Raw genomic sequence first — 57,671 nt, 5'->3', positions numbered from 1 at the left:
CAAGAGCCACCGCCTCCCCTCGTAGCCGCACGGTCAGCGGGCCCGGCCCCACCGTGCGGGCTTCGACCCGTACGCGGACAAGGTCGCCCTCCCGGCTCAAGACGATCCTGGCGCCGGACGGTGCGGCCGACCGAGCGGCTGCCATCGCCGCGGCCGGCGTCTCCGACCGCGCCGCGGCGCGGGCACCGGCCCGCGCCGCGTCAACGCACTGGATGCGCGCTGAGGCGGCCATCAGGCCCCAGAGCAGCATCAGCGTGAAGAGCGCCAGGGCGGGCAGGACGATCGCGGCCTCGGCACTGACCGCTCCCCGATCGCGGGGCCGATCCCCGCGCGGAACCTTGTCTCGGGTCTGCGACGCACGCGCCGTTCGCGCCGGGCTTCGGCAGCCGCTTCCGGTGTGTCCGTCAGAACTGCGCACTGAGCGCCTTCTCGATGACCGACTGGAGCGCCCCGGCGACGGGCTCGCTCGTGACCACTTTGTAGAGCACGGCCGCGAAGGCACATGCGGCGATGGTCCCCACGGCGTACTCCGCCGTCGCCATGCCCGCCTCCCGTCGGTGCCGTAGTGCTCCGCGCCAGGCCGCCCACCGTCGGGCTCCCCAACGCTTGATTCCGCTACTCGCCATGACTCGCTCAACTCCTCGTTTCGTTCATCGTTTTCGTGTGGCCCTGACGTGCCGCGCTCAGGTCAGGTAGTGAGCAGCCCGTCCGCCAGCCCGATGACCACCGGTGCCACGCCCACCAGGAGGAAGGCGGGCAGGAAGCACAGGCCGAGCGGAGCGGTGGCCAACACTCCGGCGCGTCGGGCTCGGGCCGTAGCCGTCCGGCCGCGTTCGGCGCGGCAGTCGAGGGCCAGCCGCGTGACCGGCTCGACGGCGGGCGCGCCCGTCACCATCGCCCGCTCCAGCGACCGGGCCAGCCGTACGGCCCCAGGCAGGGCGCCCACGTGCCCCCACACCACGGACGGATCGCCGCCCAGGCGCAGCTCTGCCGACGCCCGCGCGAGGCGCTGCCCCACCGGGCCGTCCAACGAGCCCCCCACCGCCTCGGCGGCCTCCCCCGGGCCCGCCCCGGCCGCCAGACAGGCGGCCAGAAGCTCGGCAGTCAGAGGAAGTTGGGCCGCGGCTAGTGCCTTCTGGTCTGTCGTGAGCGTGCTATCAGTCGCATGAGCCACCTCGTCTGTGGGTTCTCCGGCGCGTCGGGCCGCGTTCCTGTGGTGCCATCGCCAGGCTCCGTACGCCAGGGCGAGTCCCGCTCCGTATCCGACCCAGCCGTCGAGGAGGATGGGCCCCAGGCACCCGCAGCCGACGGCGGCCAAGCGCATGCGCACGGCCCCGGTGTCCGCCGCCTCGGGGCGCCCGCGAGTCGCCCGGCGTCGCGGCGGTCGAACTCGCTGGGGACGCGTCGTGGACGGGCTGCCTGGCGACAGGGCCAGGCGACGCTGTTGGGCGCTCCGTCGGTCTCGTACCGCGCTGATCGCCAATGCCGTGCATCCAGCAAAGCACACGAGCGAGATGGCGATCCCCAGCCTGTGGATAACTTCGGCGGACCAGGTCTCCATGCCCATCAGCCCGGTGTCCTCTGGTGCGCGGCGGGCAATCTGTCCTGTGGTGCGGGGGCCGCCGGCTCGGCGGCTCGGCGCACGATGCGCGCGGTCCAGGCCAGGCCCGCCCACTCCAGGAGCGCGCCGAGCGCCAGGCAGCTCAGGCCGGCCGGAGTGTGGAGCAGGACGTGGAGCGGCGCGGCGCCCAGCGCGCTGCCGAGCACGAGGCCGAACGCGGGCAACAGAGCCAGCATCACGGCGGTCGATCGCACGCCCGCCAGTTGGGCGCGTAACTCCTCTCGTTGATCACGTTCGGCGCGCAGGGCCGCGGCGACGCGGTCCAGGCCGTCCGCGAGGCCCGCGCCGCCCTCGACCGCCACCTGCCAGCACGCGGCTACTCCCGCCATTCCCTCCGCGCCCGGGAGGCGAGCGACCAGGCGCAGCGCGGCGGGCACATCCCCGCCGAAGCGCGCGGCCGCGGTGACCCGCGCCCAGGCGTCCGCGAACTCGGTCACCTCAACGGAACGCAGCGCCTCCCCCGGCTGGTGCCCAGCACGCAGGTCACCCGCGAGATCGGCGCACAGCTCGATCACGGCCGAGCCTCGCCGCGCCGCGCGCCGCTGGCCTGCGCGAGCGCGTCGCCATCGCCTACCAAGGAATGCCGCCAACACCCCGCCGGCCAACGGCAGGACGGAGTCACCCAGCACGGCGAGCACGCCTCCCAGCGGCACGCAGGCCACCTCCGCGCCGAGGTCTCGCCGTCGCGCCGCCGCTGATACCAGACGCGGCCATCGCTGCCAGGGCCTGCTTCGCTCCAAGGCCGTGAGCAGCCGCGATGTGCCACTCGGTCCCACGCGCCCACGTTCCAACGCGGCGCCGGCTGTCGAGGGGAGCGTGGCGCCACCCGCGAGGACCAGCCGGCGTCGGCGTGACCGACGGTCCGGCCCCGCCCCGCACCACAGGGCCACGGCCAGACACAGCATCGCGCTGCACAACGCCAGCGACTCGGCGCTGACCGACCCGCTCGTCACGCGCCCTCACCGCCTCGCGCGCACAGCTGCTCCAACCGTCGCCACCCTGGGGCACGTTCGAAGCCGAGCGGGCCCCACAGCGCCGCGGGCGCGGTCGTGACCAGGCCGTCCCGGTCACGCTCCAGCACGTGCAGTTCGCCGATGCGGCGACGACCCCGGCGGTCCCTGGTCAGGTGGATGATCACGGACAGCGCGGAGGCGAGCTGGCTGTGCAGCGCCGCCCGGTCGAGCCCCGCCGTGGACCCCAGCGCCTCCAGTCTGGCCGGCACATCGGCCGCCGCGTTGGCGTGCACGGTGCCGCACCCGCCTTCGTGTCCCGTGTTCAGCGCCGACAGCAGGTCCGTCACCTCCGGCCCGCGAACCTCGCCGACCACCAATCGATCCGGCCTCATCCGCAACGCCTGTCGCACCAGGTCCCGCAGTGTGACCAGGCCGCGTCCCTCCTGGTTGGCGGGCCGGGTCTCCAGGCGTACGACGTGCGGATGGTCGGGCCGCAGCTCGGCGGAGTCCTCGGCCAGGACGATGCGCTCGCCGGGCCCGACCAGGCCCAGCAGCGTGCTGAGCAGGGTCGTCTTGCCCGTCCCCGTCCCACCGCTGATGACGTAGGAGAGCCGGGCGTCCAGCAGTGCCTTCAGCAGCGCCTCGCCGCCGGGCGGCACCGTCCCCGCCTCCGCGAGCTCGGCGAGCGTGAACGCCCGGGGGCGTACTACCCGCAGCGACAGGCAGGTGCTCGCGACGGCGACCGGGGGCAGGACGGCGTGCAACCGTGTCCCGTCCGGCAGTCGGGCGTCCACCCACGGCTTCGCGTCGTCGAGGCGGCGACCCGCTACCGCCGCGAGGCGCTGCGCGAGGCGGCGCACGTCCGCCGCGTCGGCGAAGCGGACCTCGGTGCGCTCCAGACCGGCCCCACGGTCGATCCACACCTGGTCGGGCGCGGTGACCAGCACGTCGGTCACGTCGGGCAGCGCGAGCAGCGGTTCGAGGGGGCCGGCTCCCACCAGCTCGGAGCGCAGGGCCCGCACAACCCCGAGAACCTCCGTGTCCCCAAGGATCCGCCCCTCCTCTCGCAGCGCAGCCGCGACACGAGCCGGCGTCGGTTCTCCTCCGCTGCCCGCCAGCCGCGTACGCACCGCGTCCAACAGGGCGCCGCTCATGTGGCACCTCCGACGGGCTTCGCTCGGGCCCAGAAGTCGGCGCAGAAGCGCGCCAGGGGGCCGCGCTCACTCGCGCCTGGTGGCTCGCCCGATTCCAACGCCGCGAGCAGCCCCGGCTCGGGTGGCAGTTCCCCGGCAAGCGGCAGGTCCAGCAGCCGGGCGATCTCCTCGTCGTCCAGCCCGCTGCCGGTCGGGCCCCGGACCACGACGCGCAGGTCCCCCAGCACCATGCGAACGCAGGAGGCGACACGGTGGGCAGCGGCCACAGCCCGCAGTTCGGCGGGGACCACCAACAGCGCCATGTCGAGCTGGGCGAGCACCTCGGCCGCCGCCTCGTCCACGCGCCGTGGCAGGTCGACCACGACGGCGCCACCCCTTCGGCGCGCGGCGGCGAGAACCGAGCGGACCGCGAGCGGATGAGCGGCCACCACGCCGCCCCGGTCCCAGCTGAGCAGACGCAGGCGGTGCAGCTCGGGTAGCGATTCCTCCAGCGCTCCCGCGGCCACCCGGCCCTGCGACTTGGCGAAGGCCGGCCACCTCAGCCCCGCCGCTCCCTCGCCGCCGAGCAACACGTCGAGGCCGCCGCCCAGCGGATCGCCGTCGATGAGCATGGTGCGCTGCCCGGCACGGGCGGCCGACACCGCGAGCGCACAGGCCAGGGTGCTGGCACCGGCGCCGCCCCGGCCGCCGATGACCCCGACAGTGACGGCCTGGTCGGCCGTGCCCTCGACGACGTCGGCGACCCGGTCCACCAGCCATGTCTCGGCGTCGGGCAGGAAGACGACGCACTCCGCGCCCATCTCGATGCCTCGCCGCCAGATCCCCGGGTCATCGAGATCTCGCCCGATCAGCAGCACCCCCTGCCTACGGGGCGCGCCCGCCAAACTCCGCGCACGGTCATCGCCGACGAGAACCAGGGGAGCGCCTTCCCAACTGGCATCGCCGACGAGCGTTCCATGGGCCACTTCCGGCGCGGAACCGGCCGCCGCGCACAACCGCAACAAGTCGTCGAGAAGCTCTTCGTCTTCCGTCACGATCAGCGGTCTGCGGCGCTGGTCGGCACCTTCCTCCAGTTGACCAGACGCGATAGTTCCAGCCACGGTCCCCTCCTCATCTCACTGCGCTCTCTCGAACCCGCGAACATCGCGGGAATCGACCGTGCAGCGATCCGAGAAATCTCGGGGATCTTGGTCTAAATCTGTGGACAACTCGTGGGCTGTGAATAACTCCGTCACCTGAATCGGCGACTTCCACGGCAACCACTGGCGATTACGTACGGTCACATCGCAGACTCGTGGAGGAAGCGCACCGAGCAGACACAGGAGGAGAGCGATGATCAGGAGTGGCGCGTCGAAAAGTGTCCGGACATGCGACGACCCCCGCCGGGGGGGAGAGCGGGGGTCGTCCCCACGACCGACTCGGGGGGGGGAGGAGCCGGACGGGGTTAGCACGGTCGCGAACGATCCGTGACTTCCATGGTGTACCCGAGGGCCTTCCTAAGCAAACCCACTCGCCGCCGCTTACGCCGAATGGCGGGCCCTATGCTCAGCCCGTGGAAAACCACTCCTTGCCGCGCACAGCCGCCTTCTTTGATCTGGACAAGACGGTCATTGCGAAGTCGAGCACTCTCACGTTCAGCAAGTCCTTCTACCAAGGCGGCCTGATCAACCGCCGAGCCGTACTGCGCACCGCATATGCGCAGTTCGTCTTCCTTGCCGGAGGCGTCGACCACGACCAGATGGAGCGGATGCGGGAATATCTATCAGCGCTCTGCCGTGGTTGGAACGTACAGCAGGTGCGGGAGATAGTGGCTGAAACGCTGCACGACCTGATCGACCCCATCATCTACGACGAAGCGGCCTCACTCATCGAGGAGCATCACGCCGCAGGCCGCGACGTGGTCATCGTCAGCACCTCCGGGGCGGAAGTCGTCGAACCCATCGGAGCGCTGCTGGGCGCCGACCGCGTCGTGGCCACCCGGATGGTGGTCGAGGACGGCTGCTTCACCGGCGAGGTGGAGTACTACGCCTACGGGCCCACCAAGGCCAAGGCCATAGCCGAGTTGGCCGAGTCCGAGGGCTACGACCTCTCGCGCTCCTACGCCTACAGCGACTCGGCGACCGACGTTCCGATGCTGGAGTCGGTCGGCCACCCGCACGCTGTGAATCCCGACCGCAGTCTGCGCCGGGAAGCGACAGCGCGCGGCTGGCCCATCCTCAACTTCAACCGACCGGTCCGGCTGAAGCAACGCCTCCCGACCTTCTCCATGCCGCCCCGGCCGACCCTGGCGGCGGCCGCCGTGGTGGGAGCTGCCGCCGCTGCGGGGTTGGTCTGGTACGCGACTCGACACCGCCCACCCAGGCCAGGCATCACCGCACTGCACCACGCCGGGTGATGTGCCCAAGTTTGCGACCAAAAGTAAAGATCTGCAGCAGGGGGTTCCGCTTCGCACCTGACGGGAGTAGAAAGGAATCAACGGCCCGCGAGACCAGGGACATCCGGGAGGAAGCCCCTCGCACCAAGGCCCCACGGACCGAGCACAGACGCTAGGCACCCACGCGACGCCGACCCGTCGATTACGGGCCAGCCGCACCAGGAGACGGGCAAAGTTCCCGACCTGATGGGCACAAAACCGAGCACGCATGGTAACCAAGCGGACGTGCCAGCGGCGGCGCCATCTCCATCTGGCGCCGCCGCAACTCTGCCGACTACGCCGCCGCACTGCCCCGCCCCGCGCGAGCCCCGTCGCGATAGCGCCCGCATACGAGCGACGCCCCCGCTTCGCACCGGAGACCTGCTGCGGCGAAAGACTCGGTCAGCACGGCCGGCGGGCGCTAGGCCGCCCCGCGCTGCAACGCCTCACACACGGCCGTGCTCTCGCGTACGCCTAGTTCAACCGCCCGACCGCAGTGCACGATCCAGGCGGCTACCCCCTCGGGTGTCCCCGAGGCGTACCCCTCCAGCGCACCCGCGTATCCAGCCCGCCCCTGTTCGGCGTAGCCGACCTCAGCCGGACAGATCGACTTGGGGTCCAACCCACTCCCGACCAGAACGACCCGCTCGGCGGCACGGGCGACGAGCCCGTTGTGCGACCCGAAGGGACGCAGCGCGAGCAGTTCCCCGTGCACCACGGCCGCCACCACCAACGCAGGAGCCTCCGTGCCCGCGAGCAGCAAGCGAACCAGCCCGTCCAGTCGACCAGCCACCTCATCAGCGTCCGGCACCGGCAGCGCGATCAACGGCTCGTCCACCGCCTCGCCGGCCAGCCTCGGGCGCCCCACCGCGTCCAGTGCGGCATCCGCCGACTGGCCTCGCGCGGCATCACCCGCGGCGACGAGGTGGAGCCTGGCCAGCACCCGAAGAGGCGACTGCCGCCACACGCTGAGAAGCTGCCCGGCCTCGGCGGTCAGCCGAAGCGCGGCCCCGACGGTGCGCGGTTCGCCCTGGGCACCGAAGTCGGTACGCCGACGAACCTCCTCCAGCGCCCAGTCGGCACCGGAGAGCGCCGCGGAGCCCCGGGCGCCACGCAGCGCGGCCTCGGCGGTGACCTCGTGGCTGCGGCGACGCATGACGCGGTGGCCGTAGACCCGGTCGATGGCCTTGCGTACGGCATCGACGGAATCGGTCACGCCGGGCAGGGCCGCCAACGCCGACAGCGGATCAGATGTCCCACTACTCATGAGTACGACACTACGCACATCCGAGGCCGCGCCCCTTGTCGGAGTGGCCTTCCTCACCAGAAACGACGTCCCGCCCCCCAGTACACCCACACCAGGCGAAGGTGAAGATCGATTTTGTGGGAAAGAGCGGCTGCGGCAGGACCAGGCTGTCCTCGCTCCTCGTACGCCACCTCGCCGCTGCCCGCGCCCCGGTCATCGCCATCGACGCGGACATCGGCCCGCACCCGGGCACCTCACTCGGGTTGCCCCAGCACAGCGACGCCACTCCAGCCGCCATCGGGAATCAACCATCCCTAGCAAAGGACCACTTGTACGACTCCCCATCCTCACGTCATCTCGAAGGGAACCATGCTCGAAACGACTCGCCCCGGACAGGGTGCACGGCTGGTCGATGCGCGGCAGGAGTTCGTCGTCACCAACAGGACCGCCGGCAGCGGCTCCCTCGCCTCCGGCGTCTTCACCCGCTTCGACCGTTCCTGGTCACCGAGGCGACCAGGAAGGAGGCCGCGGCTCATCGACAGTGCGAGGAGCACGCGCGGGACTTCGACATCGCACCGCGCGTGGTGGGTGACAGGGTTCGAGGCCCCGACGACATCGCCTTCCCACACGAGGTTGGCGAGGACCCGCTCGCCAGCCCCGCCAGTTGCCGTGGGTGCGGAGGGGGGAGGTGGAGACGGGCCGCCCACCCGGGTTCGTCACGCTGGAGGCGACCATCCGGCGAGTGTCACACGCCCCCCACGAGACCGTGGACGTCGCGTACGCCTCACGCGACGGGGAGCGCTACGCCCGCCAGATGGTCCACTTCCACCTCAAGAACGCCGAGAGTCGGAGAAACACGCGCCCGGCACGGACCTGGCAGCCCAGCTCGATCCGGCGTTCGCCCTGGACGAGCGGCTGGTCGCTAGCCGACAGCCGGCCTGAGGCGGCCCAGGCCCGTGAGTTCGCCACTGAACGTGTACGGCTGCCCCACCGCGTCGGACGACCGTCCCGTGGCGCGCGGTGCGCTATCCGACCGACTGGTCGCCGGTGGTGCGCCCGGTGAGCGTGGCGCCTCAGCAGGGGCACCAGCGGCTCGGGTCTTCGTCGCCACCGTGCCCGCTGGTTGCTCGGCGGCGGGAGCCGAGCGGGACGTCAGATACGCGGCCCAGCCGCCCTTCGGCTGTTCACCGACGTCCAGCTTGCGCAGCTTCTCCAGGATCCGAGGGTCCTGGGCGTCCATCCAGTCGGCGAGTTGCTTGAACGACACGCACCGCACGTCGGGCCGCGGGCACACCTTCCTGATGGTCTCCTCGACGGCACGCATATACGTTCCGCCGTTCCACGACTCGAAGTGGTTGCCCACCAGCAGCGGCGCCCGGTTGCCCCGGTACGCGCGGTTGAAGGCGGCCAGCAGGCCGTCCCGCATCTGGTCGCCCCACGCGGCGTGCCGGGCGCGGTCCCCCCGGGTCGTGCCGGACTGGTTGACCAGGAAGTTGTAGTCCATGGACAGTGTCTCGAAGGCGCGTCCCGGCATGGGGACCTGCTGCAGCGGGAAGTCCCAGATGCCGCCCTGCTTGGCCGGCCAGACCTGCCGGCCGCCGGCCGCGCTGGCGTCGTAGCGGAAGCCCATGGAGCGGGCGGCGGGTATCAGGTTGCGCTGCCCTTCGAGACAGGGCGCGCGGCCACCGACGAGCTCCGCGCTGTAGTCGAAGGGCAGCGGCTGCGCGTGGCGAAGGCCGGTATTGGTCTTCCAGTTCTTGACGAACGACTCGGCCTGCCGGATCTCGCTGCGCCACTCGTCCACCGACCAGGTGCCAACACCCCTGTCGGGGCCGCAGAAGTGGCCGTTGAAGTGGGTGCCTATCTCGTTGCCGTCGCGCCACGCTCCGGCGAGTTGCGCGGCGGTGTCCCGGATGCCCTTGACGTCGTTGAAGCCGATGTCCGAGGCACCGGGTGCGTGCTGCGGCGCGTGGTACAGCTCCTTCTTCGCGCCGGGGAGCATGTACACGCCGCTGAGGAAGTACGTCATCGTGGCGTCGTAGCGCTTGCCCACCTCGCGGAAGCGGGAGAAAAGCCGCTGGCTGTCCTCACCGGCGCCGTCCCAGGAGAAGACGACGAACTGCGGCGGGCGCTGACCCTGGCCGAGGCGCTGGAACGTCGGTTGCAGCGGCTGGGCCCCGGTGTACGCGGTCGAGCCGTCGCCTATCAGGCGCAACGGCGTCGCGGCCTTCGGCGGTGGCCCCTTCTCCTCGCTCTTCGTGTCGGAGTCGCCCGAGCCGCCGGAGCAGCCGGCTATCCCGGTGAGTATCGCCGTCAGCACCAGCCCTATCGAGGCCTTCCGTGCGGTCGTCATCTGCCACCTCGCTTCTCGACCTCTGAGCGCCCGCGGAACAGCGGGCAAACACCCCATAAGTCATCTAATAGGTAAGAAGCAGCAAGCATTCTTAAACCGGCACTCACTCGATAGATGGAATGACTGGCGCGGTTGATCGGAAGCCCTTCCTCGCGGCCTTTACCCGGCATTACGATTCGTTTACCGATGCTTGAGAGTGACGAAGCGAACGCATACCGTTATCACTCCCGGTGGGCTCGCCCCTTCTTCAGCAGCACGTCCTGGCCGAGCCCCCGAGCCGACGCCGATCACCAACCGTCGTCCGGCGCACCGCATCACCTCCGGCACCGCCACCGCCCGCGACCCCGGTCCGGCGGTGCGCGGCCCACGCCAGACCGCCCATCAGTACGCGGGCTTCATCGGAGCCCCCAGCAGCCCACCGCAGTACGCCGTGCCCACGGTCGGGACCTCGTTCGCGACCGCGCAGACCCGGAGGAGACGGGAATGTTGCAGCTCTGGAGCCGGATCGACCGCACCTCGGTGCGTCGGGACCTCTCCGCCTCGTTCGTCATCTTTCTCATCGCCATCCCCCTCTCCCTCGGGCTGGCGCTGGCCACTGGCGCGCCCCTCCAGTCGGGTCTGATCGCAGCCGCGATCGGGGGCATCGTGGCGGGCCTGCTGGGCGGCGCCCCGCTCCAGGTCAGCGGGGCGGCCACCGGTCTTGTCGTGGTCACCGCCGACCTGGTCCAGCGCTACGGCTGGCGAGCGACGTGTGCCATCACCGTGATGGCGGGCCTGGCCCAGCTCGCCCTGGGCGGCCTCCGTGTCGCCCGAGCGGCACTCGCGGTGAGCCCCGCGATCGTGCACGGGATGCTCGCAGGTATCGGCGTGGTCATCGCCATCGGCCAGATGCGGGTCATGCTGGGCGAGAGACCCGGCGGCTCGGCCGTCGGCAACCTCGCCGCCCTGCCCGCCGAGCTGCTTCGCCCACACGCCGCGGCGTTGCTGGTCGGCGCCCTGACAGTGGCCGTGCTCGTGGCCTGGCCTCGGCTGCCGGGCCGCCCAGGGCGATGGGCGCGCCTGGTTCCGGCGCCGTTGGCGGCCGTCGGCACCGGCACCGCGCTGAGTGCCGGGCTCACCGTCCCCCGCGTCGACCTGCCCACCCTGCGGCTCCAGGGGCTGCCGGCCCTCCCGGACGGCCCGGTCCTCGGGGTGATCGCCGCCGTCCTCACCGTGACACTGGTGGCGAGCATGGAGTCCTTGCTCTCCGCGGTCGCCGTCGACCGACTACAGGCCGCCCACCCCGACTCCCGGGGCGCGCAGACCCGGCTGGACCGCGAGCTGCTCGGGCAGGGGGCGGCCAACGTGGCGTCGGGGTTCCTCGGCGGCCTGCCGGTGGCCGGCGGAGCCATGCGCGGCTCGGCCAACGTGAAGGCCGGAGCCGCCAGTCAGGGCTCCACCGTCCTGCACGGGATCTGGGTCCTGCTGTGTACGGGACTGCTCGCCACCGCGTTGGAGCTGATCCCGCTGGCCGCGCTGGCGGCACTGGTGATGATGGTCGGGGTGCAGATGGTGAACTTCGCGCACATCAAGCACGTGCGGCGGCATCGCGAGTTCCCGGTCTACGCCGCGACGCTGGGCTCGGTCGTCGTCTTCGGTGTCCTGCAGGGCGTCGCGATCGGCGTGGTGGTCGCCGTCGTCACCGCCTTCCGCCGTCTCACCCACACGCGTGTCGCGGTCACCGGCGAGGCCGACTGCCTCCGGGTGCGCGTGAACGGCCAGCTCACCTTCCTCGCGGTGCCCCGGCTGAGCCGCGTACTGGGGCAACTACCACGCCGGCGAAGCGTGGTGGTCGAACTGCACGGCTCGTTCATGGACCACGCCGCGTACGACGCGCTCCAGTCCTGGGCTCAGGGGTACCGCTCGGACGGCGGCTGGGTACGACTCGGGGGACGCGCCGGACGCGCCCTGGTCGAACCGGCCACCGCGCACGCGCAGGCGCATCCGTGTCGGCCCTGGATGCCGTGGCGCAATCACCACTGCACCCGGCCCGTAGCCCCGGCGCGGCGCGGAGCGCCGAACAGCGGTCAGCTCATCGGGGGCGTCAGCGCCTTCCAGCGGCACACCGCCCCGCTCGTACGGGAGGAGCTGGCTCGGCTGGCACGGGAGGGCCAGCGACCCAGTCAGCTCTTCCTGACCTGCGCCGACTCCCGGCTCGTCACCAGCATGATCACCTCAAGCGGGCCGGGCGACCTGTTCACCGTCCGCAACGTGGGCAACCTGACGCCGCCGTCGGACGACGACAGCGCCTGCGACTCGGTGGCCGCCGCGATCGAGTACGCGGTGGACGTGCTGAAGGTCAGTTCCCTGACCGTCTGCGGTCACTCGGGCTGCGGAGCCATGCAGGCCCTGCTCAACTCGGCCGGAGGCCCGGCGGACGACACCTCGCTCTCGCGCTGGCTGCGGCACGGGCGGCCAAGCCTGGAGCGACTGGAGTCGATCAAGAAGAGCGGAGCCGACCCGGCGGCCGGCCAGGGCGCGGACGGTCGTGCGGCGGTGGGGCTCAGTGGGCGCGCTGTGGCGGACGACACGGAGTTGTTGGCCCTGGTCAACGTGGAGCAGCAGCTTGAGCATCTGATGGCGCACGCGTGCGTGGCGCGGCGGGTCCGGGAGGGCACGCTCGCGCTCCAGGGGATGTACTTCCACGTGGCGGAGGCCCAGGCGTACGTGCTGGACCCGGCCTCCGGGGTGTTCTCCGCCGTGGAGCCCGAGCGCCCCACCCCTCCGGAGGGCGCCGGCCGCCCCGAGGGTGTCGGCCACTGGGGGGACGTCGGACACGCGGAGGACGTCGGACACCCGGCCCGCCCCCACGACGCGCTGCCCGCGCGGGGGGCGGGACGCCTCGCCGTGGCGTACCCGCCGGTGGCGGAGCGGTGCCAGCCGGCCCGCCACGGTGGCCCCGCTCACACCGAGTTCCCGCCACCCGGCGGCCGGGAGCGGGCGCACGTCGCGTCCCCGGACCCCGACGGCCGAGCGGAGGAGGACGTTCCCGTTCGACCCCGCCCCGGTGGGCGCGACCTCCCGGGGGCCGGCCACGGTGGGGCCGAGACATCCCGGGGGACCGAGTCGGCCAGTCGTACCGTCCGCTCGACGGGGCACGCGAGCTCGACCGACGGGGTGGCCGGCGCGCGGCCGACCGCGCGGGCCACGGCTTCGGGCCCGGCCGACGGGGCGCGCCACACCGAGCATCCGGTGGCGCCCCTCGCCGGGGACCTGGACTCCGCCACGGTCAGCCGCCCGCGGGGCGCTCCCTCTCCAGGGGGCGACATGTCGTGAGCGACGCCCGCGCGGCCACTCGGGCCGGGCCGCGCCGTGGGCGTCCCGCGGCGGTCGCGAGCGGGGTCGAGGGGTGTCACCCGGTAAAGGTCTACACCAATTTTTTTCAACAGCCCTTGTCAGAGGATGCCGCAGGCTGATGAGCTATGACCTGGGACACAACGGGCACCCTGGGAATGGGAGAAGTCGTGAGCAACGAAAGCCTGGCCAACCTGCTTCGTGAGGAGCGGCGTTTCGCGCCACCCGCCGACCTGGCAGCCAACGCCAACGTCACCGCGGAGGCGTACGAGCAGGCGAAGGCTGATCGGCTGGGCTTCTGGGCCGAGCAGGCTCGTCGGCTGAGCTGGGACACCGAGCCGACCCAGACGCTGGACTGGTCGAACGCGCCCTTCGCGAAGTGGTTCGCGGACGGCAAGCTGAACGTCGCGTACAACTGCGTCGACCGGCACGTCGAGAACGGGCTCGGAGACCGCGTCGCCATCCACTTCGAGGGGGAGCCGGGCGACACGCGGGCGATCACCTACGCGGAGTTGCAGCGTGAGGTGGCGCGGGCGGCCAACGCGCTGATCGAGCTGGGCGTGCAGACGGGCGATCGCGTCGCGATCTACCTGCCGATGATCCCCGAGGCCGTGATCTCGATGCTCGCGTGCGCGCGCATCGGGGCACCGCACTCGCTGGTCTTCGGCGGGTTCTCGGCGGACGCGCTGGCCACACGGATCAACGACGCGGACGCCCGCGTGGTGATCACCGCCGACGGGGGCTACCGACGCGGCAAGCCGTCGGCGCTCAAGCCCGCCGTGGACGAGGCGTTGACCCGTCCGGGCACCGAGAACGTACGCAGTGTCCTGGTGGTGCGGCGTACCGGTGAGGACACGGCCTGGACCGAGGGCCGCGACGTGTGGTGGCACGACCTGGTGGACGGCCAGTCCGACCAGCACACGCCGGAGGCGTTCGAGGCGGAGCACCCGCTCTTCATCCTCTACACGTCGGGTACCACGGGTAAGCCGAAGGGCATCCTGCACACCACCGGTGGCTACCTGACGCAGATCTCGTACACGCACAGCGCGGTGTTCGACCTCAAGCCGGAGTCGGACGTCTTCTGGTGCACGGCGGACGTCGGCTGGGTGACCGGCCACTCGTACATCGTCTACGGGCCGCTCTCCAACGGCGCGACGGAGGTGCTCTACGAGGGCACGCCGGACTCCCCGCACCAGGGGCGCTGGTGGGAGATCGTGCAGAAGTACGGGGTGACGATCCTCTACACGGCCCCGACCGCGATTCGCGCCTGCATGAAGTGGGGCGACGACATCCCCGCGAAGTTCGACCTGTCGTCGTTGCGCGTCCTCGGTTCGGTCGGCGAGCCGATCAACCCCGAGGCGTGGGTCTGGTACCGCAAGCACATCGGTGGGGACCGGGCGCCGATCGTGGACACCTGGTGGCAGACCGAGACCGGCGGCATGATGATCAGCCCCCTGCCGGGCGTCACCGAGACCAAGCCGGGCTCGGCGCAGGTGCCGCTGCCCGGCATCGCGGCCACCGTCGTCGACGACGACGCGAACGAGGTGCCCAACGGGTCGGGCGGGTACCTGGTGCTGACCGAGCCGTGGCCGTCGATGCTGCGCACGATCTGGGGCGACGACCAGCGCTACCTGGACACCTACTGGTCCCGCTTCGAGAACAAGTACTTCGCGGGCGACGGCGCGAAGAGGGACGAGGACGGCGACATCTGGCTGCTCGGCCGGGTGGACGACGTCATGCTCGTCTCGGGGCACAACATCTCCACCACCGAGGTGGAGTCGGCGCTGGTCTCCCACCCCAAGGTCGCCGAGGCGGCGGTGGTGGGCGCGGCGGACCCGCAGACCACCCAGGCCATCTGCGCCTTCGTGATCCTGCGGGGCGGGGCGACACAGGACGAGGGCCTGGTCGAGGAGTTGCGGGCGCACGTCGCCAAGGCGCTCGGCCCGATCGCCAAGCCCAAGCGCGTCCTGCCGGTGGCGGAGCTGCCCAAGACCCGTTCCGGGAAGATCATGCGGCGGCTGCTGCGGGACGTCGCGGAGAACCGTGACCTCGGCGACGTCACCACCCTGACCGACTCCTCGGTCATGGACCTGATCCAGACGCAGCTCCCGGGCGCGGCCAGCGAGGACTGACACGCGGCGGGCGGGCCACCGCCCACCCGTGTGGACGCGCCGGGCCCAGCGGCCCGGCGCGTCGGCGCCCCCGCCTCCGTGGTCGACGCGCGGCGGCCTGACGTGCGGCGCCCCGCCCCTCGGGGGGTGGCCCGGGCCGCCGTGCCGAGGTTCTCCGTGCCGGACGAAACGCGCGGCTCAGCGGCGGAGGGTCGATGATCGGGAGACAGGTTCGCGGTGCCGGGCCGGAGCGTGGATGGGCCGTTCCGGTTAAGGTGGGGACCGTCGCGTAAATTCCGCGACAAGGTTTCAGGGCGCGCCGGGAAGTCTGGTCGGCATACACCACAGGTGTATCCGCAGCCGTCCCGCCCTTGGAGGTCAGCCCGTCGTGGCCGCGCCCAGTAACCACAAGTTCCTTGGACGACTGTCCCTTCCCGAGCGGAACTACGTCGCGGAAGCGCTCCGCACCGAGACGGTGGGCGGCGTCCTGCTGCTCGTCGCCGCAGTCGCGGCCCTGCTGCTGACCAACACCCCGCTCGGCGACACGTACAACGACGTCCGGGACTTCTCCTTCGGGCCGGAATCACTCCACCTGCACCTGAGCGTCGGCGCCTGGGCCCAGGACGGCCTGCTCACCATCTTCTTCTTCGTCGCCGGCATCGAGCTCAAGCGCGAACTGGTGGCGGGCGAGCTGCGCGACCCGAAGGCCGCCGCGCTGCCGGTGATCGCCGCCGTGTGCGGCATGGCGGTGCCCGCGCTCGTCTACACCGTGGTCTCCCTCAGCGGCGGCGGCAGCCTGGACGGCTGGGCGGTACCGACCGCGACGGACATCGCGTTCGCCCTGGCCGTACTCGCGGTCATCGGGACCGCGCTGCCGGCCGCGCTGCGCGCGTTCCTGCTGACCCTCGCGGTCGTCGACGACCTGTTCGCCATCCTGATCATCGCGATCTTCTTCACGACCGACATCAACGTGGTCGCGCTCGTGCTGTCCTTCGTCGGCCTCGCCGCCTTCTGGACACTGCTGCGCCTGGGCGTGCGCGGCTGGTACGTCTACGTGCCGCTGGCCGTGGTGATCTGGGCGCTCATGCACGCCAGCGGCGTCCACGCCACGGTCGCCGGTGTGGCCATGGGGCTGATGCTGCGGTGCACCGTGCGCGAGGGCGAGCGGCACTCGCCCGGCGAGCGCATCGAGCACCTGGTACGACCGGTGTCGGCGGGGCTCGCGGTGCCGCTGTTCGCGCTGTTCGCGGCCGGGGTGTCCATCTCGGGCAACGCGGTGGCCGACGTGTTCACCAAGCCCGAGACGCTGGGCGTGGTGCTCGGCCTGCTGCTCGGCAAGGCGATAGGGGTCTTCGGTGGCTCGTGGCTGGCCGCGCGGTTCACCAAGGCGGAGCTCAACGACGACCTGGCCTGGGCGGACGTGCTGGCCGTCGCCTCGCTCGCGGGCATCGGATTCACCGTCTCGCTGCTCATCGGCGAGTTGGCCTTCCCCGAGGACCCGTTGCTGGCCGACGAGGTGAAGGCGGCGGTGCTGATCGGCTCGGTGCTGGCCGCGGTCTGCGCCAGCGTGCTGCTCAAGCTGCGAAACAACAAGTACAAGAAGTTGTACGACGCGGAAGAACTCGATGAGGATCAGGACGGTGTTCCGGACATCTACGAGCTGGATCAGCCCGAATACCACCTCCGTATGGCGGCGATCCACGAGAAGAAGGCCGCCGAGCACCGCAGACTGGCGGAGGCCGCCGGGGCATCGCAGAGCACCGAAGGCGACGGTCCGGCATGATCTAAGAGGCTTCAGATCCGCGCCAGGCCGGTAGAAGCTCCGTAGCACGTCCGTACGCGGCCCCGGCGGGCCAGCACATTGAGGAACGAGGGAGACAGGCGATGAGCGCAGCCGACGAGGGCGGTAACCGCAGCCTCGGGCAACTGGTGTCCACAGCCACCAGTGAACTGTCCGCGTTGGTGCACGACGAGATCGCGCTGGCCAAGGCCGAACTGCGGCAGGACGTCAAGCGCGTCGTGATGGGCAGCACCGCGGGCATCGTGGCCGGTATCCTGCTGCTCTTCTCGCTGCCGGTGCTCAGCTTCGCCCTGGCGTACGGGTTCCACGCCTGGACGGATCTCGGCCTGGCCTGGTGCTTCCTGATCGTGGGTGGCCTGTACTGGCTGTTGGCGATCGTGCTCGGCCTGATGGCGCTGGCGAAGTTCAAGAAGGTCAAGCCGCCGCAGAAGTCCATCGCTTCGGCCAAGGAGACCGCGGCCGTGCTGGGTAACGTCAAGCCCCACCCCCGCGCGCCCGGCGAGGTCGTCCCCTCCGGTGCCCACGTTGTGACACGCTCGACTGCATGACGGCTCCGGAACCCCCCGCTCGGCTCGCGTCCGTCGTACGACCCGACGGCCCGTGGACACACCGGGACGTCGCGGCCAACGGCGCCAGGTTCCACATCGCCGAAATGGGCGAGGGGCCGCTGGTCCTGCTGCTGCACGGCTTCCCGCAGTTCTGGTGGGCCTGGCGGCACCAGTTGCCGCGCCTGGCCGAGGCGGGGTTCCGCGCGGTGGCCATGGACCTGCGCGGGGTCGGTGGCAGCGACCGTACGCCCCGTGGCTACGACCCGGCCAACCTCGCGCTCGACGTCACGGGCGTGATCCGCTCCCTGGGCGAGCCGGACGCCGCGCTGGTCGGCCACGACCTGGGCGGATACCTGGCGTGGACGGCCGCGGTGATGCGGCCCAAGCTGGTGCGCCGGCTGGCCGTGTGCTCGATGCCGCATCCGCGCCGCTGGCGCTCGGCCATGCTCACGGACCTCAGACAGAGCCGGGCCAGCGGCCACGTGTGGGCCTTCCAGAGCCCGTGGTTGCCCGAGCGGCAGCTCGTCGCGGACGACGCCGCGCTGGTCGGACGGCTCGTCAGCGACTGGTCGGGGCCACGGCTGCCCGACGAGGCGGCCGTCGACGTCTACCGGCAGGCCATGCGCATCCCCTCCACCGCGCACTGCTCCGTCGAGCCGTACCGGTGGCTGGTCCGCTCCCTCGCCCGGCCGGACGGCGTGCAGTTCTACCGCCGGATGAAGCGCCCGGTCCGCGTGCCCACGTTGCACCTGCACGGCTCGCTCGATCCGGTGACCCGGGTCCGGAGCGCCGCGGGCTCCGGTGAGTACGTCGAGGCGCCCTACCGCTGGCGGCTCTTCGACGGACTGGGCCACTTCCCGCCCGAGGAGGACCCGATGGCGTTCTCCACGGAACTGATCAACTGGCTGCGGGACCCCGAGCCCGACCGGTGACCGGCGAGAGTGGGTACGCGATGGTGCGTACGAGCGCCCCTCCTCGTACACGGCGCCCGCGCGTGCCGGCGCACTGCACGGCGGGCCCCGCACTCCGTACGCCGGCGCCCGGGGGAATCCGTCGCGCGCTCCCCGGCGGTTCGGGGCGGTCGAGGTGAAGCCCACCGTCGCGAGGCGCCACCGGATAGCGTTGCCCTGCCCGCCCTCGGAAACGTACCCGGTGATCAGCGCCGGCTGGCGCTCGTCCGTGACCGCCGGCCCACCTGTGCGGACAGGCCCCGGTACCCGGGCGGGTCCGGCGGCTCGTCGAGGCGATCCAGCCCTGTGCGCCGGGGCTTCCGCTTGCCTTACGCATAGGCCAATTGACGGACCCACAGGTGATTACCGACCTTGGGGCAGGGGCAGGGTTCGAAGTATGGGCTGGACGCACGACTACCGTGACGCAGCGAACGAACGCGGCCCCGACGCCGCGCTGACCGTCTCCGAGCGGGGCGGCTCCGGGCAGGTCCCGGGCCATGATCCCCGTATCGGCATTCCCCGCATCATCCGCCGCCGCGCCCGCTGGGTGTCGGCGCGGCTGCGCCATCCGCGCAACCGCTAGCGCCCCGGCGACCGGGCCACCACCACGCGCGACGGACTCCCCCACGCGACATTCCGGTACTCCGCGCGCTTCCGGGTGCCCGATCGCCCCAGGGCGGTAGCGGCACTCACGGCGACGTACGCGGCCCGGCCGCCCCATGCCGTGCTCGGACCTCCCGGTCTTCCGGTGCGACCGGGCCCGGTGGCCTTCCGCCAGGCCCAGGCCGCCCGTGACGGCACGACACGCCCCACGGCGGCACGGCGTTGCCCCGGGGGGCGCACTCGCGGAGCGCTCCGACCGCCGGCGCGCACCGTGCGCTTCCGCTCCCCTGGCCACCCGCCGCGCGGCTTCCGCCGTCCCGCCGCCTCCTGCCGGTGTGGGGCGGTGTACGTGCCGCCAGTGCGCGGCGGCGTACGCCCGCGCCGTCTCAGGCCGGGCTACACGCCGGGCGCGTCTCCCGAGGGCGGGGGTGGGGTAGCTCCGCGCACCTCGGTCGCGCGGGCGACCCACCGCGCGCGGGGGCGTACGGGCGGGGTTACAGGGCCTTGGGGCGCATCGCGACGTGCCTGGTCGGGGCCCGCGAGAGCCGGGGCGAGGCGGGAGGGGGCACGGTGCGCGGTGGAGGGGCGCGGGGCCGGGTGGGTGCCTGGCGCCCGTCTCACATCGCGCAGCCCTGGGTGTTGACCCGCTCGTCGGCCGTGCGGCCTTCGCTGATGTTCTGCTGGACCTCGCTGGCGGTCAACGCGTAACCGGTGTTCGCGTCGTCGAGGGAGCGGGCGAAGACGACGCCGTAGACATGGCCCTCGGGGGTCAGCAGCGGGCCGCCCGAGTTGCCCTGACGGACGGTGGTGTAGAGGGAGTACACGTCACGGTGGACGGTGCCACGGTGGTAGATGTCCGGGCCGTCGGCCTGGATGCGTCCCCGCACCCGGGCCGCCTGCACGTTGAAGTCGCCGTTCTCCGGGAAGCCGGCCACGATCGCGCCGTCGCCGTTTCCCGCGTCGCCCTGGGCGAACTGGAGGGCGGGAGCCTGGAGCGCGGGGACGTCCAGCACGGCGATGTCGCGCTTCCAGTCGTAGAGCACGACCTCCGCGTCGTACAGCTTGCCCTCGCCGCCGACCTGCACGGTGGGCTCGTTGACGCCGCCGACGACATGGGCGTTGGTCATCACGCGGTGCGGCGCGTAGACGAAGCCCGTGCCCTCCAGGACCTTGCCGCAGCTCGACGCGGTGCCGACGACCTTGACGATGCTCTGCCGCGCGCGGTCGACCACGGGGCTGGTCGCGAGCTTGGGGTCGGGGGCCGGCACAGCGGGGATCGGCTCTTCCGCGAACGGCGAGAACACCTGCGGAAAACGGTTCTCCGCGAGCACGGAACTGAAGTCGGCGAACCACGTGTTGGCCTCTTCGGGCACCACCCGGGCCACGCCGAGGAGGACCTTGGAGTTACGGACCTCCTTGCCCAGCGTGGGCAGCGAGGTGCCGGCGATGGCGGACCCGATCAGCCACGCGACCAGCAGCATCGCCATGACGTTGACCAGCGCGCCGCCGGTGGCGTCGATGGCGCGCGCCGGTGACCAGGTGATGTGCCGGCGCAGCTTGTTGCCCAGGTGGGTGGTACACGCCTGGCCGATGCTGGCACACACGATCACGATGACGACCGCGGAGATCGCGCCGAACGAGCCCGGCGCGGCGTTGTCGGTGGTCTGGTCCCATATGACCGGCAGCAGGTACACGGCGACCAGGCCACCGCCGAGGAAGCCGCTCACCGACAGGACGCCGACGACGAAACCCTGGCGGTAGCCGATGACGGCGAACCACGCCGCGGCGACCAGGAGCAGGATGTCCAGCACGTTCACAAGGTCACCGTCTCACGCACGCCAGTCGAGCGGCACGTGGCGTTCCCTGTCCCACGGCCGTTCCCAGCCGGCGAAGTGCAGGATGCGGTCGATGACGCCGGCGGTGAACCCCCAGACCAGCGCGCCCTCCACGAGGAACGCGGGCCCCTGGTGGCCGCTGGGGTGGACGGCGACGGCACGGTTGGCCGGGTCCGCCAACGCGGCCACCGGCACCGTGAACACCCGGGCGGTCTCGGCCGGATCGACGGGTTCGACCGGGCTGGGCCGCCGCCACCAGCCGAGGACCGGGGTCACGACGAACTCGCTGACCGGAATGTAGAGCCGCGGCAGAACGCCGAAGAGCTGTACGCCCGAGGGGTCGAGCCCGGTCTCCTCCTCCGCCTCGCGCAGCGCCGCGCGCAACGGCCCCTCCCCCGCCGGATCGCCGTCCTCCGGATCGAGCGCCCCGCCGGGAAAGGAGGGTTGCCCCGCGTGCGAACGCAGGGTGCTGGCGCGTTCCATCAGCAGGATCTCCGGGCCGGCAGAGCTCGCGGGCGGGGTGGCGTACGCCTGAGGCCCGTGCGCGGGGGGCGGGTACGCGGCCGACGTCGCGCCCTCGGGGGCGCGGGAGGCTGTCGGTGTGCGGGGGTCCGCGCCGGCGTGTCCGAGGTCGGGGTACCGGTCGTCGGCGCGCGCGCCGTTGGCCTCCCGGCCCGTCCTCACCTCTCGGCCGCCGCCGGCCTCGGGCGCGTACGCCGGCTCGCGGCCTCGCGCCGTGGCCGGGCCGTTGACCCGCTCGCCGGCGGGCCGTCCCTCGCCGAAGAGGACGAGCACGGCGGACTGCCGCCCCGAGCCGTTCTTCGGCGGCAGGAAGCGGCTGAGCTGTCGCGGCTCTATGGTGCGCGCCAGGCGTGCGACGGGCAGCAGCCAGTCGGGGAGCCCGTGCTCGCTGACGGGGGTCGGCCGGCCGGCGCGCACCGTGCCGACGGCGGCGGCCCGCGCCGGGGCACCGTGCGTCGCGCCGTCGCCGCGCGCGGGCTCGTCGGGAGCACCCAGCCCGCCACGGGCGGGGGCGTCGAGCGCGGGGCCCTCGTGACCGGCACCGCCGTGGCCCCCGTCGTGTCCGGCTCCGTCGCCCGGGGGGCTCGCGTGCGGGGAGTCGTCGCGCGCGGCACCTTCGCGCGGGGGTCCGTTCCACGCGCGATCGTCACGCGCGGCGCCGACCGCGTGGGCCGGGACCGGCTCATGGGTGACCTCCCGCGCCCGGCGCGCGCCGGGCGCGTCGCCCCTTTCGGCGCGGGCGGCGCTCCCGTCGAGCGGCGCCCGTCTCGGAACGTCGCCCTCGCCGTACGCGGCGGTGGGCGAACCGTCGGCGCGGACAGTGTTCGTCGGATCCGCGTCGGCCGGGGCGGGGGTCACGGCGTGCCGGGCCGCGTCCGCGAGGCGCGCCGGCGGGCCGGGCGGGCGCTCGGCGCACCGCTTGCGCCCCTCGCCCCCGCCGCCCACGCCCGCGTCGTCCCAGCCGCTCCTCACGCGGTCCCCAGCGGCGGGGCCGGCTTGCCCGGGAAGTCGGTGGGCGGGCTCAGGCGCTGGCCCGGCTGGCCGCCCATCTCGTACTTCAGCAGCTTGCGCGCCTTCTCCGGGTCGGTCTCGCCCTCGCCGTAGGACGGGCAGAGCGGAGCTATCGGGCAGGCGCCGCACGCGGGCTTACGTGCGTGGCAGATGCGCCGGCCGTGGAAGATGACGCGGTGCGAGAGCATCGTCCAGTCGCTCTTCGGGAAGAGCGCGCCGACCTCGGCCTCGACCTTCTCCGGGTCCTCCTGCGTGGTCCACTTCCAGCGCCGCACCAGCCGGCCGAAGTGAGTGTCCACGGTCAAGCCTGGCACGTCGAACGCGTTACCCAACACGACGTTGGCCGTCTTGCGACCGACGCCGGGCAGCGTCACCAGGTCCTCGAGCCGGCCCGGCACCTCACCGTCGAAGCGGTCGCGCAGCGCCGCGGACAGGCCGAGCAACGACTTCGCCTTGGCCCGGAAGAAACCGGTGGGGCGGATGAGCTGTTCCAGCGTCTCGGGGTCGGCCGCCGCCATGTCCTCGGGAGTCGGATAGGCGCGGAAGAGCGCCGGCGTCGTCTGGTTCACCCGCAGGTCGGTGGTCTGGGCCGAGAGCACCGTGGCCACCAGGAGCTGGAACGAGTTCGCGAAGTCCAGTTCCGGATGCGCGTACGGATAGAGCTCGGCCAGTTCGCGGTTGATCCGCCGCGCCCGTCGGACCAGCGCGAGCCGCGATTCCGGCTTGCCCGGTTTCACGGCCTTGGCGGCTTTCGCGGCAGACGGTCGAGACCGTTCGCTCACAGCAGAACCACCTGATGCGGACGCCTTCCCCCTGCCTCCGTCGGAGGGCCCTCCCGGCCCCTTGCCCTGTGCTCTCACCGGCGTATTGGACACTCGGCCAGCGTAAGGCCACCCACCGACATCCGCCCCGAGCGCTGGAAAACCACTGCACGATCGGACCCCTGCCGTAGGGTCCTTGATGTCGGTGCGTCAAACTTGTGATTGATCGCACTGTTTTACCGTCCGGCATCATGGAGACCACGGTCCCCTGTGCATGTCGACAAGGAGAGATCTCGTGGACGACGTTCTGCGGCGCGCCCCGCTCTTCGCGGCGCTCGATGACGAGCAGGCCGCTGAGCTGCGCGCCTCCATGGGGGAGGTCACCCTCGCGCGGGGTGATGCGCTCTTCCACGAAGGGGACCCGGGCGACCGCCTGTACGTGGTCACGGAGGGGAAGGTGAAGCTGCACCGCACCTCTCCCGACGGCCGCGAGAACATGCTGGCCGTGCTCGGCCCCGGCGAGTTGATCGGCGAGCTGTCACTGTTCGACCCCGGCCCCCGTACGGCCACGGCGACGGCCCTCACCGAGGTGAAGCTGCTCGGCCTCGGCCACGGCGACCTCCAGCCCTGGCTCAACGCCCGGCCCGAGGTGGCCACGGCGCTGCTGCGCGCGGTGGCGCGCCGGCTGCGCAAGACCAACGACCAGATGTCCGACCTGGTGTTCTCCGATGTGCCCGGGCGCGTGGCACGAGCGCTGCTCGACCTCTCGCGCCGCTTCGGCGTGCAGTCCGAAGAGGGCATCCACGTCGTGCACGACCTCACGCAGGAGGAGCTGGCCCAGCTCGTCGGCGCCTCCCGGGAGACCGTCAACAAGGCACTCGCCGACTTCGCCGGCCGTGGCTGGCTGCGCCTTGAGGCGCGCGCGGTGATCCTGCTCGACGTCGAGCGGCTGGCCAAGCGCAGCCGCTGACGCGTTCACGGGGCGGCCCGCAGTTCGGGCCGCCCCGCGCGCGGCACACGCGCGCCCTACGCCACGCGCCGGCGCGCGCACCCCGAGCCCTGGGGGCCGCGCCCCCGCGCGCCGCGTACGTCCACCACGGTCCCGCGTGCGTTCACCACGATCGAGGGCCCGCCAGAGCGGCGTGCCCTCGATACGAGTGGCACCACCCCCTCCCCGGGGGCGGGGAGGGATCAGATCAGGTCACGTTCGCCCAGGTACTCAAGCTGGGCGCGGACGGACAGCTCGGCCGCGGGCCACAGCGAGCGGTCGACGTCCGCGTACACGTGCGCGACGACGTCGGACGCGGTGCGGTAGCCGTTCTCGACGGCCGTCTCCACCTGGGCGAGCCGGTTGGCCCGGTGCGCCAGGTAGAACTCGATCGCGCCCCGCGCGTCGGCCAGCACCGGGCCGTGCCCCGGCAGCACCGTGTGAACGCCGTCGTCGACCGCCAGCGAGCGCAGGCGGCGCAGCGAGTCGAGGTACTCGCCGAGCCGCCCGTCCGGGTGGGCCACCATCGTCGTGCCACGGCCGAGCACCGTGTCGCCGGTGAGCACCACGCCGTCGGCCGGCAGGTGGAAGGAGAGCGAGTCCGAGGTGTGGCCGGGCGTGGGCACCACGCGCAGCTCAAGGCCGCCGGTGGTGACGACATCGCCGCCGGCCAGCCCCTCGTCCCCGAGCCGCAGCGCCGGGTCGAGGGCGCGCACGCGGGTGCCGGTCAGTTCGGCGAACCGGGACGCGCCCTCGGCATGGTCCGCGTGGCCGTGCGTGAGCAGCGTCAGGCCGACCCGGCGGCCGGCCCGTTCGACGGTGGCGACGACCTCGGCCAGGTGTCCCTCGTGCAGTGGTCCCGGGTCGATGACGACGGCGAGGTCGGAGTCCGGCTCGGCCACGATCCAGGTGTTGGTGCCGTCGAGCGTCATCGCCGACGGGTTGGGCGCGAGCACGCAGTGCGCCCTGGTGGTCGCTGGGCCGCCGATCACGCCGCCGCGTGGCTGGCCGGGAAGTGCGGCTGCGTCACTCATGCGCTGACTCCGTCCGTGGTGGCGGGAGGGGCGGATGCGGTCGGGGCGGCGGCGGGGGTGACGTGGCGGGTGAACTCCTCGTGCCCCGGCCAGCTCAGCTCGATCTCCCCGTCGCGCAGCGTGGCCCGGGCGAGGATCGGCGTCAGGTCCTGGTCAGCGGCGGCGGCCAGGGCGGCGGCGGCCGTCGGGTAGGGGGCGAGGTCGCGGAGTGTGGCGATGGTCGGCGGCATCATGAGCAGCTCACCCCGGTCGTACCCCGCGGCGGCGTCCTGTGGCTTGATCCATACGGTGCGGTCCGCCTCCGTGGAGGCGTTCCTGGTGCGCTGGCCCGCGGGCAGCGCGGCGACGAAGAACCAGGTGTCGTAGCGGCGTGGCTCGAACTCCGGCGTGATCCAGCGCGCCCAGCCGCCGAGCAGATCGGAGCGCAGCACCAGCGAGCGACGGGCCAGGAAGTCGGCGAAGGACAGCTCGCGGGCGACCAGTGCCGCGCGGTCCGCCTCCCAGTCGTCGCCGGTCGTGTCGGCGACGACGGTCTCCGCGTCGGGCCCGGCCAGCAACACGCCGGCCTCCTCGAACGTCTCGCGCACCGCCGCGCACACGATGGCCTGTGCCGTGTGCGCGTCGGTTCCGAGCCGCGCCGCCCACACGGCGCGCGAGGGGCCGGCCCAGCCGGTGTCGCGCTCCCCGTCCCGCGCGTCCACCGACCCGCCCGGGTAGGCGTACGCGCCCCCGGCGAAGGCCATGGTGGTGCGCCGGCGCAACATGTGGACCGCGGGCCCGTCGGAGGCGTCGCGCAGCAGCAGGACGGTCGCCGCCCGGCGCGGAACAGTCGGCTCCAGTTCGCCGCTGGCCAGCGCCCGGATGCGGTCGGGCCACTCCGGCGGGTACCACTGTGCGGGGCTCGGGGCCGTGGCCTCGCCGGTTGGCGCCGACCCCGCCCGTGGGGCGGCGGCCTCGGTGGCCGCCACGGCCCGCGCGCTGTCGGACCCCAGACCATTCGTAGTGGACATGGCCGGATGCTATGCGCTGGTCCGCCGATGTTCGAGAGGCAGTCGTGACGACGCGATGAAGCTCGGCGCCGGGGCGCCGGCGCGCGTCAGCGGGCGGGGCGACCGGGTGGAGCGAGAGGCGAACCCCCGCCGAACCCCGCCGGCCGGCTCCTTCCGGGACCGCCGCCACGGCGGGCGGGGATGCCTGGGGTGTACCGGCGCACGCGGGGCGCGTCCACGCGGGCGGGCCGGGGGCGCGTCCACGCGGGGCACGACGGGGTGGTGTTCAGCGCGGGGTACGGGGGGATCGTGGCGCGAGTGAGCGGGAGGGCGGCGCACGCGGTCGGGGCGGGCGCCGCCCGGGAAGACGTATCGCGCCCCGGCGCACGCACGCGCTACCGCACCCGGCCCGACGGTGGCTGACGAGCCGCGGCCCGCGACGATCCCGCGGCCCGTGCCCGGTGGTCGTCGCCCCACCGCCCGGCGACGGGCCGACGAGTCGGCGGACCGCTGAACCGGCGGGCGCCGGCCCTCAGGCCTTCGGCTGGGTGAAGCGGACGCGGTTGCCGAAGGGGTCGCGGAGGCCGCAGTCGATCCCGTACGGGCGCTCGGTGGGCTCCTCGGTGAACTCGACGCCCCGCTCCAGCAGCGTCTCGTAGGTCTTACGGCAGTCGTCCGTGGTGAAAATCAGCCAGCCGCCCATCGCCCCCTTGGTCACCAGGTCGCGGACCTGCGCGGCCGTCTCCTCGGACATGGCCGGCGCGCCGGGCTTCTCCAGCAGGATCTGGCGCTCCGGGTGGCCGGGGACGCTGACGGTCAGCCAGCGCATGAAGCCCATGTCGACATCGGCGACGGCCTCCAGGCCCAGCTTGCCGACGTAGAAGTCGAGGGCTTCATCCTGGTCGAGAACGTATATCTGCGATTGCGTGATGGCGTTGAACATGTGCATCACCGTACTGAGCGAGTCGGCCGAAAACTTATCCAAAACTGCTCACTCCGCGAGCGGCCCCGCCCCCTCCGCGCGACGCGCAACGACGCGGATCACCGGAACGCGCGGCGCGGGCTCCGGGGACGTACGGCGGGCACCGGTGCGGACTCCCGGACCGCCCGCACGGCAGCGCGTCGCCCGGTCCGGGGCGGGAGACTCCGGGCGGATCGGTCCGGGGCGGGCCGGGGCAGGGCGGGCCGGTCCGAGGCGGGGTCAGTCGCTCGGTCGGGCCCAGGCCATCGTGAAGCAGGTGGGGACGCCGGTGGCTGTCGCCCGCTTGCGGTACGCCCGTGGGGTCTGGCCGACGATGTCGCGGAACGTGCGGCTGAACGTGCCCGGACTGCCGAAGCCGACGGCGAAGCAGATGTCCGTGATGCTCCGCTCGCTCTCCCGGAGCAGGAACATGGCCCGCTCGACGCGGCGACGCTGGAGGTAGCGGTGCGGCGTCTCGCCGAACGTGCCCCGGAAGACCCGTGCGAAGTGCGCCGGCGACACGTGGGCGATGCGGGCCAGCGCCGGCACGTCCAGCGGCTGCGCGTACGAACGGTCCATCGCGTCCCGCGCCCGCAGCATCCGGCGGTTGGTCTCTTCCACGGCGCGACTCACCCCGCCATCACACCACGCCGGCGCGCGGGCGGGGTCGCGAGCGGGCTCCCGCGTGCTGCCCCGAGCCGGCTCTCGCGCTGGCGGGCCCGCCGGCCACGCGCCCGCGTACCAGCGAGCGGACACGCGAGCGGGCGCGCGCCCCGAGGGCCGCGCGCCCGCTCAACGTACGGAGATCCGGTGGTGCTACGCGTCCGCGACCTCGACCTGCACCTCGACCTCGACCGGCGCGTCCAGCGGCAGCACCGAGACGCCGACGGCGCTGCGCGCGTGCACGCCGGCCTCGCCGAGCACCTCGTGGAGCAGCTCGCTCGCGCCGTTGATGACGCCGGGCTGGCCGGTGAAGTCGGTCGCGGAGGCGACGAAGCCGACCACCTTGACGACCCGTACCACCCGGTCCAGGTCTCCCACCTGCGACTTCACGGCCGCCAGGGCGTTGAGCGCGCAGACGCGGGCCTGCTGCTTGGCCTCCTCCGCCGTCACCTCGGCCCCGACCTTGCCGGTCACCGACAGCTTGCCGTCGACCAGCGGGAGCTGACCCGCGGTGTAGACGTACGACCCCGTGCGCACCGCGGGCACGTACGCGGCCAGCGGCGCGGCGACCTCGGGCAGCGTCAGCCCCAGGTCGGCGATCCGCCGCTCGACCGCGCTCACGCGGCCTTCTCGCGCTTCAGGTAGGCCACGAGCTGCTCGGAGTTGTTGGGGCCGGGAACGACCTGGACGAGCTCCCAGCCGTCCTCGCCCCAGGTGTCCAGAATCTGCTTGGTCGCGTGTACGAGCAGCGGCACGGTCGCGTATTCCCACTTGGTCATGGTGCCGACTGTAATGCCTCTCCCCGGGAGCCTCGTGCGTAGCCCGGACGGGGACTGGTTAGGCTCACAGATGTGAGCAGGCTCCATGTCGTTAGTGGCAAGGGCGGCACCGGCAAGACCACGGTCGCCGCGGCACTCGCGCTGGCTCTCGCCACCGAGGGTCGGCGCACGCTGTTGGTGGAGGTGGAGGGCCGGCAGGGCATCGCCCAGCTCTTCGAGACGGAGACGCTGCCGTACGAGGAGCGCAAGATCGCCGTCGCGCCGGGTGGCGGGGAGGTGTACGCGCTCGCCATCGACCCCGAGCTCGCGTTGCTCGACTACCTCCAGATGTTCTACAAGATGGGCGGCGCGGGACGCGCCCTCAAGAAGCTCGGCGCCATCGACTTCGCCACCACCGTCGCTCCCGGCCTACGGGACGTGCTGCTGACTGGCAAGGCGTGCGAGGCGGTGCGACGCAAGGGCAGGGACGGGCGGTTCGCGTACGACTCGGTCGTCATGGACGCCCCGCCGACCGGGCGGATCACGCGCTTCCTCAACGTCAACGACGAGGTCGCCGGGCTGGCCCGGATGGGCCCCATACACAACCAGGCGCAGGCCGTGATGCGGGTGCTCAAGTCGCCCGAGACGGCGGTGCACCTGGTGACGCTGCTGGAGGAGATGCCGGTCCAGGAGACCATGGACGGCATCGCGGAGCTGCGCGCCGAGGGCCTGCCGACGGGCGGCGTGGTGATCAACATGGTGCGGCCGGCGGTGCTGGACGCGGCGGCCGTGGACATCGCCGCCACCCAGGAGCGCGCGGGCATCACCCGGGTTCTCGCGCGCGCCGGGCTGAGCTCGGCGTACGCCGGCGGGCGGCCCGAGCAGTTGATCGAGCCGCTCATCGAGCAGGCCCGCGAGCACGCGGAACGGGTCGCCCTGGAGCGCGTGCAGCGCGCGGAGCTCTCCCAGCTCTCGCTGCCCACACATGAGTTGGAGATGCTGACCGAGGGCGTCGACCTGGCCGGGCTCTACCGGCTCGCGTCCGATCTGCGAAAGCAGTGGCCGGCGTGACCGACCGACGCGCGACGCCCAACACCACCCCGCACGACACCCGCCCGCGCACCCCAGGGCCCACGGACGCGCCCCGCCCGCCAACGGGCGGCGCGACGGCGCGGCCGAACGGCGCTCCCCACGAGGCCATACGCACCGACCAGGCGCCCGGCGTACGCGGCCCCGAACGCCGCACGCCCGCGCACGCCGCGAGCACGGGCCGTACGACGCCGCACGACGCGAGCGCGCGCGGACGGGGCACGCGACGACTGGGCACGCACGGGCAGGAGGCGGCATGACGATGGACGAGGCACCACGGCTGGCGGTCGACGCGGTGCTCGACGACACGCGGACCCGGATCGTGGTGTGTTGCGGCTCGGGCGGCGTCGGCAAGACGACGACGGCCGCCGCGCTCGGCGTGCGGGCGGCCGAGCGGGGCCGCAAGGTCGTCGTGCTCACCATCGACCCGGCCCGCCGGCTGGCGCAGTCGATGGGCATCGACTCGCTCGACAACGTTCCCCGCCGGGTCGCGGGTGTCGACGGCTCCGCCGGGGGCGAACTGCACGCCATGATGCTGGACATGAAGCGGACCTTCGACGAGTTCGTCGAGGCGCACGCGGACGCCGAACGCGCCGCCGCGATCCTGCGCAACCCCTTCTACCAGTCCCTGTCGGCCGGGTTCGCCGGCACGCAGGAGTACATGGCCATGGAGAAGCTCGGCCAGCTGCGCGCCCGCGACGAGTGGGACCTGATCATCGTGGACACCCCGCCGAGCCGCTCGGCGCTCGACTTCCTGGACGCGCCCAAGCGGCTCGGGTCCTTCCTGGACGGGAAGTTCATCAAGGTGCTGATGGCCCCGGCGAAGGTCGGTGGCCGGGCGGGCATGAAGTTCCTCAATGTCGGCATGTCGATGATGACCGGCACGGTGAGCAAGCTTCTCGGCGGTCAACTGCTGCGTGATGTGCAGACGTTCGCGGCGGCCATGGACACCATGTTCGGCGGCTTCAGGACGCGCGCCGACGCCACCTACCAGCTCCTCCAGGCCCCCGGGACCGCCTTCCTCGTGGTGGCCGCCCCCGAACGGGACGCGCTGCGCGAGGCGGCGTACTTCGTCGAGCGGCTGGCCGCCGAGCGGATGCCGCTGGCCGGGCTGGTACTGAACCGGGTGCACGGCAGCGGCGCTGCCCAGCTCTCGGCCGAGCGGGCGCTGGCGGTGGCCGAGAGCCTGCGGGCGGGCGCGACCCAGGACGCGCGGGAGCACGCGGACACGGCGGCGGGCACGGGCGACGAGCGCGCGCAGGAAGCGCCCCTCGCCGGCCCGGACGACGCGGTTCCGGTCAACTCAAAGGAAAATCTGCCCGTCGGCGGCATTGTCGATCGATCGACCGGGCAAGGGGAAGACAGTTCACCGCCGTCCACGACCCGCAACCCGCACGACACGGCCGAGCGCGCCGACCCCACCGTCGCCCCGGCCCACGACGAGGGGCCGCACGCCGCCACCACACCGCAGACCCCATCCAGCGCGCCCGCCGCGGAATCGGAAGCCGACCCGGCCCACGCCGACATCGAGGTCGCCACTCCCCCGGAGACCTCGCCGGAGGCGATCGCCGTCGCGACCGAGACCGCCACGGCCGTCCCCGCCCCGAGCGACGGCCCCGACAGCGCCGACGCCGAACGGCTGGCAGCAGGGCTGCTTCTGCTGCACGCCGAGCGCATGTCGCTTCTCGCACGTGAGCAGCGCACGCGGGACCGCTTCACCGCCCTGCACCCGGAGGTCCCGGTCGCCGAGGTCGCCGCACTGCCTGGCGACGTCCACGACCTGGCCGGCCTCCGTGCCGTCGGCGACCGCCTCGCGACACAGCGGACCTGACAGCCAGTGGGGGCTGGCCGGCGCGCCCGCCTACACACACGCGCGCGTGAGCTGGTCCGACGCGTCGGACTGGCGAGTGGGAACCGGGCACGCGGGTCGCTGGCGCACGGGCTCGGGGGAAACGGCCCGGAACGCGCCGCCCCGGTGCGCACCCGCGCACCGATCCGAGGTGTCGACCACGAGTAGAGGACCGGCCACGGAGTCGTCCGTGCGCGCGGCCCGTACGCCGACGCCAGGCCGAGCCCGCAGGGCGTGGGTCAAGGCGTGGACACCTGGGCGTGGAGAGCTGGCGTACGGAGATCCTCCGTACGCCGGGCCGTGGCGCCACGGCTCGCGGCCGTGTCGCAGCGCGGCTGGTCGGAGGCACCTGGGAGCTCGACGCCCCGGGCCGTGTGCCGGGCCCCGTCAGTCAACCGCCGGGTGAGGTGGTTCAGGCATCGGCTTCAACAGCACCCCATCGCCCGCGATGCCCCGTATATGGTGCTCGTTTTCAGCCACCACTGATCAGCTCGGGCCCGTGCCTCGCTCCGAGGCTGGTCGTCAGGCCGGGCGGCGTCAGGGGGACACGACGTGACGGCACGGCAGGAGTCCGAAAGGGACGACGAACGCGGGACGGTCGGCGTGTGACGCGGGACGTCCCCACGTGCCGGGACGCGGCCGAAGAGCCATGACCGGCGGGGCCGTACGGGCAGCCGCAGCAGAGGTCGGCCCAGTGGCACCCGGCGTCGGGCGCACGTGCACGACGGCTGAATCGCTGCGCCCACGCGGGCGTGGTCGCTAGCCGACCGCCGCGTAGTCGGTGTCGTAGTGGTCGTACTCGTCGTCGTCGAGCCCGACGGGCAGGATGCCCGCACCGCGCTCGTACTCCGTGCGCGCGGTCTCCAGCAGTCTGCGCCAGGAGGTGACCGTCGGCCGGCGGCGTAGCAACGCCCTCCGCTCCCGCTCGGTCATGCCGCCCCACACGCCGAACTCGACGCGGTTGTCCAACGCGTCCGCGAGGCACTCCGTGCGCACCGGGCAACCGGTGCAGACGGCCTTGGCCCTGTTCTGCGCCGCGCCTTGTACGAAAAGTTCATCCGGATCGGTAGTGCGGCAGGCTGCCTGCGCACTCCAGTCGGTTACCCAGCCCATGCTGGCGCCGTCCTCTCCCGAATTGAGGCTCCCCCACGGCGACAAACGGCATATGCACCGTCGCCAGTTGAGGACGTTACGGAAGGTAGACAGAGCGCAACACCCCCTGCGGGCCCAATCTTGAATGGCCCGAACGGACTATGCGTACGCGGCAGATCACCCAACGGAGTGAGCTGGCGACATTGACGCCGTTTCCGACAATGCGGTGCAGATTCCCCCCATCAAATGGAGCGATCTACCGATACTTACCGACAATGCGGACAGGTCTCATCACTCACTGGAGTGACAACGGAGATGTTGCGGCAGCGTACGACTGGGGCTGGCGAGAAACAGCGTATGCGAACAGGCGGGCGCCTGTCCGGCGAATGAGAACGTAGGCTGCTTCCATGGGAAAGAAGCGCTCCGGTGGAGGTCTGACCACGACCCAGCAGGCCGCGAAGTTCCTCGGCGTCAGCGTGTTGGCCGGAGCCGTGCTGGCCGGCCTCGCGCTGCCCGCAGCGGGCGTGCTCGGCCTCGCGGCCAAGGGCTCCGTCGAAGGCTTCGACGAGATACCAGCCAACATGAAGACGCCGCCGCTCAGCGAGCGGACCACCATCCTGGACGTCAAGGGCAAGGAGATCGCGAAGGTCTACTCCCGCGACCGGACCGTGGTGGACCTGGCGGACATCTCTCCGTACATGCAGCAGGCGATCGTCGCCATCGAGGACGCGCGCTTCTACGAGCACGGCGCGGTCGACCTCAAGGGTGTCTTGCGCGCGCTCAACAAGAACGCGCAGTCCGGCGGCGTCTCCGAGGGCGCCTCGACGCTCACCCAGCAGTACGTGAAGAACGTCTTCATCGAGGAAGCCGGGAACAACTCGGACAAGTTCGCCGCGGCCACCGAGCAGAGCGTCGGCCGCAAGATCAAGGAACTGAAGTACGCGATCCAGGTAGAGAAGGAACTGGGCAAGAAGCGCATTCTGCAGAACTATCTGAACATCACGTTCTTCGGGCAGCAGGCGTACGGCGTGGAGGCCGCCTCCCAGCGCTACTTCAGCACGAGCGCCAAGAGCCTCACCCTGGAGCAGGCCGCGTTGCTCGCCGGTCTCGTCCAGTCACCGAGTCGGTACGACCCGGTCAACGACCCGGACGAGGCGCTCAAGCGGCGCAACATGGTGCTCAAGCGGATGGCCGACGTCAAGAACGTCACTCCGGCGCAGGCCGAGGCGGCCCGCAAGAAGCCGCTGGGCCTGAAGGTCAGCGAGCCCAAGAACGGCTGCATCACGGCCGTCGCGGGAGCCGGCTTCTTCTGTGACTACGTGCGCCAGGTGTTCCTCACCGACCCGGTGTTCGGCAAGTCGAGCAAGGAGCGGGCCAAGCGCTGGAACCAGGGCGGACTGACCATCCGTACGACGCTCGACCCGCAGGCTCAGGACTCCGTACAGAAGTCGATCACCGACCACGTCTACCAGACGGACTCGGTGGCCACCGCCGTCACCCTGATCGAGCCGGGCACGGGCCGGGTCGTCGGGATGGGTCAGTCGCGGCCCTACGGTTTCGGCGACAACGAGACGCAGATCAACCTGTCGGCCGACCGCGTGATGGGCGGCTCGAACTACGGGTTCCTCACGGGTTCGACGTTCAAGCCGATCACGGCCGCCGCCGCGCTGGAGAAGGGCAAGTCGCCGACCCAGGAGTACTCGTCGCCGTATCGGATGGACTACCCGAGCCCGGTGTCCACCTGTCAGGGCAACTGGCTCAACGACACGCAGCAGCCCGCGACCGTGGAGAACGAGAACCGCACCGAGGTCGGGCCGTACCGGATGCAGGAGGCGACCGCTAAGTCGGTCAACACCTACTTCGTGCAGCTGATCAGCGAGATCGGCATCTGCCCGGTCACCGAGCTGGCCACCAAGATGGGCATGCACCCGGCGAGCGGCGACAAGCTGCCGCAGGTGCCCTCCCTCACCCTCGGCAGTGAGGGCATGTCCCCGCTGACCATGGCCAACGCGTACGCGACCTTCGCCAACCGCGGCGTCTACTGCACGCCCGTCTTCATCGACTCGATCACCGGTCCGGGCGGCAAGAAGCTCAAGGTGCCCGAGTCGACGTGCTCGCGGGCCATGTCGACCAAGACGGCCGACACCATCAACACCCTGCTCACCGGTGTCGTCGAGGACGGCACCGGCAGGAAGGCGGGACTGAGTAGCCGGGCCAGCGCGGGCAAGACGGGTACGACGGACAACCGGAAGGCGGCCTGGTTCGTCGGGTACACGCCGAACCTGGCGGGCGCCGTGTGGGTCGGCGGGCCCGGCGAGAAGGACGTCGAGATGGTGGACATCACCATCGGCGGCGTCCACCACGAGAAGGTGTTCGGAGCCGACACCCCGGGCCCGATCTGGAAGGACGCGATGAGCGGCGCCCTGGAGGGCAAGCCGGCTCCCAAGTTCACGACCGTCCACATCGCCAACCCGGACAAGGACAAGAAGAAGAAGAAGGACAAGCCCGGACGCGGTGACGACAAGCCGCGCAAGCCCCGCAAGCCGGGCCGCCACGGCGACGAGAACCCGTGGCCCGACATCAGCATCCCGCCGGGCTTCATCGGCGGCGGCGACAGCGACAAGGGCCGGGGCAACGGCGGCGGGCGCGGCAACGACGGCTGACCCGACCTGGGCTGAGCGGACCGCCGAGCGGACGGCCGCGTAGCGGGGCGGGGGTCGATGGGGACATCGGCCCCCGTCTCACGTTCGCCCCCTTGGGGGTCCGCGCTCGTCACGGACCCGTTCTCCTTATTGGGCCACTCCCCTTACTGGGTGCCACTCCCGTTGTGGGGCCGCGACCGTCGCGGCCGGCCGCCGTGCCGGGGTCGCGGCCTTCGCGCCGTCCGGGCCGGGCGACCGGTGCGAGCCTCGGCGCGCGGGCTCGGCGGGGCGCACGAGGTCGGGCCGAGACGGGGGGACGCGGGCCGCGGGCCGTGCTCGGCGAGGGGGCGCCCCTGGTCAGGCCCGCCGCGACCGCCGGCGTACGCACGCGTGGGGGTACACGTGCGGAGGGCGCCGGGGTACGCGTACGGGAGCGTCGGGGTGCGCTTGGGGCGACTGTCCGGATACGTGCCCGGGGCGGGTCGCCAGCGCACGCGGCGCCGGGGTGGGTCTCGGGGGCGTGCGGCCAAGGGTCCGTACGCGTACACCTCGCGAGGGAGCTGCCGGGATCGAGATAGAGCGGCGGGTCGCCAGAGTGTGGAGCGCGGCACCGGAGGTAGGCCGTCCGGGTTGGTGTCGGGGCCAGCGGTCCGGGACCGCGTTTGGGGGCGACCGCCCCGACAGGCAGTCGAGGCGAACTGTCCCGATATGTCCGTTACCTGACTGTCGAGGATGACACGAGATCAGGGTGGTGCCGGAGCGCGTCCGTGGTGGTGATCCGCCGGCTGACGCCCGCCGGGTTGCCCGCACCCCTTGGAGGGGGGCGGCACCCGTAGGGGACGCCGCTGCCCGTCGGGGGTGATCGGCCCTCGCTCGGGAGCGCCGCCACCCCACGGGAACACAGCCACCCGTCGGGGTGGAGGCGTACGCGTCACCCCGTGGTCCGCGCGAGGGGCCGCCCCGTACGGGATGGCCGACGCTTGCGCGCCAGCCGATCCGTACGGTTCAGTCAGCCAGGGCGCGCTTGACCGCGGCGGCCACCCGGCCGCCCTCGGCCCGGCCCGCGATCTTCGGGTTCACGATCTTCATCACGGCGCCCATCGCGCGCGGCCCCTCGGCCCCGGCGGCCTTGGCCTCCGCGACGGCCTCGGTGACCAGCGCGTTCAGCTCGTCGTCGGTGAGCGGCTTGGGCAGGTACTCGGCGAGCACCTCGCCCTCGGCGCGCTCCCGCTCCGCCGACTCCGCGCGACCGCCCTCGGCGAACGCCTCCGCCGCCTCGCGTCGCTTCTTCGCCTCGCGCGCGATGATCTTCTCCACCTCGGCGTCGGACAGCTCCCGGGCGCTCTCGCCCGCGACCTCTTCCTTGGTGATGGCCGTGATCGTGAGTCGCAGCGTGGAAGAGCGCAGCTCATCGCGTGCCTTGATGGCGGTGGTGAGGTCGTTCTGGAGCCTGGTCTTGAGCGTGGTCATGCCGTCGAGTCTGCCAGGAGGCCCGGTCGTACGCCCCGTGATTTCAGGGTGCCGAGGCTTCTGCGACGATGGACGTATGCGCGCGCGATACGGAGTACCCCTGGGAATCACCGCTGGAATCACGGCAGTCGGCGCGGCCGGCCTGGCCTACGCGGCGGGTTTCGAAGCCCGCTCGTTCCGGCTCCGGCGCGTCAGCGTTCCGGTACTCCCCCCGGGGGCCGAACCCCTACGGGTGCTCCAGGTCTCCGACATCCACATGGTGTCCGGGCAGCGCAAGAAGCAGCGGTGGCTCCAGGCGCTCGCGGGGCTGCGGCCCGATTTCGTGGTCAACACCGGGGACAACCTCTCCGACCCGGACGCCGTGCCGGAGGTGCTGGACGCCCTCGGCCCGCTCCTCGAGTTCCCCGGCACCTACGTCTTCGGCTCGAACGACTACTACGGGCCCAAGATGCGTAACCCCGCCCGCTACCTGCTGGAAAAGGCCAGCGGCCGGCACGGTCTCAACGGCAATCCGCCGGTCGTGGGCGCCGTACACAACCCGTGGGAGGACCTGCGCGACGCGTTCGACGCGGCGGGCTGGGTCGGCCTGTCGAACTCGCGGGGACGGCTCAAGCTCGACGGCATCGAGATCGCGCTGACCGGCCTGGACGACCCGCACATCAAGCGCGACCGGTACGCCGAGGTCGCCGGCGGCCCGGAGACCGGCGCCGACCTGTCGCTGGCGATCGTCCACGCCCCCTACCTCCGCAGCCTGGACGCCTTCGCCGCCGACGGCTACCCGCTGATCCTGGCGGGCCACACCCACGGCGGCCAGGTCTGCATCCCCTTCTACGGAGCCCTGGTCACCAACTGCGACCTGGACACGGAACGGGTCAAGGGCCTCTCCACCCACCGCGCCGGCGGCAACCGCTCCTACCTGCACGTCTCCGCGGGCTGCGGTGCCAACCGCTACACCCCCATCCGCTTCGCCTGCCCCCCCGAGGCGACGCTTCTCACCCTGACGCCACGCGAAAGCTGACCCTGACAGGCGTGCCCTCCTCATACGGGTCGGTCCGTACGGGCCAACCCTGTGGCCCCACCCCGTGCGGGCCCGCCCTCTCGCGAGCCAGTCGCGACGAGGGTTGGTCCCACCCCGAGGACCAACCCTGACGACAGCGCGTCGTTCCCTACGGGACCGCCCGGCGACGACTCGTCGCGTTTCGCGGGAGAGGCCCCCGTCGGAGGCTCCCACCCTCCGCCGCGACCAGGCTTGGTCCGCGCCGGCCACGGCACACCCTTCTGACGCCGCCCCCCCGCCGGCCGTCCGGCTCTCCTCTTCTCCTGATCGAGCACTCGTGCGCCGGCACGAAGGGGGGAAGGTCTCGCCGGCGTCACCACTGGCCAAGGAAGCGGGCGCCAGGTGTCCGTCGCGCTCGTTCGGCGCGACGGGCCACACCCCGCGTACGGAACCAGGCCTCGCCGAAGCACCCGCACAGTCCGGAGGTCGCGGCACCGAGCCTCCACGAACGCGGCGCACCGCTGTCGCGAGGGGCGGGGAGACGCACTGTGCGGAGCGGATGCCCTGACACGCTCCAGGGCGAGCCGCCCGCACGACCCGCATCCGGCCCCGGGCGACGGCCCCGCACCCGGCACCTCGAGCAGGCCGGCGAGGTGAGTCGGGTGGCTGGTGAGCCGGCCGGGGCTGCCCGTGCCGTCACGGCCCCGCCACAGCCGGGTCCAGCGGGACCCCAGCGCGGCGTGAGGCCCGCGGGGGGCCGGTGTCGCCCCCGCCTCCCACCCGCCCCCGCCCCACCCGAGCGCCGAACCCACATCCCGACTCCACCCCAGGTCGGCCCGGCCGGCAGGGCTTCGATACCGGATTTCGTCTACGGCGACAGGTCCGCTAAAGTAGAGCTCGTTGCTTCGGGGTGTAGCGCAGCTTGGCAGCGCGCTTCGTTCGGGACGAAGAGGTCGTGGGTTCAAATCCCGCCACCCCGACTGAAGGAACAGTAGGTCAGGGGCCTGGTCCGGTTAGTGGATCAGGCCCCTGACTCGTTTCCGGAGCCAACCAGGGTGCCGTTTGGGCGCCGAGGCAGGGGCGGTGACCCCGTGTCGGCCCCCGAAGTGGCGGGGCCTTTTCGATGGTTTGGCCGATGGGGCTCCGGGGTTGGCCCCGCCTCGTACGCTCGGGGCGTTCGGCGGACGGTGTCGGGTATTCGAGGGGGCGGCGTGGAGCATCTCTTTACTGTCGACGGTGCGGCGGCCACGCCGATATCGCGCACCGGGTTGGCCGCGGAAAGCCTGTGGGAGCGGCAGCACCTGCAGGAATGGGTGATCGCCCATCCGCGGGTGCTCGGGGAGTCCGTACTCGTGGTCACCGCGGAGTACGACCGGTGGGCCGACATCGACGGGGTGCCGGCCCGTGACCGGCTGGACATACTCGGGCTGGACGCGACCGGACGCCTGGTCGTGGTCGAGCTGAAGCGCGGCGCGGCCGACGGGGACGTACACCTACAGGCGATCACCTACGCCGCCCTGGTGTCCCGGTTCGACCTCGACACCCTGGCCCAGGCGCACCGTGACTTCCTGAGGCGCAGGGGGCAGGACCTCGACACCGACGCGTGTCGGCGGCGGCTGCTCGACCAGGTGGACGGGGAGTGGAGCCCGGAACTGCTCCAACGCCCTCGGCAGGTGATCATCGCCGCCGACTTCCCCAAGCGGGTCACCCACTCCGTGGTCTGGCTGTCCGAGATGGGTCTCGACATCGATCTCGTCCAGGTCGGCCTGTGGCGAGTGGCGGGGCATCTCGTCGCCGGGTTCACCAAGGTCTACCCGACGCCGGAGGTCGAGGAGTTCACGCTTGCCCCGGCCCGGGTCGAAGGCGAGGCGGCGGCCCGGAAGCTGCGGGAACGCGCGCACTCGCGGAACGCCGTGCCCGCGCTCGTCGGGGCGGGGCTGCTGCCCGACGGGACCAGGCTGCTGATGACACCGCGCCACGGCGTGACGGACACCGTCCGCGCCGCGATCGACTCCTGGGTGGCGCGGGACCCTCGCCGGTCGGCCGCCACCTGGACCAACGACGCCGACAAGCCACTGGTGTGGGACGCGGACGGAGCCGCCTACTCCCCCTCGGAGCTGGCCCGTCACGTCGTCACGAGCGTGACCGGCCGCACCGTCGAGAGCATCCGGGGAACGACGTGGTGGGACGTGGACACCGCGCGGGTGCCCGCCGACGTCGACCCCGAGGCGTGGGCCACCCTGGCGGGGACCGACCTGGCCGGCCTGGCCAGGCAACTCGGCGGCGCCCGCAGGGACTGGAGCGGGCTGCACGCCCTGCTGAGCGCCGTCCCGGCCGGGAAGTGGACCACCTACGGTGACCTGGCGGCGGCGATCGGAAGCCACGCCGTCCCGGTCGGTCGACACCTCGGCACCTGTGGCCAGTGCCCCCACCCCTGGCGGGTCCTCACCGCCGCCGGGAAGGTCAGTTCCGGCTTCCAGTGGCTGGATCCCTCGCGTACGGACTCCGCCGCAGACGTCCTGAGCGGTGAAGGCGTGCGCTTCGACGGAGACGTCGCCGACCCGGATCAGCGCCTACGCGAGAGCGATCTCCGCCAACTCCTGGGCGTATGACATGCGCTGCCACGTCCTCGGCCGCTCGCGGTGCGCTCGCGCACGCGACCGTGAGCACGACACGCGGGCCGTTCACGCGGGCGCGCGAGGGGCGGGCGGAGCGCCGTCGCGAGCGCTGGCACCACCGTTCCCGTCGCGGTCCGGCCCGTAGCCGGGCGAGCCGCCGGAACCGTGCGCGTCACCCGTCGTTCTCCCCCAAATGGCCCACAGTCGCGCGTCCGTACCGGGTGCCGGTTCTGGCACAGTCCTACGCGTGGGGCTTGTGGCCGCGTCTCGCCTCCCGCTTCGGGCGGTGCGTGGGTCGACGGTGAGGGAGCGGCCGGTGAGGAGAACGATGGGTGTCGCCAGGGCGCGGACCGCCGACATCGCCGTGACCGGGGTGGGGTTGCTCTCGCCCGCTGGTCTGACGCTCGACGAGAACTGGGCCGCGCTGTGCCGGGGGCGCTCGGTGGCCGCGTACGACGAGGAGTTGGCGGGGTTGCCCGTCGACTTCTCGTGTCGGGTGCCGGGGTTCGACGCCGCCGCGGAGTTGGGCGAGCGGTGGGCTCGACGGACCGACCGGTTCAGCCAGTTCGCGGTGGTGGCGGCGCGGCGCGCGGTCGCCGACGCGGGGCTGGACCCGCAGGCGTGGGACGGTGAGCGGGTCGGGGTGGTGCTCGGTGTCGGCTCCAACAGCCTCGCGACGTACACCGCCGAGTTCCGCGCACTGGACGACGAGCGACCCGACCGCGTTTCCCCGCTCGCCCTGCCGCGTAGCGTGCCGAACATGGCCGCCGGGGAGGTGGCGATGGATCTGGGGGCGCGCGGGCCGGGGTTCACCACCGCCAGCGCCTGCGCGTCGGGGGCGACCGCGATCGGTGTCGCCCGGGATCTGTTGCGCGGGGGCGCGTGTGACGTGGTGCTCGCCGGTGGGAGCGAATCGGCCCGTAGCCGGATGAGCGCCACCTGTTTCGCCCGGTTGCGGACGCTGTCCCGACGCCGTGCCGCGCCGGAGCTGGCCAGCCGCCCCTTCGACGCCGATCGCGACGGCTTCGTCCTGGGCGAGGGCGCGGCGGTACTGGTCATGGAGCGCCACGCGGGCGCGCGGGCGCGCGGGGCGCGGGTTCGCGCGCTGCTACGCGGCTACGGGGCGACCAGTGATGCCCACCACCCCGTCGCACCGCTTCCCGACGGAGCCGGCGCGGCGCGGGCGATCCAGGTCGCGCTGCGGGACGCGCGGTGCGCGCCGTCCGACATCGGGCACGTCAACGCGCACGGCACCGCCACCCGGCTCAACGACGCGGCCGAGGCCGCCGCGCTGAGCGGGGTGTTCGGCCAGGGCCCGCCGCCTGTGACAGCGCCCAAGAGTGTGGTCGGGCACGCCCTCGGCGCGGCCGGGGCCATCGAGGCCGCGTACACGATCCTCAGTCTGGAACACCAGACGATCCCGCCGACCGCCAACTTCGGCTACCAGGACGGGGACCACAAGCTCGACGTGGTCGCCGGTGCCCCGCGCCGCACCGCGATGTCCGCGGCGATCACCTGCTCGTTCGGCTTCGGCGGCCACAACGCGGTGCTGGTCTTCACGACCGGATGAGCGCGAGGGCCGGGTGACCGCTGTTGCCCGTGGGGTGGTGGAGGCCCGACCGGCCCTGGGCGCCACCGGGGACGGGAGGGGGCGTGGCTCAGGGAGTGGGCGTAGGTGCGGGCGGGGGCCGGAGGTGTTCGGGGTCAGTGGGCGGCCGGGGGCTTGGACGCGCGCAGCGAGTACATCAGGGGGACGCGTGGCTGACCGGGCGGGAACCGGTAGTAAGGGGTGCCCGCTACGGGCTGGAGTGCGCCGAAGCGGGCGAAGAAGGTCATGTCGTGCTCGTGCAGGAACTCGACGCGCAGCCCGGCGGCGGCCAGCGCGCTGATGACCGAGCCCAGCGGATGTTGCCATTCCACTCGGCGGTTGCTGCTGGTCAAGGCGGTGGTGTCGGCGTACGTGCCGGGGGTCTCGTCGATCCACGGCTCGCGGCTGAAGTAGTCGTACGCGACGCGGCTGCCCGTCGCGTCGTCCAGCGCGTCCACGATCGGGTGGAACTCGGACAGGTAGAGGAAGCCGCCGGGCGCGACCAGGGCCGCCGCGGTCTCCGCCCAGCGCACGATGTCGGGCAGCCAGCACAGCGCGCCGATGCCGGTGTAGACGATGTCGTACGCGCTGTCCGGGACGGCGGTCACCGCGTCGTAGACGTCGGCCGTGACGAAGCACGCGCGGTCGGTGCCCAGGCCCAGCTCCGTGGCGAGGTCGCGGGCGGCCTCCACCGCCGGGGCGGAGAAGTCGAGGCCGACGACCTGGGACGCGCCGCGCCGCGCGAAGGAGAGCGTGTCGAGGCCGATGTGGCACTGGAGGTGCAGGAGGGTCTTGCCCGCGACGTCGCCGACCTCAGCCGCCTGGAAGTCGCTGAGCGAGTCCCGGCCCGCCCGAAAGGCGTCGAGGTCGTAGAAATCGCTGGTCAGATGGATGGGAACCCGCTCGTCCCACATCGCGCGGTTCGCCTCTCGCCAGTCTTCGGGGCCAGGAAGCTGGGTCATGCACGCGAGGTTATCCACAGGCAGACGGCCTCGCCAGCGAGTTGTGGGTGCCTCGGCGCAGAATGGGGTCATGACTGAGAGCAGCGAAGCGGTGCGAGGCGGGGCCGAGCAGGCGAGCGGGAGCGCGGAGCGCGGCAGCCACGAGAGCGGCACCGCCCCGGGGCGCGGCACGGACGGGAGGCCGGGAGACCAGGACGTGGCCGCCCAGGAGCGGCGGCCCGCGCCCCGTGCGTGGCAGGCAGACGGCGAGTCGACGGGCGACGGCGCCCCCGCGCCGGCGGCCACGCCCGCCCCCCTCGCCGGCGCGGAGTGGCCGGACTGGGAGAAGCGGTTCCGGGCGGCGCGGGTGGGCCTGCCGGACTGGGCGGAGGGCGCGCCGGAGCGGTCGCTGTTCGTCTCGAACGTCACGGGTACCTACGAGCTGTACGCCTGGGACCGCACCACCGACGAGCAGCGCCAGGTGACCGACCGGCCGAACGGCACCACGGACGGTGTCCTCGCCCCCGACGGCCAGTCGATCTGGTGGTTCTCGGACACCGACGGGGACGAGTTCGGGGTGTGGCTGCGGCAGCCCTTCTCGGGCGGGCCCGACGAGCCCGCCGTGCCGGGCCTCGCCGCCTCCTACCCCGCGGGGCTCGCGCTCGGCCTGGACGGCACCGCGGTCATCGGCCGCTCCACGGACGAGAACGGCTCGGCCATCCACGTCGTTCGAGGCGCCGGCGGCGCGGCCCGCGACACCGGCCCGGGGGCGGGCCAAGGCGCGGAGGACGGCGGGTCCGACGCGGGCTCGGGCGGCCGGGACGCGAGCACGGCGGCCGAACCCGTGGAGATCTACCGACACCGGCAGTCGGCGGGCGTCGGCGACCTCTCGCACGACTCGTCCCTGATCGCCATCGAGCACACCGAGCACGGCGACGCGATGCACTCGGCGATCCGCGTGGTGCGGCTGGACGGTACGACGGTCGCCGAGTTGGACGACACCCGGGGCGGCGCCGAGGAACTCGGGCTCGCCGTGCTGGGCTTCGCGCCGGTGGCGGCCGACGCGCGGCTGCTCGTGGGACACCAGCGGCGCGGCCGGTGGGAGCCGATGATCTGGAATCCGCTCACCGGCGAGGAGCGCGCCCTCACCATCGACCTGCCGGGCGACGTGGGCGCCGAGTGGTACCCGGACGGCACGGCGCTGCTCGTCGAGCACAGCTACCAGGCGCGCAGCGAGCTGTGGCGGTACGACCTGGCCTCCGGTGCGCTGTCGCGGGTGGAGACGCCGAAGGGCACGATCTCGGGGGCGACGGCCCGGCCCGACGGTTCGGTCGAGTTCCTGTGGTCGTCCGCCCAGCGCCCCCCGCAGGTCCGCTCGACGACCGGCCGCGTCGTACTAGAGCCCCCGCCGCTGCCCGGCGGGCTCGACCGCGCCCCGGACTCGGTGCCCGTCACCGACGCGTGGGTGGACGGCCCGGCCGGACCGGTGCACGCGCTGGTGCAACGCCCGGCGGGCGAAGGCCCCTTCCCCACCGTCTTCGACATCCACGGCGGCCCGACCTGGCACGACAGCGACGCCTTCGCCGCCGGCCCGGCCGCCTGGGTGGACCACGGGTACGCGGTGGTGCGGGTCAACTACCGGGGCTCGACGGGGTACGGCCGGGCCTGGACGGACGCGCTCAAGCACCGCGTCGGACTCATCGAGCTGGAGGACATCGCCGCCGTGCGCGAATGGGCCGTGTCCTCCGGGCTCGCCGACCCACGACGACTGGTGCTCAGCGGCGGCTCCTGGGGTGGCTATCTCACCCTCCTCGGCCTCGGTACGCAGCCCGACGCCTGGGCCGTGGGCCTGGCCGCGGTGCCGGTCGCCGACTACGTCACGGCGTACCACGACGAGATGGAGGCGCTGAAGGCCATGGACCGCACGCTCCTCGGCGGCACCCCGGAGGAGGTACCGGAGCGGTTCACCGCCTCCTCCCCGCTGACCTACGTCGACCAGGTGCGGGCTCCGGTCTACATCTCGGCCGGGGTGAACGACCCCCGCTGCCCCATCCAGCAGGTCGAGAACTACGTCACGCGCCTGGAGGAGCGCGGTGCCGTACACGAGGTCTACCGGTACGACGCCGGGCACGGCTCGCTCGTCGTGGAAGAGCGGATCAAGCAGCTCCGGATGGAGATAGCCTTCGCGGAACGGCACCTGGGGCGCGGCGCTCAGCCGGACACCCGGTCGGACACGGCGGGCGACGCCGGCGTTGTGGATGCCGGTGCCAGCGCCGATGCCGTGGAGGCCGCTGAGGCGGACGCTCCGACCGCCTCGTAGCTTCACGCCCCGGCCCCCCGCGCGAGGCCCCCTCGCTCAGCCGCGAGGTGCCCCGGCCGCCTCGGCCGTGGGGCCCGGCTCCGCCCTCGTGGCCACCTCCGCCTCCGCCTCAGCCTCCGAGGGCGCCGTACCCGCCCCGGCTCCAGCACCGACACCCGCACCCGCGTCAGGGGCGAGGCTCGGGGTCGGGTCAGCGCTCGGGGCGGTGGCCGAGGTGGCGGGGGCGGCGGGGGTAGCTGGGCCGCTCGACGGCTCAGGGTCTGGGCCAGGAGCGGGGGTGTCGGGGTCGCCCGGGCCGCGTGACGGGCCGGGGTCGGGGGCAGAGGTGGAGGTGTCGGGGGGCGGGGTGATGCCCAGGGCCACGTCGCGGGCGTTCTCCGCCTCGCGGCGGAAGAGCCGGAACCACATGAAGACGACGAAGCCGGCGAAGACGAACCATTCGCCGGTGTAGCCGAGATTCTGGAACGCCTTGAGGTCGAGCCCGGTGCCTTCGGCGGCTGCCGGCGGTACGGGCGTGAGCGGGGCGGTCGCCTTCGTGAGGGTGACCCACGCGTCGTGTACGTCGTACGACACCAAGTTGACCAGCGACGCGGCGCTGATCATGCCGAGTTGGCCGGCGGGCAGCCCGCCGCGCGCCTGGACGCCGCTGCTGGTGCTGTGTTCGGACGCCTGGAGGGCGCCGACCACGGTCACCTCGCCGGTCGGTACGGCGGGCACCTTGGCGCGGTCGGCGGGGGAGTCCGCGTCGCCCGGCAGCCAGCCGCGTACGACGGGCAGGGCGTGCGTGTCGCCGTCGAGGCGCAGCAGGGTGAGGACGTAGAAGCCGTCGCGGTCGTCCAGCGAACGGTCCGGGACGAGCAACTGGTGGGTGGCGTCGTATCGTCCGACCGCCCTGGCCTGTCGACCGGAGGTCTCCTTGGTGACCGGCAGCAGGTCGGCCAGCGGCGCGGCGGCGGTCGACTCCGCCTTGTCGGCGTGGTCCCGCTGCTCCTGGTGCGAGTCGACCCGCGACTCGAAGCGGCTGAGCTGCCAGCTCCCCATGAACAGGCACAGGGGGATGCTCAGCGCGGCGAAGACGTTGATCCCCCACCACCGGGGCGTCAGCAGGAACCGATACACACCACCACGGTACGGGCCCACCCCACGCGGGCCGCAGGAGGGGCCTGGGCTCGCGGGGCGCGGGGCGCGACGAACCCGGTCGCGCGGGCGCGGGCTCCGGTGCGGTGCGCCGCGTTGTGCGCTGCTGGTTCGCTCGATGCCGGGGCGCGGCCGACGGGTCCCACGACCATGTGCGGGGACCGGCCGGGGCCTGCCGGGTGTGCCTCGCGTACCGGCTGTGACCTGGGGTTACGGGGCGGCCAGGGCTCCGGTGTGGTAGACGGTGCCGGAGCACGCCTCGGGGACGGTCGCGTTCGCGACCGCGGGGTCGCCCGCGTCCGGTGTGTGGCTGATGACCACGCTTGAGGGTGCGGGCGGTTCCTCGCCGCCCCCGCCTCCGGTGCTCCCCGGGCCGGCCGTGTCTCCGGGCGGGGCCGGCGTGGCGGGCTCGCCTTCCACCGGGCTCTTCTGGGGCTCCTCGGCCGTGGGGGTGGGGCTGGGCGAGCTGCCGCCGGCACAGCCCGTGGCGCCGCCACCCGGGGTGGGGACCCACGCGTAGCGCACCTCGTACGCCTGGCCGGGCTGGAGGATGAGCTGGTCGGCCGAGGCGGAGGGCGGGGGCAGTTCGGTGGCCGGATCGCCCACCGTGTGGTCGACGACCTGCACCTCGGAAGGGTTCGCCGCGCCCTGGGCCGTCGCGCCGACGACACCGCTGCCGTCGACGGTGCAGGGGTCGCCGGAGGTGTTCACGACGCGGAACGAGCCGTACACCTGTCCCTCCGCGTTGGCCGCGCCCACGCTGCTGCCGCCGTCGCCGAGCTGGTCCCGGCCGCATGTGGGAGAGGTGGCCGCCAGGGTGCTCGACGGGTTGGGCAGAGCCGGGTCCACGGCCTCGGACGGGCGCGGAGCCGGCTTGTCCTTCTGCTTCTTCTCTTCCTTCTCCGCCTTTTCCTCTTCTTCCTTGTCCTTCTTGGACGGCTTCTTCGGTTCGCTGATCGGACCGCTTTCGCCGTGGTGCCCGCCGGCCATCGGGTCAGGCGTGCGCTCGCTGCTCGCGGCGTTGGCCGGGCGGCTCTGCGAGGAGTCGCCGATGGCGGTCACGTGCACCAGCGCGGGGATCGCCGCCCCGCCGAGCACGATCGCGGCGGCGGCGCCCACGAGCGCCTGGCGGCGGCGCGTCCGACGGGCCGGTACGGCGTGACGCAGGTGGTCGAGGGCGGTCGGGGCCGGTTCCAGGTCTCCCACGGCGCCGCGCATCATGCGGCGCAGCGCGTGCTCGTCCAGCCCGCCGCCGAGCCCGGCCAGCCCGTCGTCGCCACCGGCCGTCGAGCCGGCGGCCCCGGCCGAACCGGCCGCCGGCGCGGAGGCGGCCCGGTCGGAGACGGTCAGGTCGGAGGCGGTCAGGTCGCGGGTGGTCGAACCAGCGGCGGGCGGGTGGTCCACCACGGGCTTGTCCGCGTCGGATGCGGACCCGGTTGGTCCGGACTTCGGCACGGTCGGGTCAGAGGCGGTCGCGGTCTTCTCGTCGTCGACCTGGTCGCCAGCGGACGCACCACCGGCGATCCCCCCACCGGCGGCCCGCGCGCCGGGAAGTCTGTCGTCGGCCTGGTCGCCAGCGGCCCCACTGCCGCCGCTCGTCCGGCTGACGGCCGTGTCGTCAGCGGACCCGTCCCCCGCCACGCTGTCGTCAACCGGCTCCGGGCGGGTCTCGGCTCGCGCGGCCTCGGCCGGCCCGTCGCCCGACTCGTCGGAAGTCACCGCGCCGGGCTGGTCCGCGTCAGGCCACTCGGCGCCGGGCGCCTGGGGGCGGAGTCGCTCCGCTTCGGAAGCCGTCGCGTCAGGCTGGATCGTTTCGTGGTCCTCGGTGTTCGATCGCCACTTTTCGGCCGCGGAATCGCTCTCGGCCGCAGGGGCGTCGCACTGCCCGGTGGGTTGTCCGGAGGCGTCCTCGGCAGTCGCGCCGTCCCGCCCGTCGGCGGTGCGCCCCTCGGTCTCGACGGTGGGATTTCGCACCGTAGGCGACGTATCTCCCTGCTCGTCCGGGACGTGGGCCGTCTCGCCGCCCTCGCGTCGGCCATGGTCAGCCTGCCGGTCCGGCCCGCCCGGCCTCGCGTGCTCGTGGCTCATGCCGGGGCCTCCATGGCGACGCGTAGCGCCGCGATACCGCGCGATCCGTACGCCTTGACCGAACCCAGCGATATCCCGAGGGTCTCCGCGACCTGGGCTTCGGTCATGTCGGCGAAGTAGCGCAGCACCAACACCTCGCGCTGCCGGCGTTGCAGTCCCCGCATCGCCTGAATCAATTGATCGCGCTCCAGCAGTTCGTACGCACCCTCCTCGGCACTCGCCATATCGGGCATGGGCTTGGAAAGCAGCTTGAGCCCGAGAATGCGCCGGCGCAGTGCCGAACGGGAAAGGTTGACGACGGTCTGGCGCAAATAGGCGAGTGTCTTTTCCGGCTCCCGCACGCGATTACGCGCGGAATGCACCCGTATAAATGCCTCTTGAACGACATCCTCACACGACGCCGTATCGTCCAAAAGCAGCGCCGCGAGGCCGAGCAGCGACCGGTAATGGGCTCGATACGTCTCGGTGAGGTGATCGACTGTGGTGCCCGCTGCCATCGCGTCGTCAATGTCCCCGCGCTGTGAAGGTACGTGAACGGGGCGAGCGGCCGGCCATGGCGCGATCACCGGCATACCGCCAGAGGTACGCGAACGCGGCGGGCGCACTGCCGCGCTGCCACGCCCCAGGGCTGTTGCGATGCCAAGTACCTCTGCCACGCCTGTTGGACACGCTTCCCCCCGTCAGGGTTGTACGCGGGAGGCGCCGCCCCGAACAATGCCACCATTGCCCCCATGCGCAACAACCCTCCCTCAATGCCCCATTTGTAACAGTGCCCATAAGGGGCGGTGACGAAGACGCCTCCCCCCGACCGGCGGTTGCGGAAAGTGGGGAGCGAATAGTCGAACAAAATGATGTCGCAGATCAAGCGAGGCGACCCATAGGGCGGTCACAGAATCTTCACATGTTGTACCGCAGGCTGGCACGCGCCCCCGCACCGGCCCCGCACCTTCCGGTCACCACCCACCGCGCACGCGCCACGGCGCCCCCGACTGTCCCCGCCGCTCCACGACGAACGCCCCGCCATGTCGCGCGGGACGGGCGCGCGCGTCACCGGGACCCGCGAGATGCCTCGGCGACCGCCCGCCCACGGTCGAGCCCCGCGGGCCCGGCCCCGCCACCCCTACTCCGTTCGCGCACGCACAGCGCGTCGAGCCGAACGTGCGGCACTTCCCGCAGCACGCCCGCGCCCCACCAGCCACGACTCCACGCCGAGCCGGCCCCCGCGCCGCCCGACGCACGATCGCACCCGCATCCGCACCGACCAGTGATGAGGAACCCGGCGATCGGCCGACCCCGAAGGCGTACCCGACCCGGGGCCGCGCGGGCGACGGCGAGGAGAGGTGGCCGCCCCCCGAGGAACCGGCACACCGCCACCGCCGACACCACCACCAAGCGTCGCGCGGCACCGCGAAGCGTCGCACGGCGCCGCGAAGACCAGGGCCCCCGCTGCACGACCGCCTCGCGGGTGACGCATCGCGAGGCGGCGGGGCTGGCGGGGGCTTGTGGCCGGTGGCGCGAGGGCCGACGGCCGTCGGTGCTCAGTGACTGCCGGTCAGTTCCGCGGCCACGACCTCGGCGATCTGGGCCGTGTTCAGCGCCGCGCCCTTGCGCAGGTTGTCGCCACAGACGAACAGTTCGAGAGCGTTCGGGTCGTCCATCGAGCGGCGGACGCGCCCCACCCAGGTCGGGTCGGTGCCCACGACGTCGGCCGGAGTCGGGAACTCGCCCTCGGCGGGGTTGTCGCACAGCACCACACCGGGCGCGCTGGCGAGGATCTCGTGCGCGGCGGGGACAGTGACCTCGTTCTCGAACCGCGCGTGCACGGTCAGCGAATGGGTGGTGATCACGGGCACGCGGACGCAGGTCGCGGTGACCCGCAGACCGGGCAGCCCGAGGATCTTGCGCGACTCGTTGCGGACCTTGAGCTCCTCCGAGGTCCAGCCGTCCTCCTTGAGCGAGCCGGCGAAGGGCACCACGTTCAGCGCCATCGGTCCGGGGAAGGGCCCGGTGTCCCCGACCGCGCGGCGCACGTCGCCGGGCTGCGTGCCCAGCTCCGTGCCGGCGACCTTGGCGAGCTGCGCGCGGAGCGTGTCCACGCCCTCCTTGCCGGCGCCGGAAACGGCCTGGTAGGAGGAGACGATCAGTTCGCTCAGCCCGAACTCGGCGTGCAGCGCCCCCATCGCGACGATCATCGACAGGGTGGTGCAGTTGGGGTTCGAGATGATGCCGCGCGGGCGGAGGCGGGCGGCGTGCGCGTTGACCTCGGGAACGACCAGCGGAACGTCCGGGTCCATACGGAAGGCGCCGGAGTTGTCGACGGCCACCGCGCCCTTGGACGCGGCGATCGGCGCCCACTGCGCGGAGACCTCGTCCGGTACGTCGAACATCGCGACGTCGACGCCCTCGAACGCCTCCTCGCTCAGCGCGACGACCTCGACCTCCTCGCCGCGCACGGTGAGCTTGCGGCCGGCCGACCGGGGCGAGGCGATCAGTCGGATCTCGCCCCAGACGTCCGCCCGCTCCGAGAGGATGCCGAGCATGACCGTGCCCACGGCACCGGTCGCGCCCACCACGGCCAGCGTCGGCTTGCCCGCCCGCCCGGCGGAACCGCCGTCACCACTCACGCCCGTCACGTCACCCACACCGCTCACCACGTTCACACCGCTCTCACCGCGTCCACCGCCGACACTGGTCATCGACCTGTGCCGCCGTACACGACAGCCTCGTCACTCTCGCTGTCCAGGCCGAACGCGCTGTGCACCGCGCGCACCGCGTCCTTGACCTCGTCCTGCCGCGTCACGACCGAGATGCGGATCTCCGAGGTGGAGATCAGCTCGATGTTCACGCCGGCGTTCGACAGGGCCTCGAAGAAGGTCGCCGTCACCCCCGGGTTGGTCCGCATACCGGCGCCGACCAGCGAGATCTTGGCGATCTGGTCGTCGTATCGCAGCGAGTCGAAGCCGATCTCGGGCTGCGCCTTGGTGAGCGCCTCCATGGCCTTGTGGCCGTCGGTCTTCGGCAGCGTGAAGGAGATGTCGGTCAGCCCGGTCGACGCGGCGGAGACGTTCTGCACCACCATGTCGATGTTGAGCTGCGCGTCCGAGATCGTGCGGAAGATGGCGGCGGCCTCGCCCGGCTTGTCCGGCACACCGACGACCGTGATCTTGGCCTCCGAGGTGTCGTGCGCCACGCCGGAGATGATCGCCTGCTCCATGCCTTCTTCTCCTTCGGGCTTGTTACGCACCCAGGTGCCCACGTGGCCGGAAAACGACGACCGGACGTGGATGGGGATGTTGTAGCGACGGGCGTACTCGACACAGCGCAGGTGCAGCACCTTGGAACCGCTGGCCGCGAGTTCGAGCATGTCCTCGAACGCGATGTCGACTATCTTGCGCGCCTTCTTCACCACGCGCGGGTCGGCGGTGAAGACGCCGTCAACGTCGGTGTAGATCTCGCACACCTCGGCGTCGAGCGCCGCGGCCAGCGCGACGGCCGTCGTGTCCGAGCCACCACGGCCGAGCGTGGTGATGTCCTTCTTGACCTGGGAGACACCCTGGAATCCGGCCACGATCGCCACCGCGCCCTGGTCGAGCGCGTCCCGGATGCGACCGGGCGTGACGTCGATGATCCGCGCCTTGTTGTGGACCGAGTCGGTAATGACACCTGCCTGGCTGCCCGTGAAGGACAGTGCTTCGTGCCCGAGGTTTTTGATCGCCATCGCCAGCAACGCCATGGAGATTCGCTCTCCAGCGGTCAGCAGCATGTCGAACTCACGCCCGGCAGGAATCGGCGAAACCTGCTGAGCGAGGTCGATCAACTCGTCCGTAGTGTCGCCCATCGCGGAAACCACGACGACCACCTGGTGGCCGTTCTTCCTGGCTTCCACGATTCGCTTGGCGACGCGCTTGATGCCCTCGGCATCCGCAACGGAGGAGCCGCCGTACTTTTGCACGACAAGGCCCACGTGCGCTCCTCGCTTGTCTCTTCTGGGGTCATCCCCCAGACCCCCGCAGGGGGGTAACTGCGGTCGGCTCAGTCTAACGAGCAAGTCGGATAAGCCCTCCCAATATCACATAGCGAGACACATAACTCACTTCATGATCAGGCAGGACGCACCCACACTCACCCGCTCAGCGAGCAACCCTGCCCGCTCCACGCGAGGGCACACGGGAACGTAATTCAGGTCACAGCGAGACGAGGACACCCAGGCGGCCGAATACCGCCCTCCTGAGCGTCCGGAATCCGGGCCACACACCGGATAGCGCACACGACCTACGCGGAACCAGCCACTCAGACCACGGCCGGCCCGCGATCACCCACCCGGCCGACCCGACACGGCCCACCGCCGGCCAGCACCCGACCGACCCGACGCCGCCCACCGGCCCCCGGCCGCCCCGGCGACGACCACGGCCACAACGGCGACGGGTACGACCACGGCGGAGCAGCGGGCCGAGCCACCCTCGCCGGGCCGGGTCACCCTCGCCGGGCCGGCCGCCCCTCGCGAGCCGCCGGACGCGGGCCCACCCGCAGCCGGGCCCGCACGGTTCGCGGAACCCTCCGCTCCGGCTAGCGCGGAGCGGAGGACGGCAGACCGAGCGGGGCCGCGATCTCCGCCGCCATCACCCGCCCCGCCTCCTCGGCGAGCTCGTCGTCGCCATCAGCGCTGGTGTCCGTGTCCAGGCCGTCGAGTTCGTCCAGCGGGCTGTCCAGACGCACGTGCGCGACCAGCGACTGGAGGGCGCGCAGCGCGGCGGAGGCGGTGGTGCCCCAGTTCGACAGGTAGGAGAACTGCCACCACCACAGCGCCTCGCTGACCCGGCCGTCGCGGTAGTGCGCCATGCCGTGCCGCAGGTCGGTGATGATGTCGGCGAGGTCGTCGGAGATACGGCAGGCGACGGGCTGCGAGCGCGGCACGTACGGGTCGAAGACCTCGGAGTACACGTCGATCGGGTCGAGCAGCGTGGCGAACCGCTCGCGCAGTTCGTCCACGTCCGGCTCGGGCCCGACGTCGGGCTCGTAGCGTTCGTCCGGAACGAAGTCCTCGTGCGCTCCGAGCCGCCCGCCCGCGAGGAGCAACTGCGAGATCTCCAGCAGCAGGAAGGGGACCGCGCTGTCCGGCTCGTCCCCCTTGGCGACCTCCGTGACCGCCACGATGAAACTCTCGATCTGGTCGGAGATCTGTACGGCGAAGTCGGCCGGGTCGTGGTGGCTGTCGTGCAGCGTTGCGTCAGACATCGAGAAGTCTTCTCCCTTCGAAGGCACGTCCCAGCGTGACCTCGTCGGCGTACTCCAGGTCTCCCCCGACGGGCAGGCCGCTCGCCAGCCGCGTGACCTTCAGGCCCAGGTGTTTCACCATGCGCGCGAGGTACGTGGCGGTGGCCTCCCCCTCAAGGTTGGGATCGGTGGCCAGAATCAGCTCGGTGACAGCGCCGTCCGCGAGCCTGGTCAGCAGTTCCCGTATCCGCAGGTCGTCCGGGCCGACGCCCTCGATGGGGCTGATCGCGCCGCCGAGCACGTGGTAGCGACCGCGGAACTCACGCGTCCGCTCGATCGCGACGACGTCCTTCGGCTCCTCCACGACGCAGATGACCGCGACATCACGCCGCGGATCGAGACACACACGGCACTGCTCGGCCTCGGCGACGTTGCCGCACACCACGCAGAACCGGACCTTGGCCTTGACCTCGGTCAACGCGTGCGCCAGACGGCGTACGTCGGTCGGCTCAGCCTGCAGGATGTGGAAAGCGATCCGCTGCGCGCTCTTGGGACCGACGCCGGGAAGTCTGCCCAGCTCGTCGATGAGGTCCTGGACCACGCCTTCGTACACGGAACGCCTCCTCCTTCTGTGTGTATCTCTGACAGTGACTGATGTGGCTGGTGTGTCAACGGCCTGTACGGAGCTTGTACGCCGCACGACCGGTCGGGGCTGTCGTCGGAGCCGGGCGGCCGGGAACGGTGTCGGGGCGTCGGACGCGGTGCGGGCCGGAGCCGGGGCGCCCACGGAGCGGGCGGACGCCGTCGACGGCCCGAACCCGCCGGGCCACCCGATCCGTTCCGCGAGCCGTGGCGTACGGGACCCGACGCGTACGGGCGACTCCGCGTCGGAGGCCGTGTACGCGTGGTCTCGTCACGCGGTCGGGCCGAGCCGAGGGGGCGGGGGCGACGGGAGGGTTAGAAGGGAAGTCCGGGCACGCCGCCGAGGCCCTGCGCGAGCGGCCCGAGCTTGCGCTGCTGGAGCTCCTGAGCGGACTGGTTGGCATCCCGTACGGCGGCGACGACGAGGTCCGCGAGAGTCTCCGTGTCCTCAGGGTCCACCGCCTTCGGGTCGATGACCAGCCCCTGGAGCTCGCCACCCCCGGTCACCGTGGCCCTGACCAGACCACCGCCAGCCGACCCCTCGACCGGCGTCCGCGCCAGCTCCTCCTGAGCCGCCGCGAGATCCTGCTGCATCTTCTGCGCCTGCTGCAACAACTGCTGCATGTTGGGCTGACCGCCACCGGGAATCACGGGATCGCTCCTGGCTGTAGACGAACATCTTCAGTAGCCCGAGCCTACGTGCTCCCCGGTCCCCACGCTCTACGCCGTACGAAGGAGGCCGGAGGCAGCAGTACGAGCAGGGTGGGAGACCCGAACGAGCCCGGACGGGCCCCTCGGGACGGGGGTACGGGGCCCTCCGGGCGGGGGTGCGGGGGCCTCCGGGCGGGGAGGTGGGAAGCCCTCCGGGCTGGGGGTGGGGGCTTGCGGGCGGGACCGCCCCGCGGGTGCCCTGCGGCGGCGGGGGCGCGGGGCTCGGCGGGCGCGGGGTTCGGCGGGCGCGGGCCGCGAGGTTCTACGGGCGAGACGCCAGGCCCTTGGGTGGGGGTGCGGGGGCCCTCCGGGCGGGACCACCCTGCGGGGCGGAGGCGCGGCGCTCTGCTGCGGCAGGGGCGTGAGGCTCTACGGACGGGGCGGCGGACCCTGCGGCTGCGGGTGGGGCAGGGCCCTGCGGGTGGGGCCCCCTGGGTGGAGGCGCGGGCCTACGGGCGAGAGCATCCCGCGGGGTGGAGGCGCGGCGCTCTGCTGCGGCAGAGGCGTGAGGCTGCGGGCGGGATGGCGGGCTTTTGGCTGTGGGTGCGGCACGGGCCTGCGGGCGCGGGCCCTCTGGGTGGAAGCGCGGGCCTACGAGCGGGACGCCAGGCCCTGCGGCTGCGGGTGGGGCACGGGCCCTGTGGGTGGGGGCGGACCCCGAAGGCGGAATGCCGGCCCTGCGGGCGCGGGCCCCCTGGGTGGAGGAGCGGGCCTACGGGCGAGACGCCGGACCTTGCGGCTGCGGGTGGGGGCGAGCCCTGCGGGTGGGGGGCGGGCCCCGAAGGTGGGGCGTCGGGCTCTTGGGGCAGAGGCGCGAGACACCTGCGGGCGCGGACCCCTCTGGGTGGAAGCGCGGGCCTACAAGCGGGACGTCAGGCCCTGCGGCTGCGGGTGGGGCACGGGCCCTGTGGGTGGGGGCGGACCCCGAAGGCGGAATGCCGGGCTCTTGAAGTAGAGGCGCGAGGCCCCTGTGGGCGCGGGTTCGAGGCTCAGTGAGCGGAGGGGGAGCCTTTCGGGCGAGGCGCGAAGCCCTGCGGGAGCGGAGCCTGCTGGGAGCGGAGCCCGCTGGGTGGGGCGCGTGGCCTGCTGCGGCAAGGGAGCGGGGCTCTGCGAGCGCGGGCGCCGGGCGCCCTTCGGGTGGGGCCCCTGCGGGCGCGGGTCCTGCGAGCGGGACGCCGGGCCCTCCCCGTGGGGCATCGGGCCCTGCTGGCGGGCGCGGGCCCCGCAGGCAGGCGCCGGGTTCCTTGGGTGGAGGCGGACCCTGTGGGTGGACGTGTCGGGCCCGGCCGGACGGGCCGGGGCCGACGACCGGCCTCGCTTGGGCAGCCGCCGGAGGACCCCGCTGGACGCGCGATCGCGGCGGCCCGGCCTGACGCCGGCCTGCCGGCGACGTACCACCTCACGCGGTCGCGACGGCGCGAGGCCGCCACCCGGTGTGGGCCAGCGGGCGACGGTGCCGCCACTCCCGACCAGCGGGCCCGGGGCGCGGCCCACCGCGTGGGGCCGCCGCCCGACCTCGCCCAGCCACGGGGAACCGCCTCCAGGCCCGACCGGGCACCCCGTACGCCCCCCGGAGGCCGAGCCCCGGCCGCGCGGCCCGAGCGCGCTCCCTACCGTGCGGCCAGCCGGGGCCAGCCGGGACGAGGGTGTGGGCGTACACGTGGGCGGAGGGGCAGGCGTCGGTCAGGCTGAGCCGGCGCCGCTTTACGGCGTCCGGTCAGCCCCAGCGGAGCGAACCCGCTCGCCCGAGGTCCGCCCCGCCACGGCTACTCGTTGGTGATCTCCTCGATGACGGTCGCGCCGAGCTCGCGCACGATGAGGTCGTAGCCGCTGAGCGCGTTCTCGTCCAGGTCCGCGTCGTCCTCGGCCGGCATGTCGTACTCCGGCGCCACGGGGGTGGGCCGGCGCTCCCCGTACCCGCCGCCCGGCGCCGGGCCGCTCGGCCCCGCGTCGGTGGCGCCGGGGCCGCCCGCGCCGCCCGTACCGGATCCGGCGGCCTGTCGGGCGAGCTGGGCTCCCTCGCCGCCGGGCCTCGAACCGCCGGTCTCGCCGGCGCCGCCCGGGCCGGGCCCACCGGTGCCGCCGGCCGGCCCCTGGCCTCCGTTGCCGGAGGGTGTCGGCGGCGGTGCGGGCTGCCGAGGCGGCGCGGCTGGCGCCCCCGCGCCGAACCCTCCCCCACCGCCGAACCCGCCCCCGCCGGCGGGACCACCGAAACCGCCGCCACCTCCACCGCCGAAGCCCCCGCCCCCGCCGCCGAAGCCGGCGCCGGGGCCCGCGCCGGGCGCCTGCCCCGCGCCGCCCGAGGGGTCCACGACGGCCTCGATCCGCCACTGCACGCCGAACCGGTTGCTCAGCGCCTCCCGCAACACGTCCTCGCTGCCGCCGCTGACAAAGCTGTCGCGGGCTCCCGCGTTGGAGAAACCGACCTGGAGCGTCGTCCCGTCAAAGCCTGTGACCTGCGCGTTCTGACTCAGCAGAATCCAGGTGAAGCGGCGCTGGTTCTTCACGGCCTCCAGGATGTCCGGCCACATCGCCCGCACCTGCGCGGCGCCCTGGCCCGTCCCGGCGCCCTGACTCGCCGCGCCACCGGCACCCGCGGGCGCCGCACCCGCCGGCGCGCCACCGCTCGGCGCGCCGTACGCGCCGTCGCCGGCGGCCCCCGCGC

The 57,671-nt window shown here is 72.6% G+C and carries 41 protein-coding genes, 1 tRNA gene and 6 pseudogenes (1 of these 48 running past the window's edge); 18 read left to right on the top strand and 30 right to left on the bottom strand.

The window, feature by feature from the left end; translation table 11 throughout:
• The 6 genes from ACFVFR_RS25485 to ssd form a co-directional block, all read right to left on the bottom strand.
• Positions 1-418, bottom strand: the 5' portion of a protein-coding gene (locus tag ACFVFR_RS25485) for a TadE family type IV pilus minor pilin (RefSeq protein ID WP_383705670.1). 26 nt of this gene lie to the left of the window's left edge; only the first 418 of its 444 coding nucleotides appear in the window; the start codon lies at positions 416-418; its stop codon lies off the left edge, out of view.
• Positions 405-626 (bottom strand): DUF4244 domain-containing protein, encoded by a 222-nt coding sequence (locus ACFVFR_RS25480; protein ID WP_383705667.1) that lies wholly within the window; start codon positions 624-626, stop codon positions 405-407. The genes ACFVFR_RS25485 and ACFVFR_RS25480 overlap by 14 nt, the downstream gene beginning before the upstream one ends.
• A gap of 62 nt (positions 627-688) precedes the next feature.
• Positions 689-1,324, bottom strand: a complete 636-nt coding sequence (locus ACFVFR_RS25475) for a type II secretion system F family protein (protein WP_383705705.1) — start codon at positions 1,322-1,324, stop codon at positions 689-691.
• A 242-nt stretch (positions 1,325-1,566) separates the two neighbouring features.
• Positions 1,567-2,274: a type II secretion system F family protein gene (locus ACFVFR_RS25470; RefSeq protein WP_383705665.1), complete on the bottom strand. Its 708-nt coding sequence runs from the start codon at positions 2,272-2,274 to the stop codon at positions 1,567-1,569.
• A 296-nt stretch (positions 2,275-2,570) separates the two neighbouring features.
• Positions 2,571-3,728, bottom strand: a complete 1,158-nt coding sequence (locus ACFVFR_RS25465; RefSeq protein WP_383705663.1) for a TadA family conjugal transfer-associated ATPase — start codon at positions 3,726-3,728, stop codon at positions 2,571-2,573.
• Positions 3,725-4,828, bottom strand: coding sequence for a septum site-determining protein Ssd (gene ssd, locus ACFVFR_RS25460; protein ID WP_383705661.1), 1,104 nt, complete (start codon positions 4,826-4,828; stop codon positions 3,725-3,727). Before ssd ends, ACFVFR_RS25465 begins: the two co-directional genes overlap by 4 nt.
• A gap of 452 nt (positions 4,829-5,280) precedes the next feature.
• Between ssd and ACFVFR_RS25455 the strand changes: the two genes are divergently transcribed.
• Complete coding sequence (locus ACFVFR_RS25455) at positions 5,281-6,123, top strand: HAD family hydrolase (RefSeq protein WP_383705658.1); 843 nt, start codon at positions 5,281-5,283, stop codon at positions 6,121-6,123.
• 439 nt (positions 6,124-6,562) lie between these two features.
• On the opposite strand, the gene ACFVFR_RS25450 is transcribed toward ACFVFR_RS25455, so the two are convergent.
• Positions 6,563-7,408, bottom strand: a complete 846-nt coding sequence (locus ACFVFR_RS25450) for an oxidoreductase (RefSeq protein WP_383705655.1) — start codon at positions 7,406-7,408, stop codon at positions 6,563-6,565.
• A gap of 101 nt (positions 7,409-7,509) precedes the next feature.
• Between ACFVFR_RS25450 and ACFVFR_RS25445 the strand changes: the two are divergent.
• Positions 7,510-8,329, top strand: a pseudogene (locus tag ACFVFR_RS25445) (ATP-binding protein).
• On the opposite strand, the gene ACFVFR_RS25440 reads toward ACFVFR_RS25445, so the two are convergent.
• The gene (locus tag ACFVFR_RS25440) at positions 8,310-9,740 is read right to left on the bottom strand and encodes a hypothetical protein (RefSeq protein ID WP_383705653.1); all 1,431 of its coding nucleotides are present in this window, start codon (positions 9,738-9,740) and stop codon (positions 8,310-8,312) included. The pseudogene ACFVFR_RS25445 and the gene ACFVFR_RS25440 sit on opposite strands and share 20 nt — an antisense overlap.
• Before the next feature lie 483 nt (positions 9,741-10,223).
• Between ACFVFR_RS25440 and ACFVFR_RS25435 the strand changes: the two are divergent.
• The 6 genes and pseudogenes from ACFVFR_RS25435 to ACFVFR_RS25410 form a co-directional block, all read left to right on the top strand.
• Positions 10,224-12,491 (top strand): annotated as a pseudogene (locus ACFVFR_RS25435) (SulP family inorganic anion transporter); the annotation flags it as partial.
• Positions 12,492-13,243: 752 nt separating this feature from the next.
• Positions 13,244-15,205: an acetate--CoA ligase gene (gene acs, locus ACFVFR_RS25430; protein ID WP_383705651.1), complete on the top strand. Its 1,962-nt coding sequence runs from the start codon at positions 13,244-13,246 to the stop codon at positions 15,203-15,205.
• A 367-nt stretch (positions 15,206-15,572) separates the two neighbouring features.
• The gene (nhaA, locus tag ACFVFR_RS25425) at positions 15,573-16,967 is read left to right on the top strand and encodes a Na+/H+ antiporter NhaA (RefSeq protein WP_383705649.1); all 1,395 of its coding nucleotides are present in this window, start codon (positions 15,573-15,575) and stop codon (positions 16,965-16,967) included.
• Positions 16,968-17,068: 101 nt separating this feature from the next.
• A complete protein-coding gene (locus tag ACFVFR_RS25420; RefSeq protein WP_383705646.1) occupies positions 17,069-17,533 on the top strand; it encodes a phage holin family protein in 465 nt (154 codons plus the stop codon).
• Complete coding sequence (locus ACFVFR_RS25415) at positions 17,530-18,465, top strand: alpha/beta fold hydrolase (RefSeq protein WP_383705644.1); 936 nt, start codon at positions 17,530-17,532, stop codon at positions 18,463-18,465. Before ACFVFR_RS25420 ends, ACFVFR_RS25415 begins: the two co-directional genes overlap by 4 nt.
• Before the next feature lie 415 nt (positions 18,466-18,880).
• Positions 18,881-19,066, top strand: coding sequence for a hypothetical protein (locus ACFVFR_RS25410; protein ID WP_383705642.1), 186 nt, complete (start codon positions 18,881-18,883; stop codon positions 19,064-19,066).
• A 637-nt stretch (positions 19,067-19,703) separates the two neighbouring features.
• On the opposite strand, the gene ACFVFR_RS25405 is transcribed toward ACFVFR_RS25410, so the two are convergent.
• The 4 genes and pseudogenes from ACFVFR_RS25405 to nth form a co-directional block, all read right to left on the bottom strand.
• Positions 19,704-20,903: a MarP family serine protease gene (locus tag ACFVFR_RS25405; protein WP_383705640.1), complete on the bottom strand. Its 1,200-nt coding sequence runs from the start codon at positions 20,901-20,903 to the stop codon at positions 19,704-19,706.
• Between the two features lie 12 nt (positions 20,904-20,915).
• A pseudogene (locus tag ACFVFR_RS25400) lies at positions 20,916-21,428 on the bottom strand (NUDIX hydrolase); the annotation flags it as partial.
• 264 nt (positions 21,429-21,692) lie between these two features.
• A pseudogene (locus ACFVFR_RS25395) lies at positions 21,693-21,860 on the bottom strand (coenzyme A pyrophosphatase); the annotation flags it as partial.
• Between the two features lie 551 nt (positions 21,861-22,411).
• Positions 22,412-23,236: an endonuclease III gene (gene nth / locus ACFVFR_RS25390; protein WP_383705638.1), complete on the bottom strand. Its 825-nt coding sequence runs from the start codon at positions 23,234-23,236 to the stop codon at positions 22,412-22,414.
• Positions 23,237-23,510: 274 nt separating this feature from the next.
• Here nth and ACFVFR_RS25385 point away from each other — a divergent pair, with 274 nt between their 5' ends.
• The gene (locus ACFVFR_RS25385; RefSeq protein ID WP_003981529.1) at positions 23,511-24,185 is read left to right on the top strand and encodes a Crp/Fnr family transcriptional regulator; all 675 of its coding nucleotides are present in this window, start codon (positions 23,511-23,513) and stop codon (positions 24,183-24,185) included.
• 221 nt (positions 24,186-24,406) lie between these two features.
• Here the strand turns inward: ACFVFR_RS25385 and ACFVFR_RS25380 are convergent, their stop codons facing one another.
• The 6 genes from ACFVFR_RS25380 to ACFVFR_RS25355 all read right to left on the bottom strand — a co-directional run bounded on the left by ACFVFR_RS25380 (position 24,407) and on the right by ACFVFR_RS25355 (position 28,629).
• Entirely contained in the window at positions 24,407-25,237 is an 831-nt protein-coding gene (locus ACFVFR_RS25380; protein ID WP_383705635.1) for an MBL fold metallo-hydrolase, read from the bottom strand.
• Positions 25,234-26,247: an NUDIX hydrolase gene (locus ACFVFR_RS25375; protein WP_383705633.1), complete on the bottom strand. Its 1,014-nt coding sequence runs from the start codon at positions 26,245-26,247 to the stop codon at positions 25,234-25,236. The genes ACFVFR_RS25380 and ACFVFR_RS25375 overlap by 4 nt, the downstream gene beginning before the upstream one ends.
• 511 nt (positions 26,248-26,758) lie before the next feature.
• Positions 26,759-27,169: a VOC family protein gene (locus tag ACFVFR_RS25370; RefSeq protein WP_383705630.1), complete on the bottom strand. Its 411-nt coding sequence runs from the start codon at positions 27,167-27,169 to the stop codon at positions 26,759-26,761.
• Positions 27,170-27,427: 258 nt separating this feature from the next.
• Positions 27,428-27,787 carry a helix-turn-helix domain-containing protein gene (locus tag ACFVFR_RS25365; RefSeq protein WP_383705702.1) on the bottom strand — a complete coding sequence of 120 codons (360 nt, stop codon included), beginning with the start codon at positions 27,785-27,787 and terminating at the stop codon, positions 27,428-27,430.
• A 216-nt stretch (positions 27,788-28,003) separates the two neighbouring features.
• Positions 28,004-28,471: a RidA family protein gene (locus ACFVFR_RS25360; protein ID WP_383705628.1), complete on the bottom strand. Its 468-nt coding sequence runs from the start codon at positions 28,469-28,471 to the stop codon at positions 28,004-28,006.
• Positions 28,468-28,629: a DUF4177 domain-containing protein gene (locus ACFVFR_RS25355; RefSeq protein ID WP_383705626.1), complete on the bottom strand. Its 162-nt coding sequence runs from the start codon at positions 28,627-28,629 to the stop codon at positions 28,468-28,470. The genes ACFVFR_RS25360 and ACFVFR_RS25355 overlap by 4 nt, the downstream gene beginning before the upstream one ends.
• Positions 28,630-28,701: 72 nt before the next feature.
• Here ACFVFR_RS25355 and ACFVFR_RS25350 point away from each other — a divergent pair, with 72 nt between their 5' ends.
• Genes ACFVFR_RS25350 through ACFVFR_RS25340 form a run of 3 tightly spaced genes read left to right on the top strand, consistent with a single transcriptional unit; the run spans position 28,702 to position 31,528 of the window.
• Complete coding sequence (locus ACFVFR_RS25350) at positions 28,702-29,679, top strand: ArsA family ATPase (RefSeq protein ID WP_383705624.1); 978 nt, start codon at positions 28,702-28,704, stop codon at positions 29,677-29,679.
• Complete coding sequence (locus tag ACFVFR_RS25345; protein WP_383705622.1) at positions 29,676-29,957, top strand: hypothetical protein; 282 nt, start codon at positions 29,676-29,678, stop codon at positions 29,955-29,957. Before ACFVFR_RS25350 ends, ACFVFR_RS25345 begins: the two co-directional genes overlap by 4 nt.
• Entirely contained in the window at positions 29,954-31,528 is a 1,575-nt protein-coding gene (locus ACFVFR_RS25340) for an ArsA-related P-loop ATPase (RefSeq protein WP_383705619.1), read from the top strand. The genes ACFVFR_RS25345 and ACFVFR_RS25340 overlap by 4 nt, the downstream gene beginning before the upstream one ends.
• Before the next feature lie 777 nt (positions 31,529-32,305).
• On the opposite strand, the gene ACFVFR_RS25335 is transcribed toward ACFVFR_RS25340, so the two are convergent.
• Entirely contained in the window at positions 32,306-32,659 is a 354-nt protein-coding gene (locus tag ACFVFR_RS25335) for a WhiB family transcriptional regulator (protein WP_383705617.1), read from the bottom strand.
• A gap of 386 nt (positions 32,660-33,045) precedes the next feature.
• On the opposite strand from ACFVFR_RS25335, the gene ACFVFR_RS25330 reads away from it, so the two are divergent.
• Entirely contained in the window at positions 33,046-35,301 is a 2,256-nt protein-coding gene (locus ACFVFR_RS25330; protein WP_383705615.1) for a transglycosylase domain-containing protein, read from the top strand.
• 984 nt (positions 35,302-36,285) lie between these two features.
• On the opposite strand, the gene ACFVFR_RS25325 is transcribed toward ACFVFR_RS25330, so the two are convergent.
• On the bottom strand, positions 36,286-36,750 hold the full coding sequence (locus ACFVFR_RS25325) for a GatB/YqeY domain-containing protein (protein ID WP_383705612.1): 465 nt from the start codon (positions 36,748-36,750) through the stop codon (positions 36,286-36,288).
• A gap of 76 nt (positions 36,751-36,826) precedes the next feature.
• Here ACFVFR_RS25325 and ACFVFR_RS25320 point away from each other — a divergent pair, with 76 nt between their 5' ends.
• The 4 genes from ACFVFR_RS25320 to ACFVFR_RS25305 all read left to right on the top strand — a co-directional run bounded on the left by ACFVFR_RS25320 (position 36,827) and on the right by ACFVFR_RS25305 (position 41,935).
• Positions 36,827-37,768, top strand: a complete 942-nt coding sequence (locus ACFVFR_RS25320; RefSeq protein ID WP_383705610.1) for a metallophosphoesterase — start codon at positions 36,827-36,829, stop codon at positions 37,766-37,768.
• A gap of 885 nt (positions 37,769-38,653) precedes the next feature.
• Positions 38,654-38,727, top strand: a tRNA-Pro gene (locus ACFVFR_RS25315).
• 231 nt (positions 38,728-38,958) lie between these two features.
• Positions 38,959-40,359, top strand: a complete 1,401-nt coding sequence (locus tag ACFVFR_RS25310; RefSeq protein ID WP_383705607.1) for a DNA-binding protein — start codon at positions 38,959-38,961, stop codon at positions 40,357-40,359.
• 334 nt (positions 40,360-40,693) lie between these two features.
• Positions 40,694-41,935, top strand: a complete 1,242-nt coding sequence (locus ACFVFR_RS25305; RefSeq protein ID WP_383705699.1) for a beta-ketoacyl-[acyl-carrier-protein] synthase family protein — start codon at positions 40,694-40,696, stop codon at positions 41,933-41,935.
• Between the two features lie 134 nt (positions 41,936-42,069).
• Here ACFVFR_RS25305 and ACFVFR_RS25300 read toward each other — a convergent pair whose 3' ends face one another.
• Positions 42,070-42,915 (bottom strand): class I SAM-dependent methyltransferase, encoded by an 846-nt coding sequence (locus tag ACFVFR_RS25300; protein ID WP_383705604.1) that lies wholly within the window; start codon positions 42,913-42,915, stop codon positions 42,070-42,072.
• Positions 42,916-42,985: 70 nt separating this feature from the next.
• Here ACFVFR_RS25300 and ACFVFR_RS25295 point away from each other — a divergent pair, with 70 nt between their 5' ends.
• Entirely contained in the window at positions 42,986-45,214 is a 2,229-nt protein-coding gene (locus ACFVFR_RS25295; RefSeq protein WP_383705602.1) for a prolyl oligopeptidase family serine peptidase, read from the top strand.
• Positions 45,215-45,430: 216 nt separating this feature from the next.
• Here the strand turns inward: ACFVFR_RS25295 and ACFVFR_RS25290 are convergent.
• The 9 genes and pseudogenes from ACFVFR_RS25290 to ACFVFR_RS25250 form a co-directional block, all read right to left on the bottom strand.
• A pseudogene (locus ACFVFR_RS25290) lies at positions 45,431-46,333 on the bottom strand (SURF1 family cytochrome oxidase biogenesis protein); the annotation flags it as partial.
• 228 nt (positions 46,334-46,561) lie between these two features.
• The gene (locus tag ACFVFR_RS25285) at positions 46,562-48,070 is read right to left on the bottom strand and encodes a hypothetical protein (RefSeq protein WP_383705599.1); all 1,509 of its coding nucleotides are present in this window, start codon (positions 48,068-48,070) and stop codon (positions 46,562-46,564) included.
• 365 nt (positions 48,071-48,435) lie between these two features.
• Positions 48,436-49,095 (bottom strand): SigE family RNA polymerase sigma factor, encoded by a 660-nt coding sequence (locus ACFVFR_RS25280; protein WP_383705596.1) that lies wholly within the window; start codon positions 49,093-49,095, stop codon positions 48,436-48,438.
• A gap of 882 nt (positions 49,096-49,977) precedes the next feature.
• Entirely contained in the window at positions 49,978-51,063 is a 1,086-nt protein-coding gene (locus ACFVFR_RS25275) for an aspartate-semialdehyde dehydrogenase (protein ID WP_383705594.1), read from the bottom strand.
• Positions 51,064-51,131: 68 nt separating this feature from the next.
• Positions 51,132-52,403: an aspartate kinase gene (locus tag ACFVFR_RS25270; protein ID WP_383705591.1), complete on the bottom strand. Its 1,272-nt coding sequence runs from the start codon at positions 52,401-52,403 to the stop codon at positions 51,132-51,134.
• A 602-nt stretch (positions 52,404-53,005) separates the two neighbouring features.
• Positions 53,006-53,674, bottom strand: a complete 669-nt coding sequence (locus ACFVFR_RS25265; RefSeq protein WP_383705589.1) for a DUF5063 domain-containing protein — start codon at positions 53,672-53,674, stop codon at positions 53,006-53,008.
• Positions 53,667-54,266, bottom strand: a complete 600-nt coding sequence (recR, locus tag ACFVFR_RS25260) for a recombination mediator RecR (protein WP_383705586.1) — start codon at positions 54,264-54,266, stop codon at positions 53,667-53,669. Before recR ends, ACFVFR_RS25265 begins: the two co-directional genes overlap by 8 nt.
• 344 nt (positions 54,267-54,610) lie before the next feature.
• Positions 54,611-54,946, bottom strand: a complete 336-nt coding sequence (locus tag ACFVFR_RS25255; protein WP_383705583.1) for a YbaB/EbfC family nucleoid-associated protein — start codon at positions 54,944-54,946, stop codon at positions 54,611-54,613.
• Between the two features lie 1,826 nt (positions 54,947-56,772).
• Positions 56,773-57,671: pseudogene (locus ACFVFR_RS25250) on the bottom strand (DNA polymerase III subunit gamma and tau); the annotation flags it as partial.

Origin of the sequence: Streptomyces sp. NPDC057702 (assembly GCF_042799315.1) — a bacterium.
Classification (GTDB): domain Bacteria; phylum Actinomycetota; class Actinomycetes; order Streptomycetales; family Streptomycetaceae; genus Streptomyces.
The sequence above is the reverse complement of the archived record's forward strand: the minus strand, read 5'-3'. Positions and strand labels throughout refer to the sequence as shown.

Excerpts from the sequence above, each read along its gene's own strand:
- ACFVFR_RS25335 (WP_383705617.1), bottom strand. The coding sequence starts at position 32,659 with ATGGGCTGGGTAACCGACTGGAGTGCGCAGGCAGCCTGCCGCACTACC.
- ACFVFR_RS25330 (WP_383705615.1), top strand. The coding sequence starts at position 33,046 with ATGGGAAAGAAGCGCTCCGGTGGAGGTCTGACCACGACCCAGCAGGCC.
- ACFVFR_RS25420 (WP_383705646.1), top strand. The coding sequence starts at position 17,069 with ATGAGCGCAGCCGACGAGGGCGGTAACCGCAGCCTCGGGCAACTGGTG.
- ACFVFR_RS25380 (WP_383705635.1), bottom strand. The coding sequence starts at position 25,237 with ATGAGTGACGCAGCCGCACTTCCCGGCCAGCCACGCGGCGGCGTGATC.
- ACFVFR_RS25300 (WP_383705604.1), bottom strand. The coding sequence starts at position 42,915 with ATGACCCAGCTTCCTGGCCCCGAAGACTGGCGAGAGGCGAACCGCGCG.
- ACFVFR_RS25415 (WP_383705644.1), top strand. The coding sequence starts at position 17,530 with ATGACGGCTCCGGAACCCCCCGCTCGGCTCGCGTCCGTCGTACGACCC.
- ACFVFR_RS25410 (WP_383705642.1), top strand. The coding sequence starts at position 18,881 with ATGGGCTGGACGCACGACTACCGTGACGCAGCGAACGAACGCGGCCCC.
- ACFVFR_RS25375 (WP_383705633.1), bottom strand. The coding sequence starts at position 26,247 with ATGTCCACTACGAATGGTCTGGGGTCCGACAGCGCGCGGGCCGTGGCG.
- ACFVFR_RS25320 (WP_383705610.1), top strand. The coding sequence starts at position 36,827 with ATGCGCGCGCGATACGGAGTACCCCTGGGAATCACCGCTGGAATCACG.
- ACFVFR_RS25340 (WP_383705619.1), top strand. The coding sequence starts at position 29,954 with ATGACGATGGACGAGGCACCACGGCTGGCGGTCGACGCGGTGCTCGAC.
- ACFVFR_RS25465 (WP_383705663.1), bottom strand. The coding sequence starts at position 3,728 with ATGAGCGGCGCCCTGTTGGACGCGGTGCGTACGCGGCTGGCGGGCAGC.
- ACFVFR_RS25355 (WP_383705626.1), bottom strand. The coding sequence starts at position 28,629 with ATGACCAAGTGGGAATACGCGACCGTGCCGCTGCTCGTACACGCGACC.
- ACFVFR_RS25475 (WP_383705705.1), bottom strand. The coding sequence starts at position 1,324 with ATGCGCTTGGCCGCCGTCGGCTGCGGGTGCCTGGGGCCCATCCTCCTC.
- ACFVFR_RS25480 (WP_383705667.1), bottom strand. The coding sequence starts at position 626 with ATGGCGAGTAGCGGAATCAAGCGTTGGGGAGCCCGACGGTGGGCGGCC.
- ACFVFR_RS25440 (WP_383705653.1), bottom strand. The coding sequence starts at position 9,740 with ATGACGACCGCACGGAAGGCCTCGATAGGGCTGGTGCTGACGGCGATA.
- ACFVFR_RS25370 (WP_383705630.1), bottom strand. The coding sequence starts at position 27,169 with ATGTTCAACGCCATCACGCAATCGCAGATATACGTTCTCGACCAGGAT.
- ACFVFR_RS25305 (WP_383705699.1), top strand. The coding sequence starts at position 40,694 with ATGGGTGTCGCCAGGGCGCGGACCGCCGACATCGCCGTGACCGGGGTG.
- ACFVFR_RS25265 (WP_383705589.1), bottom strand. The coding sequence starts at position 53,674 with ATGTCTGACGCAACGCTGCACGACAGCCACCACGACCCGGCCGACTTC.
- ACFVFR_RS25325 (WP_383705612.1), bottom strand. The coding sequence starts at position 36,750 with ATGACCACGCTCAAGACCAGGCTCCAGAACGACCTCACCACCGCCATC.
- ACFVFR_RS25365 (WP_383705702.1), bottom strand. The coding sequence starts at position 27,787 with ATGCTGCGGGCGCGGGACGCGATGGACCGTTCGTACGCGCAGCCGCTG.
- ACFVFR_RS25295 (WP_383705602.1), top strand. The coding sequence starts at position 42,986 with ATGACTGAGAGCAGCGAAGCGGTGCGAGGCGGGGCCGAGCAGGCGAGC.
- ACFVFR_RS25450 (WP_383705655.1), bottom strand. The coding sequence starts at position 7,408 with ATGAGTAGTGGGACATCTGATCCGCTGTCGGCGTTGGCGGCCCTGCCC.